This window comes from Brevibacillus sp. HB1.4B, from assembly GCF_013284285.1.
Classification (GTDB): domain Bacteria; phylum Bacillota; class Bacilli; order Brevibacillales; family Brevibacillaceae; genus Brevibacillus; species Brevibacillus porteri.
Window position 1 is genome coordinate 515,681 of the sequence record NZ_JABSUT010000002.1, and the last position, 56,977, is coordinate 572,657.

At 46.6% G+C, this 56,977-nt stretch carries 57 protein-coding genes, 5 tRNA genes and 1 riboswitch (2 of these 63 cut by a window edge); of the genes, 20 read left to right on the forward strand and 42 right to left on the reverse strand.

From position 1 onward, the window contains the following. Positions 1–1,161, reverse strand: partial view of a hypothetical protein gene (locus tag HP398_RS06970; RefSeq protein ID WP_173622226.1) — the 5' portion only. Its footprint begins 882 nt before the window's first position; 1,161 of the gene's 2,043 nt are visible here — the first part of the coding sequence; it begins with the start codon at positions 1,159–1,161; the stop codon falls past the left edge of the window. Between the two features lie 197 nt (positions 1,162–1,358). On the opposite strand from HP398_RS06970, the gene HP398_RS06975 reads away from it, so the two are divergent. Next, on the forward strand, positions 1,359–2,159 hold the full coding sequence (locus tag HP398_RS06975; RefSeq protein WP_173622227.1) for a class I SAM-dependent methyltransferase: 801 nt from the start codon (positions 1,359–1,361) through the stop codon (positions 2,157–2,159). After that, on the forward strand, positions 2,156–2,830 hold the full coding sequence (locus HP398_RS06980) for a hypothetical protein (RefSeq protein WP_173622228.1): 675 nt from the start codon (positions 2,156–2,158) through the stop codon (positions 2,828–2,830). The genes HP398_RS06975 and HP398_RS06980 overlap by 4 nt, the downstream gene beginning before the upstream one ends. Before the next feature lie 93 nt (positions 2,831–2,923). Here the strand turns inward: HP398_RS06980 and HP398_RS06985 are convergent, their stop codons facing one another. The 3 genes from HP398_RS06985 to HP398_RS06995 are packed head-to-tail and all read right to left on the reverse strand — an operon-like array spanning position 2,924 to position 6,646. After that, positions 2,924–4,441 carry an efflux RND transporter periplasmic adaptor subunit gene (locus HP398_RS06985; RefSeq protein ID WP_017249627.1) on the reverse strand — a complete coding sequence of 506 codons (1,518 nt, stop codon included), beginning with the start codon at positions 4,439–4,441 and terminating at the stop codon, positions 2,924–2,926. A 24-nt stretch (positions 4,442–4,465) separates the two neighbouring features. Then, positions 4,466–5,920 (reverse strand): ABC transporter permease, encoded by a 1,455-nt coding sequence (locus tag HP398_RS06990; protein ID WP_017249628.1) that lies wholly within the window; start codon positions 5,918–5,920, stop codon positions 4,466–4,468. A gap of 24 nt (positions 5,921–5,944) precedes the next feature. Beyond that, complete coding sequence (locus HP398_RS06995) at positions 5,945–6,646, reverse strand: ABC transporter ATP-binding protein (RefSeq protein WP_017249629.1); 702 nt, start codon at positions 6,644–6,646, stop codon at positions 5,945–5,947. Between the two features lie 220 nt (positions 6,647–6,866). Here HP398_RS06995 and HP398_RS07000 point away from each other — a divergent pair, with 220 nt between their 5' ends. After that, on the forward strand, positions 6,867–7,040 hold the full coding sequence (locus HP398_RS07000) for a hypothetical protein (protein WP_007723176.1): 174 nt from the start codon (positions 6,867–6,869) through the stop codon (positions 7,038–7,040). Positions 7,041–7,210: 170 nt separating this feature from the next. Continuing rightward, positions 7,211–8,038, forward strand: coding sequence for a pyridoxine/pyridoxal/pyridoxamine kinase (gene pdxK, locus HP398_RS07005; protein WP_017249630.1), 828 nt, complete (start codon positions 7,211–7,213; stop codon positions 8,036–8,038). Between the two features lie 70 nt (positions 8,039–8,108). Here the strand turns inward: pdxK and rarD are convergent, their stop codons facing one another. Further along, positions 8,109–9,017, reverse strand: coding sequence for an EamA family transporter RarD (gene rarD / locus HP398_RS07010; protein ID WP_173622229.1), 909 nt, complete (start codon positions 9,015–9,017; stop codon positions 8,109–8,111). A 289-nt stretch (positions 9,018–9,306) separates the two neighbouring features. Between rarD and HP398_RS07015 the strand changes: the two genes are divergently transcribed. The 3 genes from HP398_RS07015 to HP398_RS07025 all read left to right on the forward strand — a co-directional run bounded on the left by HP398_RS07015 (position 9,307) and on the right by HP398_RS07025 (position 11,191). Then, entirely contained in the window at positions 9,307–10,215 is a 909-nt protein-coding gene (locus HP398_RS07015; protein ID WP_017249632.1) for an EamA family transporter, read from the forward strand. Positions 10,216–10,361: 146 nt separating this feature from the next. Continuing rightward, positions 10,362–10,826: a DinB family protein gene (locus HP398_RS07020; protein ID WP_173622230.1), complete on the forward strand. Its 465-nt coding sequence runs from the start codon at positions 10,362–10,364 to the stop codon at positions 10,824–10,826. Next, a complete protein-coding gene (locus HP398_RS07025; RefSeq protein ID WP_173622231.1) occupies positions 10,823–11,191 on the forward strand; it encodes a glyoxalase superfamily protein in 369 nt (122 codons plus the stop codon). Before HP398_RS07020 ends, HP398_RS07025 begins: the two co-directional genes overlap by 4 nt. 80 nt (positions 11,192–11,271) lie before the next feature. Here HP398_RS07025 and HP398_RS07030 read toward each other — a convergent pair. From HP398_RS07030 to HP398_RS07070, 8 genes are all read right to left on the reverse strand, one after another. Continuing rightward, positions 11,272–11,347, reverse strand: a tRNA-His gene (locus HP398_RS07030). A 17-nt stretch (positions 11,348–11,364) separates the two neighbouring features. Further along, a tRNA-Leu gene (locus HP398_RS07035) sits at positions 11,365–11,451 on the reverse strand. A 9-nt stretch (positions 11,452–11,460) separates the two neighbouring features. Beyond that, a tRNA-Val gene (locus HP398_RS07040) sits at positions 11,461–11,536 on the reverse strand. Between the two features lie 86 nt (positions 11,537–11,622). Further along, a tRNA-Glu gene (locus HP398_RS07045) sits at positions 11,623–11,696 on the reverse strand. A gap of 8 nt (positions 11,697–11,704) precedes the next feature. Further along, positions 11,705–11,797: transfer RNA gene (locus HP398_RS07050), tRNA-Ser, on the reverse strand. Positions 11,798–12,684: 887 nt separating this feature from the next. Continuing rightward, on the reverse strand, positions 12,685–13,494 hold the full coding sequence (gene thiM / locus HP398_RS07060; RefSeq protein WP_173622232.1) for a hydroxyethylthiazole kinase: 810 nt from the start codon (positions 13,492–13,494) through the stop codon (positions 12,685–12,687). Further along, complete coding sequence (locus HP398_RS07065) at positions 13,460–14,002, reverse strand: hypothetical protein (protein WP_244521818.1); 543 nt, start codon at positions 14,000–14,002, stop codon at positions 13,460–13,462. The genes thiM and HP398_RS07065 overlap by 35 nt, the downstream gene beginning before the upstream one ends. 283 nt (positions 14,003–14,285) lie before the next feature. After that, positions 14,286–15,722, reverse strand: a complete 1,437-nt coding sequence (locus HP398_RS07070; RefSeq protein WP_173622233.1) for an RtcB family protein — start codon at positions 15,720–15,722, stop codon at positions 14,286–14,288. A 183-nt stretch (positions 15,723–15,905) separates the two neighbouring features. Here HP398_RS07070 and HP398_RS07075 point away from each other — a divergent pair, with 183 nt between their 5' ends. The 3 genes from HP398_RS07075 (at position 15,906) to HP398_RS07085 (ending at position 19,206) form a co-directional block, all read left to right on the forward strand. Next, complete coding sequence (locus tag HP398_RS07075; protein WP_026043357.1) at positions 15,906–17,201, forward strand: helix-turn-helix transcriptional regulator; 1,296 nt, start codon at positions 15,906–15,908, stop codon at positions 17,199–17,201. Next, positions 17,188–17,997 (forward strand): WYL domain-containing protein, encoded by an 810-nt coding sequence (locus HP398_RS07080; RefSeq protein ID WP_173622234.1) that lies wholly within the window; start codon positions 17,188–17,190, stop codon positions 17,995–17,997. The genes HP398_RS07075 and HP398_RS07080 overlap by 14 nt, the downstream gene beginning before the upstream one ends. Before the next feature lie 102 nt (positions 17,998–18,099). Beyond that, the gene (locus tag HP398_RS07085) at positions 18,100–19,206 is read left to right on the forward strand and encodes an N-acetylmuramoyl-L-alanine amidase family protein (RefSeq protein ID WP_017252018.1); all 1,107 of its coding nucleotides are present in this window, start codon (positions 18,100–18,102) and stop codon (positions 19,204–19,206) included. On the opposite strand, the gene HP398_RS07090 is transcribed toward HP398_RS07085, so the two are convergent. From HP398_RS07090 to HP398_RS07120, 7 genes are all read right to left on the reverse strand, one after another. Continuing rightward, positions 19,191–19,667, reverse strand: a complete 477-nt coding sequence (locus tag HP398_RS07090) for a hypothetical protein (RefSeq protein WP_017252019.1) — start codon at positions 19,665–19,667, stop codon at positions 19,191–19,193. The two genes, HP398_RS07085 and HP398_RS07090, sit on opposite strands and share 16 nt — an antisense overlap. Before the next feature lie 170 nt (positions 19,668–19,837). Next, positions 19,838–20,494: a YitT family protein gene (locus HP398_RS07095; protein ID WP_017250233.1), complete on the reverse strand. Its 657-nt coding sequence runs from the start codon at positions 20,492–20,494 to the stop codon at positions 19,838–19,840. Between the two features lie 278 nt (positions 20,495–20,772). Further along, complete coding sequence (gene cobU / locus HP398_RS07100; RefSeq protein ID WP_173622235.1) at positions 20,773–21,339, reverse strand: bifunctional adenosylcobinamide kinase/adenosylcobinamide-phosphate guanylyltransferase; 567 nt, start codon at positions 21,337–21,339, stop codon at positions 20,773–20,775. 24 nt (positions 21,340–21,363) lie between these two features. After that, entirely contained in the window at positions 21,364–22,140 is a 777-nt protein-coding gene (locus tag HP398_RS07105) for a heme ABC transporter ATP-binding protein (RefSeq protein ID WP_173622236.1), read from the reverse strand. Between the two features lie 8 nt (positions 22,141–22,148). Next, entirely contained in the window at positions 22,149–23,186 is a 1,038-nt protein-coding gene (locus HP398_RS07110; protein ID WP_106836560.1) for a FecCD family ABC transporter permease, read from the reverse strand. A gap of 1 nt (position 23,187) precedes the next feature. After that, on the reverse strand, positions 23,188–24,183 hold the full coding sequence (locus HP398_RS07115; protein WP_173622237.1) for an ABC transporter substrate-binding protein: 996 nt from the start codon (positions 24,181–24,183) through the stop codon (positions 23,188–23,190). A 156-nt stretch (positions 24,184–24,339) separates the two neighbouring features. Then, a riboswitch (cobalamin riboswitch) is annotated at positions 24,340–24,489 on the reverse strand. Between the two features lie 148 nt (positions 24,490–24,637). Continuing rightward, on the reverse strand, positions 24,638–25,585 hold the full coding sequence (locus tag HP398_RS07120) for an MBL fold metallo-hydrolase (RefSeq protein ID WP_017250238.1): 948 nt from the start codon (positions 25,583–25,585) through the stop codon (positions 24,638–24,640). A 165-nt stretch (positions 25,586–25,750) separates the two neighbouring features. Here HP398_RS07120 and HP398_RS07125 point away from each other — a divergent pair, with 165 nt between their 5' ends. Further along, positions 25,751–26,329: a pyridoxamine 5'-phosphate oxidase family protein gene (locus tag HP398_RS07125; protein WP_173622238.1), complete on the forward strand. Its 579-nt coding sequence runs from the start codon at positions 25,751–25,753 to the stop codon at positions 26,327–26,329. A 51-nt stretch (positions 26,330–26,380) separates the two neighbouring features. Here the strand turns inward: HP398_RS07125 and HP398_RS07130 are convergent, their stop codons facing one another. Next, positions 26,381–27,139 carry a MerR family transcriptional regulator gene (locus HP398_RS07130; protein WP_173622239.1) on the reverse strand — a complete coding sequence of 253 codons (759 nt, stop codon included), beginning with the start codon at positions 27,137–27,139 and terminating at the stop codon, positions 26,381–26,383. A 136-nt stretch (positions 27,140–27,275) separates the two neighbouring features. On the opposite strand from HP398_RS07130, the gene HP398_RS07135 reads away from it, so the two are divergent. Then, entirely contained in the window at positions 27,276–27,446 is a 171-nt protein-coding gene (locus tag HP398_RS07135) for a hypothetical protein (RefSeq protein ID WP_017250241.1), read from the forward strand. 50 nt (positions 27,447–27,496) lie between these two features. On the opposite strand, the gene HP398_RS07140 is transcribed toward HP398_RS07135, so the two are convergent. After that, the gene (locus tag HP398_RS07140; protein WP_173622240.1) at positions 27,497–28,429 is read right to left on the reverse strand and encodes a manganese-dependent inorganic pyrophosphatase; all 933 of its coding nucleotides are present in this window, start codon (positions 28,427–28,429) and stop codon (positions 27,497–27,499) included. 153 nt (positions 28,430–28,582) lie between these two features. Between HP398_RS07140 and HP398_RS07145 the strand changes: the two genes are divergently transcribed. Beyond that, the gene (locus HP398_RS07145) at positions 28,583–29,200 is read left to right on the forward strand and encodes a metallophosphoesterase family protein (protein ID WP_017250243.1); all 618 of its coding nucleotides are present in this window, start codon (positions 28,583–28,585) and stop codon (positions 29,198–29,200) included. Between the two features lie 30 nt (positions 29,201–29,230). Here HP398_RS07145 and HP398_RS07150 read toward each other — a convergent pair whose 3' ends face one another. From HP398_RS07150 to HP398_RS07180, 7 genes are all read right to left on the reverse strand, one after another. Then, positions 29,231–29,827, reverse strand: coding sequence for a PepSY domain-containing protein (locus tag HP398_RS07150; RefSeq protein ID WP_173622241.1), 597 nt, complete (start codon positions 29,825–29,827; stop codon positions 29,231–29,233). A 724-nt stretch (positions 29,828–30,551) separates the two neighbouring features. Then, on the reverse strand, positions 30,552–31,022 hold the full coding sequence (locus tag HP398_RS07155) for a DUF6896 domain-containing protein (RefSeq protein WP_017250245.1): 471 nt from the start codon (positions 31,020–31,022) through the stop codon (positions 30,552–30,554). A gap of 663 nt (positions 31,023–31,685) precedes the next feature. After that, entirely contained in the window at positions 31,686–32,687 is a 1,002-nt protein-coding gene (locus tag HP398_RS07160; protein ID WP_173622242.1) for an ABC transporter substrate-binding protein, read from the reverse strand. 43 nt (positions 32,688–32,730) lie between these two features. Then, positions 32,731–33,756, reverse strand: a complete 1,026-nt coding sequence (locus HP398_RS07165) for a FecCD family ABC transporter permease (protein WP_017250247.1) — start codon at positions 33,754–33,756, stop codon at positions 32,731–32,733. Continuing rightward, complete coding sequence (locus HP398_RS07170; RefSeq protein ID WP_173622243.1) at positions 33,756–34,793, reverse strand: FecCD family ABC transporter permease; 1,038 nt, start codon at positions 34,791–34,793, stop codon at positions 33,756–33,758. The genes HP398_RS07165 and HP398_RS07170 overlap by 1 nt, the downstream gene beginning before the upstream one ends. After that, on the reverse strand, positions 34,768–35,361 hold the full coding sequence (locus tag HP398_RS07175) for a nitroreductase family protein (RefSeq protein WP_173622244.1): 594 nt from the start codon (positions 35,359–35,361) through the stop codon (positions 34,768–34,770). Before HP398_RS07175 ends, HP398_RS07170 begins: the two co-directional genes overlap by 26 nt. 32 nt (positions 35,362–35,393) lie before the next feature. Further along, positions 35,394–37,013 carry an AraC family transcriptional regulator gene (locus HP398_RS07180; protein WP_173622245.1) on the reverse strand — a complete coding sequence of 540 codons (1,620 nt, stop codon included), beginning with the start codon at positions 37,011–37,013 and terminating at the stop codon, positions 35,394–35,396. 254 nt (positions 37,014–37,267) lie between these two features. Here HP398_RS07180 and HP398_RS07185 point away from each other — a divergent pair, with 254 nt between their 5' ends. Beyond that, entirely contained in the window at positions 37,268–38,002 is a 735-nt protein-coding gene (locus HP398_RS07185) for an SDR family NAD(P)-dependent oxidoreductase (protein WP_017250251.1), read from the forward strand. Positions 38,003–38,065: 63 nt separating this feature from the next. Here HP398_RS07185 and HP398_RS07190 read toward each other — a convergent pair whose 3' ends face one another. Both HP398_RS07190 and fmdA read right to left on the reverse strand, forming a co-directional pair. Next, a complete protein-coding gene (locus HP398_RS07190) occupies positions 38,066–38,377 on the reverse strand; it encodes an FmdB family zinc ribbon protein (protein WP_017250252.1) in 312 nt (103 codons plus the stop codon). A 35-nt stretch (positions 38,378–38,412) separates the two neighbouring features. Further along, positions 38,413–39,594 (reverse strand): formamidase, encoded by a 1,182-nt coding sequence (gene fmdA, locus HP398_RS07195; protein ID WP_017250253.1) that lies wholly within the window; start codon positions 39,592–39,594, stop codon positions 38,413–38,415. A 327-nt stretch (positions 39,595–39,921) separates the two neighbouring features. Here fmdA and HP398_RS07200 point away from each other — a divergent pair, with 327 nt between their 5' ends. Further along, positions 39,922–41,400, forward strand: a complete 1,479-nt coding sequence (locus HP398_RS07200) for a sigma-54 interaction domain-containing protein (protein WP_254475907.1) — start codon at positions 39,922–39,924, stop codon at positions 41,398–41,400. A gap of 55 nt (positions 41,401–41,455) precedes the next feature. On the opposite strand, the gene HP398_RS07205 is transcribed toward HP398_RS07200, so the two are convergent. Together HP398_RS07205 and HP398_RS07210 are read right to left on the reverse strand one after the other, a co-directional pair. Next, complete coding sequence (locus tag HP398_RS07205; RefSeq protein WP_017250255.1) at positions 41,456–42,373, reverse strand: phosphotransferase; 918 nt, start codon at positions 42,371–42,373, stop codon at positions 41,456–41,458. A 54-nt stretch (positions 42,374–42,427) separates the two neighbouring features. After that, a complete protein-coding gene (locus tag HP398_RS07210; protein ID WP_173622246.1) occupies positions 42,428–43,063 on the reverse strand; it encodes a helix-turn-helix transcriptional regulator in 636 nt (211 codons plus the stop codon). Between the two features lie 220 nt (positions 43,064–43,283). Between HP398_RS07210 and murB the strand changes: the two genes are divergently transcribed. The 3 genes from murB (at position 43,284) to HP398_RS07225 (ending at position 45,939) form a co-directional block, all read left to right on the forward strand. After that, complete coding sequence (gene murB / locus HP398_RS07215) at positions 43,284–44,186, forward strand: UDP-N-acetylmuramate dehydrogenase (protein WP_173622247.1); 903 nt, start codon at positions 43,284–43,286, stop codon at positions 44,184–44,186. Between the two features lie 22 nt (positions 44,187–44,208). Further along, complete coding sequence (locus HP398_RS07220) at positions 44,209–44,562, forward strand: HesB/IscA family protein (protein ID WP_173622248.1); 354 nt, start codon at positions 44,209–44,211, stop codon at positions 44,560–44,562. Between the two features lie 186 nt (positions 44,563–44,748). Continuing rightward, positions 44,749–45,939: a multidrug effflux MFS transporter gene (locus HP398_RS07225; RefSeq protein ID WP_173622249.1), complete on the forward strand. Its 1,191-nt coding sequence runs from the start codon at positions 44,749–44,751 to the stop codon at positions 45,937–45,939. Between the two features lie 67 nt (positions 45,940–46,006). Here HP398_RS07225 and HP398_RS07230 read toward each other — a convergent pair whose 3' ends face one another. The 4 genes from HP398_RS07230 to HP398_RS07245 all read right to left on the reverse strand — a co-directional run bounded on the left by HP398_RS07230 (position 46,007) and on the right by HP398_RS07245 (position 49,847). Continuing rightward, complete coding sequence (locus tag HP398_RS07230; protein ID WP_173622250.1) at positions 46,007–48,022, reverse strand: endonuclease MutS2; 2,016 nt, start codon at positions 48,020–48,022, stop codon at positions 46,007–46,009. 362 nt (positions 48,023–48,384) lie between these two features. After that, positions 48,385–48,855: a macro domain-containing protein gene (locus HP398_RS07235; RefSeq protein WP_173622251.1), complete on the reverse strand. Its 471-nt coding sequence runs from the start codon at positions 48,853–48,855 to the stop codon at positions 48,385–48,387. A gap of 18 nt (positions 48,856–48,873) precedes the next feature. After that, positions 48,874–49,260, reverse strand: a complete 387-nt coding sequence (locus HP398_RS07240; RefSeq protein WP_173622252.1) for a hypothetical protein — start codon at positions 49,258–49,260, stop codon at positions 48,874–48,876. A 23-nt stretch (positions 49,261–49,283) separates the two neighbouring features. Beyond that, the gene (locus HP398_RS07245) at positions 49,284–49,847 is read right to left on the reverse strand and encodes a putative glycolipid-binding domain-containing protein (protein ID WP_173622253.1); all 564 of its coding nucleotides are present in this window, start codon (positions 49,845–49,847) and stop codon (positions 49,284–49,286) included. Positions 49,848–50,002: 155 nt separating this feature from the next. Here HP398_RS07245 and HP398_RS07250 point away from each other — a divergent pair, with 155 nt between their 5' ends. Then, the gene (locus tag HP398_RS07250; RefSeq protein ID WP_173622254.1) at positions 50,003–51,463 is read left to right on the forward strand and encodes a flavin monoamine oxidase family protein; all 1,461 of its coding nucleotides are present in this window, start codon (positions 50,003–50,005) and stop codon (positions 51,461–51,463) included. Between the two features lie 62 nt (positions 51,464–51,525). On the opposite strand, the gene HP398_RS07255 is transcribed toward HP398_RS07250, so the two are convergent. The 3 genes from HP398_RS07255 to HP398_RS07265 all read right to left on the reverse strand — a co-directional run bounded on the left by HP398_RS07255 (position 51,526) and on the right by HP398_RS07265 (position 53,570). Continuing rightward, complete coding sequence (locus tag HP398_RS07255) at positions 51,526–52,095, reverse strand: GNAT family N-acetyltransferase (RefSeq protein ID WP_017250265.1); 570 nt, start codon at positions 52,093–52,095, stop codon at positions 51,526–51,528. Positions 52,096–52,478: 383 nt separating this feature from the next. Beyond that, positions 52,479–53,066 carry a DUF3238 domain-containing protein gene (locus HP398_RS07260; RefSeq protein WP_173622255.1) on the reverse strand — a complete coding sequence of 196 codons (588 nt, stop codon included), beginning with the start codon at positions 53,064–53,066 and terminating at the stop codon, positions 52,479–52,481. A gap of 30 nt (positions 53,067–53,096) precedes the next feature. Continuing rightward, the gene (locus HP398_RS07265) at positions 53,097–53,570 is read right to left on the reverse strand and encodes a hypothetical protein (RefSeq protein WP_173622256.1); all 474 of its coding nucleotides are present in this window, start codon (positions 53,568–53,570) and stop codon (positions 53,097–53,099) included. Between the two features lie 185 nt (positions 53,571–53,755). Between HP398_RS07265 and HP398_RS07270 the strand changes: the two genes are divergently transcribed. After that, positions 53,756–54,379, forward strand: a complete 624-nt coding sequence (locus HP398_RS07270) for an AAA family ATPase (protein WP_173622257.1) — start codon at positions 53,756–53,758, stop codon at positions 54,377–54,379. A 4-nt stretch (positions 54,380–54,383) separates the two neighbouring features. Here the strand turns inward: HP398_RS07270 and HP398_RS07275 are convergent, their stop codons facing one another. Continuing rightward, complete coding sequence (locus tag HP398_RS07275; RefSeq protein ID WP_173622258.1) at positions 54,384–55,958, reverse strand: FAD-dependent oxidoreductase; 1,575 nt, start codon at positions 55,956–55,958, stop codon at positions 54,384–54,386. A 457-nt stretch (positions 55,959–56,415) separates the two neighbouring features. Continuing rightward, on the reverse strand, positions 56,416–56,977 hold the end of the coding sequence (gltS, locus tag HP398_RS07280) for a sodium/glutamate symporter (RefSeq protein ID WP_017250271.1). It continues 626 nt past the right edge of the window; only the last 562 of its 1,188 coding nucleotides appear in the window; the start codon falls outside the window, past its right edge; it ends in the stop codon at positions 56,416–56,418.

Here is a 56,977-nt window from a genome sequence, read left to right on the forward strand (position 1 = left end):
GAGTGTAGATTTTTCGTTTGGTTGCATCAACACATCCAACGTGACATCTCCGCTTGTAGGACCACAAGCATTCGGTGCACCTGGAATTTGTATGTGAATCGTAGTCGACGTAGAGCTACCCCATAAGGAATCCGTTTTGTTTTCCTTGGAATCTGGCTCAAAAGTGACAGAAATCGTCATACCCGCCAGCATTTTCGGGATATCAACTTCAAAATGTTGCGCATTTGTCAACGTTTGTCCAGTTCCGTTCACCGACCATCGACCTAGGTATGCCGAATACAAAGAAATCTTACCTGGTGGCTCCGGGGCATTAATGGTCTGATCCGGTGCCAGTTTTTGACCACTTGCATCTGTACCCATATATAGCTCCGCCATGCCAATCTGAACTGTCGTCGTCCAAGGCGACATCGAGGTATCATCAGGTAGAAAAAGGAGTTGGTATTGACCAGTCAACAACGTACCTGTTGAAAACACAGTAGCAGGAACAGATCTCATTTCTTGGTTCGTAGACTTGTTTGTTAGCTTCCACGTACCAGGTACAGAACTGTTAAAATCAGTTGACCCCATATTTCCGAAAATGGTCGTCTGCTCACCTGTCGACAAAGGCTCTCCCTCTGCTTTTTCTCCCTTATAAATACGTGGGTAATTTTGTGCTTCTACCTGAAAGCTTACGTGTAACGTACTGCTCTTTGCATTGGCATCAGTCACTACAAAGGTCAACGTATGAGAGCCAGCAGACAATTTCGCTGCGGGAATTGTAAAGCGAGGCACCTGCCATTTGAACACAGCTTGATTTGAGGTTTGCTCCATTTGTAACTCCGTTAATTCTACACCATCCAAATATACTTGCTTCCGACTTAGGTTTGTTCCATTTCCATAAGTAGTCTGTATCACGTCAATATCGAGTGGTGTCTCCGGAGGTAGAATAAACTCATCATTCTTCACCCAGTTCCAACCTTTTGAATCCAGCCCCGCAACCTGATAATCGTTAAAGATAACCATATCGTGAACAGGCTGCTTCCGGATCGGCTTAGATACTTGGCTGTTTTTTTTCATGGATGCTGTTGCCCCGGCTCCCATGGCTGGCGGTACTGACAAACCTGACAAAAAGGTACCAGTTGCCAAACACACGAGAAGTGCTTTTACAACCCATTTTTTCACGAACTGTCCTCCTACTTTTTGTCTTACGTATTTGTATGTGAACAACTGATTTTATTCGACAATAACCGTGTTATATCCTTTATGTTCTCACGCTTTTTCCCAAGCTCGATATAGTTAAAAACTATCTATTTAATAATTTATATAGATTTGACTTATGTCTTTTCAGTCGGTAAAAAGGAAGGTAGGGAGGGATACAGATGATTCAAACCAATCAATGGAATGCCGGGCTATACGACGCCAAAATGAATTTCGTTTCTGAATACGGTAAAGGATTAGTGGACTGGCTACAGCCGGCTCCTGGAGAAAGCATTCTTGACCTAGGCTGTGGAACAGGCGACCTGTGTGCTCAACTATCGCTTTCCGGAGCAAATGTGGCAGGAATCGACTTTTCTGCCGCCATGATTGAGGCTGCTCGCCATAAATATCCGCAGTTTGCTTTTGAAGTAGCCGATGCGCATACGTATCGTACAGATATCTGTTACGACGCTGTCTTTTCCAATGCCGCACTCCACTGGATGAAACGTCCTGCTGAAGTCGTTGAGACCATTTGGTTGGCTCTTGCTCCCGGTGGACGCTTTGTTGCGGAATTCGGAGGACACGGCAATTGCGGTCAAATCACAAAGGCATTACGGACTGTTTTGGCACAAAAAGGAATATCCGCGGATGAGCGATCACCTTGGTATTTTCCCAGCATTGGAGAGTACACGACTCTTTTGGAGAAGCAAGGCTTCCACGTCGTACTTGCCTCCCATTTTGATCGTCCCACAGTCATGGCTGATGGGGAACTGGGGCTTTCGCATTGGTTAAATTCTTTTTGCAGTCCTTTTTTTGTGGGGCTGTCCGCAGATGAAATCCAGCAAGTATGTAGGGAAGTCACTGGCTTACTTCGTCCTGCTCTGTTTCAAGATGGTCAATGGGTGCTCGATTACAAACGCATTCGTGTCCTTGCCCATAAGAAATCAGAGACTGATACTCTACATGGGGGAGCTGCACAATGACTCGTATTGCCTGTCTCCATGGACATGATTCGAATATTTCCCTCATATCAGATGCGTTCGCAGCCTTTGACGTAGAGCTCATTCATTTTGTTGATCAAGGTTTACTCCTGCAAAACGCGGGAACTCCTGTGCATACCAAGGAACAATCGCATGCCAAATTACGTGAGCAACTAAGCTGGATGCAGAGCTTGGCGGTCGATGCAATCGTGATCACTTGCACGCAATATGCCGCACTGGTAACACTAGAGGATGAGGCAACTACCACTGTCCCCATCTTCACAATCGATGGACCTTTTTTTCATGAGCTTGCACGATATACGGAGCCACAAGTTCTTCTGTTCTCCAATCCCGCTACTATCCAACCTACGATGGAGCGTCTCGTGCAACACGCCTATTCTCACAACCTTTATCCAGAGATACGAGTAAGCATCATTGAAAATGCTTTTGCCCTGCTCATGGAAAACAAGCAGGAAGCATACAGAGAAGCGATAAAAAACGCCCTGCACCAGCTCCACCAAACATTTCCAGACCAACCTATTGCAGTGGCACAGCTCTCCATGGCACCTGTTGCCGATCAGTTTGCAAAGGAAAACGGCTGTACAATCTCCCATCCTCTACATAGTTTGACGGCCGAAATGACAAAAACGCTACAATTACAAACAAAATGTTAAGATCTTTTGGTGAAAAAAGAATAGCCCCGTTGCTTGGTCTATGGCCATTTGCAACAGGGCTATTCTTAATCAAATGAACCAAGAAAGACTAATTTACATCCCTTCGTTGGTCAAGAGAACTTCTTCTCCTTCATTCAAGCCGCCTTTGATTTCAATAAAATCAGTTCCTTCGACACCAATTTGTACTTCTTTTGGTGTTGGATCACCTGTGCTCGGGTCCTTTACCATGACGGTGCCTTGACCCGCCTCTAAAACCTCAACAGCATTAATCGGCAAGCGCAAAACATTGTCCACTTGTGCTACATAAATATCGCAGTCACCTGTCATTCCATGCTTCATATCAGTCGTATCGCTCAATTCAATTTTCACAGCAAAACGGACATTTTTCTCTTCTTTTTTCCCCTCTTTTGGAAGCTCTATAACTTTTCCGTTAAAGGGTTTATTGCCAAATGCTGATACGTAGACATCGACACTCTGACCGAGCTTGACTGCTGGAATATCCAACTCGTCAACCGCTGCGATAAAGTACACAGACGTAGTGTCCATGATAATAACCGCTGGATCGGAGCCTGGTGTTTCACCTTCTTTAATATTTACTTTTGTGATCACTCCATTTATTGGAGCCGTCACTTGATTTTTCGCAATTTCACGTTTTTTCTGTTCCATGGTCAAAATGGACTCTTTCAAAGAAAGCTCTTTTTCCTGCAGTTCGAGACCTGCCGATGTCATATCCATCTTGAACAATTGCTGCCCTACCTTGATGATGGAGTCCTTTTTTACGTCTACTCTTCCGACTTTGCCATGCGTACCTGCCAAAATTTCCATATCATCTGGCAGTTCAAACGCCGTAGCCTTTTGGCTGGCGTAAAGCACGCCCTTTTCATCTGTGAATTGGACTTCACCCATGTCTCCCACATAAAGCGCGCCTGGTTTTTTTACCAAAACTTCGACGTCATGAACACCACCGGTGCCTTGTTCTTTTTTTCCAACTCGGTCTACATTCGTTACAATCCCATCCACATAGTACATGGAGGCACTAATGAAGACCTTCACTTTTTGTCCTGTTGAGAATCGTTCTGACTCAAATGCTGTGAACTTGCCGGTAATTTTCAAATAGTCGGTGTTAGCCAACTTGACGACAGGTGTTTCAGGCGTAACCGTGTCGCCTTCTTTTGCGAGCACTTCGATTACTTTGCCTTCCTTATCTGCATTGATTTTGTCTCTTTTGTCTTTGATTTCATTCAGTTCTTTTTTTGCACGGATAATCGCAAGCTCTTGCTTCTGCACCTCAAACTGGGCATCTGTACTATCTATCGTGAACAATACGTCACCCTTTTTTATTGACTGTCCTTCCTTCACTAGCAGACGCTGAATTTTTCCACTGAGTTCCGGCTTCACTTCTTCACGTGCCTTTGCTTCTATCGTACCGGATGAGAAAATCGTTTTCTTTACCTCTCCTTTTTCAACGATCGCTGTCGGGAAAGTCGGCTTCTCTTCAGGTACTTCTTCGGTAACTGCATTCTTGCTCTGGAAGTACGAATAGCCGAAGTAGCCGCCTCCACCGAGAAGAACCACAACTGTGGCTAGAATGATCCACTTTTTCTTGTTCATCTTATGTTCCTCACATTCCATCACTTATTCAGATCGAATTGCTTGCAATGCGCTTAAACGGGAAGCACGGATGGCTGGGAAAATTCCCGCCAACACCCCGATAACAAAGGAAAAACCGATTGCGAACAGTGCCAGCCAGCCTGGAATAACCGCGAGCTTGGATGGTTCCCCCTCCGGATTACCACCGCCGTAGCCCATATTCAGGCTATCCAACAGCCCGCCAGACGCTCCGAAGTAGTTCACGAGCTCAACTGCTCCCCACGCCATCCCGAGACCAGCCAATCCTCCAATTAATCCAATAAAGCCTGATTCCATTAAAAACAGCCAACGAATATTCAGCACCGTAGCACCAATTACTTTCATGATCCCAATCTCTTTGGTTCGTTCCAAAATCGACATGATCATCGTATTGACGATTCCAATGGTTGCAACGAGCAAGGAAATGGCAGCAATTCCACCGAGAACCATCTGAATCACAAAGAAAAAGTTATTGATGGTTTCCAACTCACGTGCAGGAGACCACACTTCAAAGCCCTTTTCCTTCAATGCAGCAACGACGCCCTCGACCTTTTCGCGTGATTCTACCTTCACCGTGATCCGATCAAATTCAAAGGTATCCTTCTTAGCTTGTTCACGGGTGCGCCGTGTCGATCCCTCGTTGTTCTCCTCTTCCCTCCCGCGAGTTACCCAGTCGTTCAACTCTTTCACGACGTTAATGGGCACGTAAACGGCAGAAGAAGATCCGCGCTCTTCAGTCTTTTTCAATTGACCGACAACCCGAACGCGTAGTTCCTTTTTCTCGTATTTCGGTTCATCGTCGATTCTGTATTCCCGTGACAAAATGAGTGTCGCTGCTCTGTCCACGATGTTGAACCCGATTGATTCTCCACCGCCCATATCAGGTGGCATAGTGGACTGTCCAGCTTGTCCACCCCCCGTCCTTCTTCGCCGTTCCTCCCGCTTTTCTTTTTCCACGTCCCGCAATTCTCGAGAGACATCGAAAGCGACTACCACTTCTTGCGGTGAGCCTGTCAGATAGTCTCCTTTTTCAATATCGTTTTTTCGATAGGCAGCCGACTCATTCACGTCCACCCCAATAAGCTGTACGTAACCTTCTCGCCTACCTACCTTAAGCTTCGCTTGCTCTCGTAATTCTTTTATCGGCATAACTGCCTGAATGCCAGGAATCTTTTTTAATTCCTGCACCGCTTGCATATTGAGCTTCTTGACTTTATCCTCTGGAACATCAATCCATTCGCCTTTTTCCTCGTACCAACGCAATGGCTCGACGTCCATTTCTGTCAAGTTTCCGAAGTTCTCCAAGCTTTTTACCGCACTTTCCTTAAGCCCTAAACTAAGTGCCATCATCGCGACGATTGCAGCCGTTCCGATCATAACACCAACCGATGTGAGGGCTGTCCGCAGCTTCATTCGCCACAGATTCCTCCAGACGATGCGAAAAGAATCTATTACCTTCACTGTTTGTTCACCTCATACCCTCGCCTACGCTGGTCTTGTCCTTTTTTGTACAACCCGTCCGTCCTGGAGATAAATGACGCGGTCGGACTGTTCCGCTACTTCCTGCTCATGGGTAACGATGATGAACGTAGTCCCATTTTCCTTGTTCATTTCTCTCATTAATAGGAGAATCTCTTGTTCCGTCTTCGAGTCCAGGTTCCCCGTCGGCTCATCCGCCAAGATGATGCCAGGCTGATTGACGAGCGCTCTCGCAATACTCACACGCTGCTGCTGTCCACCACTAAGCTCATTGGGTCTGTGGTCGATACGACCTTCCAGCCCTACGCGGTGTAGGATTTCCGTTGCTTTAGCCCGACGTTTTTTCTTGCTTTCGCCTGCAAAAATCAAGGGAAGCTCTACGTTTTCCAGCGCTGTCAGATTTGGGAGCAGATTGTATGACTGGAAGATAAAGCCCATATTTTTACGGCGAAACATGCATAGTTCGTTTTCGCTGTAGCTGGAAATCTGTGCTCCGCTAACCGTGACACTCCCTTCCTCCGGCTTGGTCAAACCTGCAAGCAAATTCAAGAGCGTAGACTTACCGGAACCCGACGAGCCGCACAGAGCCACGAATTCACCCTTGTTGATATGAAGGTTGATATCATACAGCACGGGAACTTTGATTTTCCCTGTTCCGTAGCTGTGATTGACCCCTGTCACCGTCAGCTCTCCTGTTGAATTGACCATCGTTTGTCGCACCTCATTCGTTCTTTCAAAATGGAAGCTTTCGTAAACATCACATACTAAAGACGTAACATTTCGCAAAACGTAACGCTACTTTCGGAAACAATTTACGATTTACAGAATAACCATGTTTTCTTCAAAAATATGTAACAGCTACGTAACCTTTTTCAGGCTGTTACGTAATACAATGTAGATGTCAACAAACCATGGAGGGTCGAAGAAGATGACTATCTATCGCTTTTTATTTGAAACAGCAACACGCAGATGGGTCGAAATCATCAAGGCACCTAGTATGTTTGAGGCAGCAAAGCAAGCCAAACAGCTTGCAACCAAACGTTCCAAGTCCATGTCCACTACCATCAGCTTCTCTTTTCACCACGCTGCTTCTCAAGCATAAATGCACACATACATAAACCGCTTGCCCGATAAGGGAGGCGGTTTTTATATTTTGGGGATATTATTGACAGCACCGATTTCTTCCTCTTTAATATAGAGAGAGGCATTACAGCGCATGACAGTATAGATCCGCTTCGATTGTGCAGCGGTATACAAAGGGAGATAATCACAATGACCATGAAGAAAGCACTCACCATTGCAGGTTCCGACACCAGCGGCGGAGCTGGTCAGCAAGCAGACCTCAAAACGTTTCAGGAGCTTGGTGTTTTCGGGATGACCGCCCTCACCGTTATCGTAGCCCAAGATCCACATAACGAATGGTTTCACGAAGTGTTTCCGATCGATGTCGCGATCCTGGAAAAACAAATCGAAACCGTACTCGCTGGAATTGGCGTAGATGCTGTAAAAACAGGGATGCTCGGAACCACTGAATTGGTTGACCTCGCTACCCGTAAAATAAAACAATACGATTTGAAAAATGTTGTTGTTGACCCTGTGATGATCTGTAAAGGTGCAGATGAAGCACTTCATCCAGAAATTGCCGTTAGCCTGCGTGAAGTTTTGCTCCCGCACGCAACAGTTGCGACTCCTAACCTGTTCGAAGCTGGTATTCTCAGCCAAATGGGCGCGCTGAAAAGTGTCGATGACATGAAGGAAGCGGCAAAACGTATCCACGACTTCGGCACCTCTTATGTCGTTGTTAAAGGCGGCAGCAAGCTTCAAAGCGGCAATGCCGTAGATGTTTTCTATGACGGGAAAACACTCGAGGTATTGGAATCAGAACGCTTTGAAACGAGCTTTACTCATGGTGCCGGCTGCACGTTTTCAGCTGCAATCTGTGCGGAATTGGCAAAAGGAAGCTCTGTACACAACGCAGTAGCTGTTGCCAAAGAATTTATTACCGAAGCGATTCGCCACTCGTTTGCACTCAATAAATATGTGGGACCTACTAATCACGGTGCGTACCGCATGAAAAAGCACGGCGAAGCGATTTGCTAATTACGTCCTTGTAAATAAAAACTCCTGACCATATCCGAGTCTTCCTCGGTGGGCAGGAGTTTTCTTATGTTTACGCTTGTTTTTTGATAGCGATCTCGGGATTGATTCGGGTAGCTTTTCGTTTCATGCGTACGGAGGACACCGTAAATACGATGAGCGCAGACCAGATGAATCCAAAGCTGATGAGATGTGTTTGGGTGAAAGGCTCTCCAAACAAGAAAACAGCTGATAGGAGCGATATCGTAGGCGCCACGTATTGAATGAAGCCCACAACGGAAAGTGGGAGTCTAGTCGTTGCTTGGGCGAACCAGTAGAGCGGCATGGCAGTAGCTACCCCCGCCAGCGTCAGCAATACTAGTTGCCACCACGCTAGGGATGTCATCGTCTCCGTCCCATTGACCTGTAGCATCAACAGATAACCGAAAGCAATAGGGGCCACAAATAACGTCTCCCACGCCAGTCCGATCATCGCCTCCATTCGGACGAGCTTTTTCGCCAAGCTGTAAAAAGCAAAGGTCAGGGCAAGTGATAGAGAGACCCATGGAATCTCACCGTACTGGAAGGTGATGAACATGACTCCGAAAGCCGCGAGTATAAGCGCGAGCCATTGCCCAGTATGCATTTTTTCTTTTAAGAAAATGACTCCCAGCAGTACGGTTATGAGAGGATTCATGTAATAGCCAAGACTCGTTTGCATGACTTGATCGTTATTCACTGCCCAGATAAAAATGAGCCAGTTTGCGCTGATTAGCAGTGAACATATCGCTAATGCTCCGAACATTTTAAAACCAGTAACCGCTCCCCACATACTGCGCCAGCGTTTCGTTACCTGAATAATGATTGCGACAAAAATAACCGACCAGACGATTCGATGAGCGAGTATCTCCCATGCCCCCATTGCCTGAAACAGCTTCCAATAGAGCGGGAGTAACCCCCAAGCCAAATACGCCATAACTGCGTAAATAATCCCCTGTCTCATCCTTGCTCCTCCATGTTGTTTCGCCTTCTCTTTGTCTATAGACGACTTTTTGAACTTCTTCTCTATGGAGTAGTGTAACGGAAATATGAAAAAACAGCTATGTATTCTCACGCAGAATAAGGAGTCCCCTACACTTTCATTCGTTACCATATTACCAATGCATGCAGCTAGCTAATTACCTTAGTAGCACAGTAAAGGATGCACAAAAATTTTATTGTACCACTTTTAGACCTGTAGTACAATAGTCATTATTCTTCCGAGTTTAGTCATACGAAAGGAACTTTTACTTATGACATACTGGCGATCTATCTTTTTAGTTTTACTCGGCGCGTGCAGCTACGGTGTCCTCTCGATCTTCATGAAGCATGCTTTTCAACTCGGCTTTACGCCATTTGAAATGAGCGGAAGCCAATTGATTTTTGGCGGCCTGATTATGACGCTCATGGCCCTCTTTTTCTCCAAGCAACGGTTTTCGTTCAAGTATATGTTGCTTTTGGCACCAGCCAGCCTCATGATGGCCTCAACCAGTCTTTTTTACCATCAGGCTGTTAGCCGGGTCTCTGCTTCGCTCGCAATCGTTCTTCTCTTTCAGTTTACCTGGATCGGTGTCTTGCTGGAGGCGGTTGTGGATCGCAAATGGCCGACGGCTGAAAAATGGGTGTCTCTGGTTATGCTTGGAGCAGGGACGGTTCTTGCAAGCGGACTTGGCGAAAGCGGCATTCAGAGTGTAGACATGGTCGGACTGATCTTCGGTCTGATGTCTGGCGCGACCTTTGCCCTGGTTATTTTCTTCAGCGGACGCATTCTCCCTGGAATGGATCCATACTTGCGAAGCGCGATTTCGATTGGTATGGCTGCCCTGATGCTCTCGATCATTTATCCACCGACTTTCCTGATAAATGGTCAGCTTCTGCAAGGTTTGCTGCCGCTCGGTCTTTTGGTTGCGATCTTCGGTTCGGTCATCCCGATCTTCTGTTTGGCTGTCGGTGTGCCGCGGATCGGTAATGGACTGGCTACCATTTTAAGTGCAGTGGAGCTGCCCACAGTCGTACTCTTGTCGAGTTTTGTGCTTCAAGAGACTGTCTCTCTCCCTCAATGGGGTGGCGTATTCATGATCCTCGCTGCCATTTGCGTACCGCAAGTAAAATGGCGGAAACTATTCCCCCCTTCTCATGCCCTCGAGCAGGAAAGAATGTAGCGCCGTTTCCTATACACAACATACAAAAAGCGTGCAGACGAGTTGTTCTGCACGCTTTTTTGTTAGTACTTCCCCTTCTTATAGAAGGAAGTAGATTCTCTGACTCGAATTTATTTGCGAAGACTGCCACTCAAGGGGGAAAAAGTATGGAAAAGCGGCACAGCGTGCTATTCCAGCAGCTAGAGGATTATCGACAGGAGACGTTAAAAGCTATCGATGGTTTGACGGATGAAGATGTGAACATCATTCCCGATGGTTTCTCCAACAATATCTTGTGGAATCTGGGGCACATCTATCTCGATCAGTATTTATGGATCGCACACCTTACAAAAGAAACGATCCCAATCCCCCCTGGCTTCAACGAATGGTTTAACTTCGGTACAAAACCTGCTGACTGGGATACACCACCACCGAAACTCGAAGTACTCGTCTCCTTATTAAAAGAACAACCTCAGACGATACAAGCTACTTACAAGGATCGATTAGAAGCAGAGTTTCCCGCAACTGAATCCGGCATGCATACGATTGCACAAGTGCTTGTCCGAACGATTTTTCACGAAGGGGTGCACCTCGCCTCCCTCAATACAATCCGGAGGTTTCTGGGCAAATGAATCAGATCATAACGCCTATTTTTCGCATGTTTGACGTTGAGAAGGCAAGAGAATTTTATGTAGAGTTTCTAGGGTTTCAGATTGATTGGGAGCATCGTTACGAGGAGCATTTTCCTTTGTACATGCAAATTTCCTCTCCATCGTGCACGATTCATCTATCCGAGCATCACGGGGATGCTTGTCCTGGCTCAGCGATTCGCGTACAGGTAGAGAACATTGAGCTTTTTCATCAGTCACTGTTGCGTCAAAGATACAAGTACGCTTGTCCCGGTTTAGAGGAGACGCCGTGGGGAACACGCGAAGTGAGCGTGACCGATCCTTTTGGCAATCGCCTTCACTTTTATCAGCCTGTTGCTCATTCGTAGACAGATACAAAGAAAGCCCAGCCGGAGTTCCTCTACAGGAGCCACCGCTGGGCTGTTTCATTTTACATTTTGAACATATATGGGGCGATCGATGGGACTTGAACCCACGAGTGCCGGAGCCACAATCCGGTGCGTTAACCCCTTCGCCACGACCGCCATGTATAGGGTTTGCTTGGTGCGGTCGAGAGGACTTGAACCTCCACGGTGTTGCCACCACTAGAACCTGAATCTAGCGCGTCTGCCAATTCCGCCACGACCGCATATAAAAATGGTGGAGGCTGACGGGATCGAACCGCCGACCCTCTGCTTGTAAGGCAGATGCTCTCCCAGCTGAGCTAAGCCTCCAGATAACCCCACAAAGTGACGCCAATACAATGATGCATATTCCGAGTACTTTGCGGGGCCCCGGATTACTATACGGGATGTGTAAGTGACCCGTAGGGGATTCGAACCCCTGTATGACAGCGTGAAAGGCTGCTGTGTTAAACCGCTTCACCAACGGGCCATGTATGATGGCGGATGGAGTGGGATTTGAACCCACGAGACGGTTCGACACCGCCTACACGATTTCCAATCGTGCTCCTTCGGCCGCTCGGACATCCATCCATCGAGCCTGCAAGCGTTCGCTTCGGCAAGAATTAATCTATCATATTCCCAATATGATTTCAAGTGATATTTTGAAAGTTTATCCCTTGGTCGACCTCCGTGTAATTCATACTCAGGCGAATATCTATCGAAACGAAAAAAGGGAGATTGCCTAAAGCAAGTTCACTTTCTGTTCAATATGATGCAAGTAGTATCCCTTTACAAGACGGAGTGATGCCAGTTGTCAAAAAGAAAACGCCGATCAGTAGGCTTCCCCTGTTTGTACGGAAACTGGTGTGGGCCTGGATGCTCCGGGCCGGATGCTCCGATTGATGACGTCGACAGATGCTGCAAGCGGCATGATGATTGCTATCGAAAGCACGGCTATTTTTCTTGTCATTGCGATCAGGAGCTCGTACGTTGCCTTCGAAATAAAGTAAATAACTCAACGGAAAAAGGGAGAATGGCCGGACTCATCTCGAATTTTTTCTCTCGAACAGGTTGCTTCCCCAGCAATCCCCGCTAGTTTTTTCTGAATCATTCTTCTTGTCAGTTTTCATACGAAAATTGGTAACAACTTGGACATGAATCAGACATAATTCCCTTGTTTTTCCTTGTATTTTTTTGGTACTCTATTGAATGTCCAGGGAGGGTACGCAGCGTGGAATTGCACATACGAACAGACGCCAGTGTGGCGCTGACGTTAAAGAGAGAAATTATTTGTCATGGTATTTCCCGTTTTTATGTCCGTCCATACGATGATGATCAAGTAGAATTTATATTCCTAGCACTATCCGAGCACCAGAAGAAGCTGCTGTCTTATTCACTACGAAATTACAGCTACTGTCTAACATATCTAGCTTAATCGTTCTACGGCCATTTTTCTCCCCTTTTTAAAAGGGGAGTTTTTATTCTCTTTTTTCGATATACCCAAAACGGCGAACATCGTCTGCGGTCACGTTATGCAAGGCATTCAAAAATTCGATTTGGAAACTGCCTGGACCTACTCCCGCTGCTTTCTCTGCTGCCAGCTGCGCAGCAACACCATAGCATACCAATGCGGCAGCTCCTGCGATCAGCTTGTCATTTGCAATGGCTGCAAACGCTCCCATAACAGACGTTAACAAACAGCCAGTTCCAGTCACCTTCGTTAAGATGGGATGACCATTCCGGATCGAGTAAGTCGTTTCTCCATCCGAAATCACATCGACCTTGCCTGTAATCGCAACGATTGTCTTGAGCTTTTTCGCTGCTGCTCTCGCTAGGTCCTCGACATCTCCGCCCGCTTCCTTCGCATCTACACCTTTAATCTCCCAGCGCTCCCCGATGACATTGGCAATCTCGGCAGCATTTCCTCTTATGAGGGTAAGGTCGAGTTCCTGCGCAAGATGTTGACTTGTCTCGGTTCGGTACGATGTTGCTCCCGCTCCCACTGGATCAAACAAAACAGGCACGCCATGCTGATTCGCCGATTTTCCTGCGATCAGCATCGCTTCGATCTCATGCTCATTCAATGTCCCTATATTCAATACAAGGGCTCCTGCGATTTTTGCCATGTCTGCCACCTCTTGCTTGGCGTACGCCATGACAGGTGATGCACCAAGGGCTAACAAGCCGTTCGCTGTAAAGTTCGTGACAACTACGTTCGTCATGTTATGTACAAGTGGATTTTCCTCGCGCACTTTAATTAGTAATTGCCCGATTGTCTCCAGAATCATGATCGTTACCCCTTTCGTCTTGAACAGCGACTCGTGGAATCATCTTGTACACCTCAATGACTTCCCCTAATATAGAATGCTCTTGCATGACGCCAATGATGATATACGAATGTTTTAAAATGGGTAATTCGCGCATGTCAGCAACGATTTTCCACACCTTCCCATCCTCATCCGTCACGCTAGCACTGAAGGAGACTCTACCCGCCCCTTCTTTCAAGATGTCCACTGCATCAAGAACTCCGCATATTTTCATCCGATCATCTGGATGCATAATCCGGTTTTCCTCGACCCATTTTAGCTTCATTTCTTCTACTTTTAATGTTTTCCATCGATCAAGGAACTCCCAATCCTTGGAATGCGGAAATATATGCTTCGTTTGCTCAAGGAAGGTGTTGTACTCTCCGTGCAGCTGATCTACATAATCATCTACATCCTCAGAAATCACGCGAATCGAATCTTCTCCGCATGTACGGATGTGGTGAGCCAGGTATTTGAAGGACTCGATCATGTCAAAGTTCCCCCAGCCCCAGGCCTGTTCGCCGAAAACTCCCCCCCGGGTTCGGCATTTTAGGCAGGTGAAGTAATAGTATGTAGGCATATCTGTTCCCCTATCTCCCCTATTTTGTCTCTCTTTTGGTATCGGTTGAGGAAGCGAAGCAATTTATGTTACATTCGAACCTATTTTTTGAAACTTCTCACGCAATTTGTTCACAATTTAATTTCTATTATTTAGTGTAAGTTAAATCACAAAAGGTGGCTCCCCCTAAAATTTTTCAGGAAGCCACTCTTCATTATACTCCTTTTATGGCAATAAGAGGGTTACATTTTGCGACGACAGATGCAAGATTTGCTCCCACAACCGAATCGATGATTTGATCTACATCTTTATAGGCTTGCGGGCATTCATCTAGGATGGAAGCGAGCGAACGGTGATTCACCATGATCTCGTCTTCCTGTCCTACGCGCATTGCCTGCTCGAATTGATCGATGGTCACAAGCTCCTTCGTTGCTTTGCGGGAACGAACACGCCCTGCACCATGACAGATCGAATAAAAGTTTTTGGCTCCGGCGTCCGATCCGACCATGATATAGGACGATGTTCCCATAGAACCTGGGATCAAAGCTGGATGTCCTGTTTCACGATAAGCCTTCGGATTTTGGAAATGGCCTGCTGGCAACGCCTTCGTCGCTCCTTTGCGGTGGACGAGCATCGGTGTGTTACGATGGAATTCTTTCAAGGCGTAATTATGCATCAAATCATACAGGACTGGTGTACGCATCTCGCTACCGAAAACATCGCGAAACGCCTGCTCAACAGAAAATCCGATCATATGCCGATTCGTTACCGCAAAGTTCAGCGCGGAGTACATCAAATTCAAATACTGTTGCCCCTCCTCGCTTTGAATCGGAGCATATACCAGGCTCGGCTCGGGATTATGAATCCCCCATTTGTACATGGCTTCCTTGAAGCTTTTGGTGTAATCACGCCCTAGCATTGCCCCCCACGCCCGCGAACCGGAATGAATCATAATGACGACCTGACCATCGAACAGTCCCCACGCTTTCGCAATCTCTCTGTTCTCCTCCGCGATCTCGATATGCTGGATTTCAATAAAGTGGTTACCGCCCCCCAATGTTCCCAACTGGCCCCACCCACGACTCCAAGATTTTTGCGGTATTTGCTCCAGGAAGGAATGGTCGAATTCAAATGTGTACTTTTCCACATGCGAGAAAGAACGGCTTAGCATGTCGGGCGCTTCTTCTGTATCCGGAATGTAGTTGCTAGGGAGTCCTTTTAAGCCATGCTTCACTACTTCCTCCAAGCGAATATCTGTAAAATGCGTATTTCCCCGTTCGTTTGTCGGGACGTACGCTTCGATCGCTTCAATCAATGCACGTTTTAGGCTCTTATCTTTGAGATCGTCTCGATGCAACGGAGTCAGATGCACACGCATTCCGCATCCAATGTCTGATCCGACGATGGAAGGCGAGACAAATCCATCGGCAAGATTCCAAACCGCTGTCGTCCCAATGCAGGTCCCAACGCCCACATGCGCATCGGGCGTATACGAAAAATAAACATTTCGCGGAATACGCAAATTATTGTCTGCCATTTGATATACGCGTTCACCGAAGCTCGCAAAGACTTCGTCATTCGCAAAAACGTGCACATCTCCATTCTCCAGCTTTACTTCACGATGGTTGTTTCCATGCAAGATTGTTTTCATCATCCATTTCTCCTGTCTCTCACAGCCTGCGCTGTTTTTCATACCCTTATTTTCCATCCGTGCATGTGGTTTGAACATGGTAAAAGTATTACGAACCTCTTTTTATCATTGACTTCTCTTCAGCCTCTTCGTAATATGAGGACTAATTTGGAAATAAATGACGAATGAATAAGGATGAATGTAATGGCACGCGAAAGCTTTGACAAAGAGCTGCAATTGCTCCGTCTCCTGTTTTTGACCGCTGGTGCCTACAATCGGCAGCAGTTAGCCGAGCGGCTCGGGATCTCCGTTCATACGCTTGATAAAACGATAAAAAAGCTGAAGGACATCCAATCGACCTTTTATCAGCATGTCGGCGATGAGGAGAAAAAAGAGTATTACGCGCAGCTTCGTTACAACTATTTTGAGGTGACGGACAATTTCTTGATGTTTTTGTATCATGCAAAATCATTGAAGGATTCGGAAGTAGAGCGACTGTCGCACATCTTGGAAAAGCTCAGACAACAGCCTCTCTCCATTAAAGACTTGCTGGATACGTTTGTGGATACAGAGCCCGATGAAAAAACGATTCGCCAAGACATGAAATACCTCGAAGAAATTGGCGTGATAAAAAATAGTAGTGAAGTCAGACCGTACGTTTATCAATTCGATGGTGAGCTACTAGACTCGCTGACGGACGACGAGCTATTAGATCTGTATGATTTCATCGACTTCATGGCCAATACACAGCTACCGGCCGTCCCTGGTTATCTCCTGCAAGAAAAGGTGAAGCGTTATCTCAAATATCGCTTGAAGCTAACCGATGCATCTGCGTTTTTATACAAATATCATTTTGTCTCACGTATTCTCGATGAATATCAAGCTTTGCTTCTCACGGAAGCTATTCGTCAGCGAAAAATCGTTGAATTTCACTACTACACGCCCAAACGTCGAAAGTTTTACGATTCCCAAAATACAAATCCGGCCTTCCAACGGGATTCATCCGGACGACATCAAAAGGTGATTCCACTCCGGGTTATTTTTGATCATCAATACGGCAGATGGTACTTGCTGGCACAAGGGTGCGGCAATGGTCCGCTGCGCAAATACCGTGTGGAAGGTATGACCAAGCTCGTAACAGGCAATTCCGTTACGCCGGAAATCTTCTCTTCCTTACAAGCAAGTGCGGATGAGCGCATTGCCCATAGTTGGCTGATTGATACCGGAAAACTCGTAACCGTACGCCTTCGCTTTTTTCAGCCTCGCAACACGCCTCATTCCTTTATCCAAGAGCGAGTAGAGGCACAAGGACAATGGGGGATTGTGACAGAAGAATCACGGGAGAGCTTTGTGTACGAGATAAACGTGAACAGCACGATGGAAATTACCCCGTGGATTCGCAGCTTCGGTTCAAGCGTCGAAGTACTTGAACCGCTGTTTCTTCGCAAGCAATTCCAAAAAGAATGGGAGGAGCTGCTCGCCTACTATGAATCTGTTTGATAAGATACATAATTACCAGCTAGTGACGCGGCTGGATGAAGCAGGTGTTTATCCGGTAACTTCACACGAAAAAGCGTGGCTCGCCCTGATGTTGGCGAATCCGTCTGCGGCAGAAATTTTCGAGCCCGCTACACTCGATAAGCTTCGCCGTTTGACACACATACCAGAAAGTGAATCGACCGAACAAGAACGATTCGTGGAAAAAGCGCAAACACAGGTCAAACAACTCTGGAGTCCACTCGTGCGCACCCTGCGACGAATCATACTTGGCAAGAATCACATAAAAATAACCGCAGCCACGAACAAAGGCCCGGTTTTTCGCAATCAACGAGGGGTTCCCTACAAGCTGGAATATTCACTTGCCAAGAAGGCCTGGTACCTGATCTGGCTGAACATGTCTTCCAATCGCCTGATCACGACTCCGCTGCATCTCATTCGCTCCGTCGATGAGCTTCACATAGAAGATGTATGGTATGACAGTTTTTTACCGACCATTTCGGAACAGATCCAACAGCGCAAGCAGATGGCAAAAATTGTGATCATCCGTCGTTACAACGCTGAGCTCCAGCGCATCTTGTACGCCTTTTCCTGCTTTGACAAAGAGGTCGCTTTTGATCCAGAATCGCAGGTGTATACGATCACCCTGCACTTTCTATCTGACGAACAGGAGTTTATTTTATCGCGCATTCGTTTTCTCGGCCTGCGGGTAAAAGTAGTAGAAAACGATCAACTCAAACAGCGAATGGCAGAGTCGGCAATGAACGCCTTGGCAAGATATACTGAATCTCCACTTTGATTGTCCCAAAAAATCAGGAAATCATACCCTATTCGATTTCCTGCATTTCCCTTATTATAGTTCAGGTGAGATAGTAGCTAATCCAAGTCAGAGGTAGAAATGATGAAAACAACATGTAAAAAAGCGTCTCTCATATGTGGGCTATGGCTTAGTCTGTCATGGCCGTTTATTACGGAGCCGACGCAAGCAGCAAGTGTCATCCAGGCAAAAGTGATCGCAACCTCTCTGAACGTTCGCAGTGAACCAGCCCCCAATGCTTCTGTTGTCGCTACCGTGCCATATGGAGCGGTCGTGACGATTACCGATGAAGCATACGGTTGGGCAAAAATTAGATACAATCAAAAGGTAGGCTGGGTCGCGGGATATTACTTGCAAAAAGGTGCGGTAACGAGTGCGGGTTCAGCTTCTTCCCCAGCCAATACAACCACTGTCAAAAGCAAGCAAGGCACAGTTTTGGCCGATTCGCTTCGAATGCGAAAAGGACCAAGCACGAGCCATGAGATTATCCTTTCGCTGCCCAGAGGAACCCGTGTAGACATTTTGCAAAAGCAAGCAGACTGGATCCAAGCGAGAACTTCCAACGGACAAACAGGCTGGGTGTCTGCGACGTATATTGGCGATGCCAAGTCCAGCGCTCCGGTGTCCAAAAGCTCCAAAACGCCAGGCTTAAAAGGGAAAGTCATCGTCATCGACCCGGGACATGGTGGTTCTGATATCGGGACACAGGGAACGAAGTGGAATAGTATGGAAAAAACGTTGAATTACAAAACGTCCATGCTGCTCGCCAGCAAACTGCGACAACGCGGTGCGCAAGTCTTCATGACGAGGACCAGTGACACAGAAAAGCCTTCGCTATCGCAGCGTGTCGCTTTTAGCGAATCCAAGGCGGCAGATGCCTTCATCAGCATCCATTACAATTCTTCTCCGAAGCCAAATAGCGGGACACTTACGTTTTATTATTCGCAAGACAAAGATGAGCCGTTAGCTCGAGCGATTGAGACTCGCTTGGGTGGTGGCATCGGCTTAAGAAGCAACGGCATTTCATTCGGCAATTATCACGTCCTGCGCGAAAATAGTGATCCATCCGTCTTAATTGAGCTTGGCTTCCTATCGAATCCAAAGGATGAAGGCATTGTTCGTACATCGTCCTATCAGGACAAAGCTGCGCAGGCGATTACGGAAGCACTAGCTGATTACTTCGGTCGATAATCGTACGGCTGGACACTGTAGAAGAACAGCCTCCGCTCGAATTTTCCTTTGGCACCAATGATCTGATACCAGGTCTCTCCGATCAAAAGGTCGGTTGCGAAATCTTTCTCCAGCAGATTGGTGATCATCTCCATGACCGCTTTCTCATTGTCTTTTTGGATTTTCAACGACAAGGCCAGGACGAAATACGCCTGGTCTTCTTCCATTTCCAACAAATGCAGACGGGCTGTACCACGGCGTTTGGCGTTGAAACCATCGATCACATTTGACAGGCCCTTTTTTGCCTGCACTTTATACTTTGTCGCTTCCCTCCAGGAGGAAATAACCGCATCGTACAACGAAAACGTCAGGATGAAATGGCTGGCGTAATCCTTCGGGTCAAAAGGCTCCGGTCCCATCTGCTTCTCATCCGCTGGTATGACAACGAATGCTTTGTAGTTGCTAAAAAACGGATCGCTCATGGCAGGTCCTTTCCATCGATAGTATCTGTGTTGGTTAGTATCCACTAGGAAAGCAGGATATTATGTACAAAAACGGTCATAAACGTTCAAAAGGCCAAGTCGACATGAAAACCGACTTGGCCTTTTGCTTGCTTTTGTATAGGCATGTTTTTCAACTGAATATCTACTCATTACCGGTGGGTCATCGAGACACTTCCATGCCCGTGCTCCTCTTCCATGACCTCCATTCCTGCACCATGATTGACGGTCCAGGTGATGACTTGGCTGGAAATGACAACGGCCAAAATGGTATACATCATCTCTTTCATTGGTACGAACCAGAACGACATGCAAAGCACAATGACGTCCAGTAAAAGAAAGACCGTACCAATGGACAATCCCGTGTACTTACTGATCAACAGGGAGAAAATATCGTCTCCACCTGTCGCAGCTCCATAGCGCAGAACCAATCCGGTACCCAGTCCGGTCAGTACACCGGCCAAGACAGACGCCAGCGGCATCATTCTGCTCATATCCATGACAATCGGTGAAAATCGTTCAAACAAATCGTAAAATACGGTAAAAGCAAGTGATGCAAAAATCGTGTCCCAAATGAACTGGCGGCCTCTTACTAACCAGGCAACCAAAAACAGTGGGATATCCAGTAAAAGCATCACCATCGCTGGCGACAAGTCAAAGGCGTATTTCGCCAATAACCCCAAGCCAACAAACCCACCTTCAGACAAATGGTTCTGAAAGTTAATGTGATAATACGCAAAAGCAAGTAAACAAGCTCCAAACAAAATCATACTGTAACGCTTAGATAACTGCAGCGCTCTCCTCATCACGGTTTCCTCGCATTTTTGTCGGTTTAGGCACAGACGACCAACCGACTACCGAGGAACATCGAAAGTATAAGTCGCTACTCATACAAAGGGCCTCGCTTTCGTAGTAGGTTAGTCGCCTTCAGTGACGATCGACTACTACGAAGCTAGATGTAGGAGAGGTCAAAACGTTTCCAGATCGTCCTATGGGGACGCATGGTATCCTGATCCCTTCCATGGCTTTTCTTGTATTATATCACAAAAAAGGTGAAAAGACGATTCGAAACCGTCTTTTCACCGAGTTAAAATCGGAAAGCTTGTCCTTTTAGCTCAACTGGAATCCCTGCTGTGACAAGAAAAACTTGATCGGCAACGGCTGCAACGCGTTGATTCATCAAGCCCGCCAAGTCACGGAACTTACGGCCTAACGGGTTTTGCGGGACGAGTCCGTCGCCTACTTCGTTTGTCACCAGTAAAACTGTCCCTGGGTAGTCTTTTAGCTTTTTGACCAGCCTATCCACCTGCTGGAGCACTTGCTCAAACGTCTGCTCCACTCCATCATGCAGCAGCCAATTGGACAGCCAAAGGATCAAGCAATCAACCAAAATCACTGTCTGCTGTTCTTGTATGTTTTTTTGTGCCCCGAGCTTCGCGAGCCACTCTGTCAATGCTTTCGGCTCCTCGATCGTTTGCCAAGGGAAGCCAGACTGCAAGCGGCGGTCTCGATGGTGCAAGATCCGCTCTTCCATTTCCTCATCCGTGATTGGTGCGGTCGCTATGTAAACACCCGAGGAGCCCAAATGAGCCGCGTATTTTTCGGCAAACGTGCTTTTTCCGCTGCGTGCTCCGCCTGTAATCAGTACGATCATACTTCTTTCTCCTTAAACAACCTCTTATACTTGCGATTGCAAAATAATTTGCGGCAAATGATGAACAGGATGCTCCATGACAATCGGTCTGGTTCCGTATACAGCCTCTATTCTGTCACTTTGCAAGATGTCTTTTGGTGCGCCAACGCTTATCTGCTTTCCTCTGTGCAGCATCAAAATACGATCGCAGTATAGGGAGGCTAGATTCAGATCGTGCAGCACAGCGATGACCGTCACCTGCGTCGTCTTTTGCCATTTTCGCACGATGTCCATGAGTTGAATCTGGTACCCGATATCAAGGTAGGTCGTGGGTTCATCGAGCAACAGCACCTGAGGTCTTTGGATCAATGCCTTCCCCAAAGCTACGCGCTGCTTTTCCCCACCACTCAACTGATCCAGTGTGCGCTCTTCCAAATGTTCAAGACCGAGCATCTGTACGATTTCATCAATGAGCGATGCGACATCCTGCTTCTCTTCCCCTAGCCAATTTTGGTAAGGAAAGCGCCCCATTTCCAACACCTCTCGGACACGAAAGCCGACGGGCGGCAGACCCTCTTGCTCCAGAACAGCCAGTATTTTGGCAAGCTCTTTGCGTGGATAGGAATGAAGCTTTTTCTCTTGAAGCAAAATGTCTCCTGCATCTGCCTTAATGACACCTGAAATCATTTTCAGCAAGGTAGATTTTCCGCTTCCATTTGGTCCGATGATGCCAAAAAATTCTCCCTTGTCCACGCAAAAATCGATGCCGTGCAAAACAGGCGTATCCTGATACGATTTTTGCAAGTTGCGCACATTGATCATTGCAAACGTTACCTCTTCCTAAAGCGTTTATTTTGCTTCAATAAATAGGCGAAAAACGGTGCTCCCAGAAATGCTGTCACGACACCGAGCGGGATTTCTGTTGGACTCAGCAACATTCTGGCAAGAGTGTCGGCCCACAGCACGTAAATACCACCGCAGATCGCAGACATCGGCAGTAAAATACGATGGTCAGGACCAACCAGCAATCGAACGAGATGCGGTACCACCAGGCCAACGAACCCAATAATTCCCGCGATAGAAACCGCCGCTGCAGTCAGGAGGGTCGAAACGACCAGAACCACTAACTTCGTTCGATCCACATGGACGCCGAGATGCGCAGCCTGCCGCTCCCCCAACGCAAATAGGTTTAAGGAACGCGCATAGCTCACAAGCACCATTCCACCTATGACCAAGTACGGAATCAAGACGTACGTAAAGGCCCACCCTCGAAATGACAGGCTGCCCATAAGCCAGAACACGATCTCATTTACCGTCTGGTCGGATAGCGACACCATAAACGAAACGAGCGAGCCGAGAAAAGCCTGCACCACGACACCAGACAAAATCAGGGTCTCCGTTTGCAGCTTTCCTTGCGTATTCGCGAGTCCGAGTACGATCCATAAACTGAGCAATCCTGTAAGAAAAGCGACGACAGGCGTGCTCCATGCACCCAAAAAGGTGATTTGCAAGCCAAAAAGGATCAAGAAGGCTGCTCCGACAGCAGAACCCGATGCCACGCCCATCGTAAACGGATCTGCAAGCGGATTGCGCAAAACGCCCTGAAAGCCCGCTCCCGCAAGTGACAAGCAGGCGCCAATCAAGACAGCCAATACAACGCGTGGAAAACGAACCTTCATGACAATTTGCTCAGATGACTCCGGCCACGTTACGGTGATCCACTCAGACAAGCCAGGGATTTGATGGAGCAGGATGAGCCATACTTGCGAAATGGGGAGTTGTGCCGCCCCCATCGAGATGCTGATAACTATTGATGCCAGAAGGACGAGACAACTAACTCCTCCCCATATGAACAATCGTTTCTTCATTTTATTTCACCAAGTCAGGGTAAATCGCCTTGGCTACTTCGATTAAGCCTTGTGTAATACGCGGACCAGGGCGAGACAAAATATTTTGGTCCATGCCAAAGATTTGTTTTTCACGGATCGCCTTCATTTTATCCCAGCCATTGCGACTCGCGATCATATCCTCTAGCTTGATGCCCGTCTTTTCATCGGTAATTCCGCTCGCATACAAAATGACGTCTGGATCGTTTTGCAAAATCTTTTCTTCACTGATCGGATTCCACCCTTCGGTGTCGGAAGCAATGTTTGTTGCTCCAGCCAGGGTGATGAGTTCGTCCATGAATTCACCTTTTCCGACTGTCCAGCCTGGGGAAAATTCCAGGTATACCTTTTTCTTCTCTTCCGGTTTTACATTTTTCACTGCTTCTTGAACGTACGCGATGTCTTTCTTCATTTGCGCGACGACTTTTTCGGCTTGTTCCTGTGTGTTCGTGATAACTCCCATCGCCAAAACATTGTTTAGGATGTCATCCATCTTTGTCGGATGGGTAATATAGACTGGCATTCCGAGAGATTTGAGCTTGTCAGCCACTGGCTTTTCCATCGAAATCCCACCGACGACCATATCCGGCGTTTGAGCGAGAATGGCTTCTTCATTTGGTTTGACGACTCCGCCAATTTTCGGTTTTGCCTTCGCCGCATCTGGATAATCATCATAGTCTGAGACAGCTACGATCCGATCTTCCAAGCCTAATGCGAACAAAATCTCTGTCTCGGCAGGTGATGTAGAGACGATTCGCTCAGGAGCTTTTGCAAAGGTTACTTCTTTTCCTGTTGCATCCTTGACGGTCAATGGATACGTTGTTTGTTTTGCAGGTTGCTCGACCGCATTCTCTTGCGGTGCTGTCTGCGGTGCGCTTGTTTGTCCCCCTGGTGCTGGCTGGCTGTTATCGTTACCCGCACAACCTGCGAGGCTAGCCGCAACTAGTAGTGGGATCATGAATCGCAATGAACGTTTCATATGTAGAACTTCCTTTCTGCATGTCTGATTGACTGTTCCTTCCAATAAAAAAATCGACCCTTGCTTCCATTCGGAAATCAAAGGGTCGGCACCTCAGGGCAAACAGACAGGATGGTCTGCTTCCTGAAATAGGCCGATCCTTTCCGCGAAGGCAACAGGCACTAAAACAAACAGGCAGGTCTCCTGGCTTACGGCTGAGGAACGAGCCGATTTACAGTGGCGGGACCGCGTCGGATTTTCACCGACTTCCCTTTTCACCCGATCTTTTCGTTAAAAAGACGAGGCACCTATTTGCTGTTACGTTTGAAATTGTCACAGTCCATGACTCATCCTACATCATAGCATTCCTTGGATGAAAAAAGAATGACAAACACATAAGCCAATACTTTCTTGCCTGCTAAAAATGAAAAACGCCTGAACAAAAGGTTCAGGCAAATGTAAAGCTTTTGGCAGGCTATTTCCCTCGTTTGTCCAAATAATCGAGAATGCCCATGGAGCATACTTGTAAATCGAGCTTGAGTACTTCGAATACTTCGTGGTCACTGCTGATTCCTTGTGACTGTAGATGATCCGAAACTCGTTCAAATAACGTAAGAGACAGCTCATCGTATGATTGTCCAGCAACAAGCGCTGTCTTTCCTTCCGCCACAAACACGGGGAGCCACTCGCGTATTTGGCGGTACACGTCATCTACCTGCTCTGACATCCCAAAATGACCAAAGTAAATGCGACTCAGCTTGTGCGCTTCAAAACGGCTTAGAGACGCTAACATGGCATCCGGGTCAAACTGATTCGGCGAAGTAGATGGCAGCACGAGGTGTATGCCATCCTTTTTAAGCTGTGGATAGAGTACACCTGCCGTATCACCTGTGAACATGCCGCGGCTTACTGGATCGTAGATGCTGAAGTGATGATTGGCATGCCCTGGCGAATCCAGAAACTCCAATACGCAATTCTCTCCGATCTTTAGTGTATCTCCGTCCCCACGAATCAAAATCCGTTCCTCGAGAACAGCCTCAATCGGATCAAACAATCGATCAAAATCATCATGATACACCGCTCTCGCGCCTGCGATCAGTCGGCTCGGATCTATGAGATGACGTGCACCTTTCGGGTGGACAACGACCTTTGCGTTCGGACAATCCTTCAGAAACAGTCCTACTCCTCCTGCATGATCCAAGTGAATGTGCGTCACGATGATGTATTTGACTTGTTCCGGCTTATAACCGAGCTTGGCGAGACCGGCCTTGATGTATGGGACGGAGGGGCTTGGTCCTGTTTCTACCAATGTGAGCTCCTCTTCCGCGATTACATACGTCCCCGTGCGTTCCGCCCAGCCCATATCGAAACCGTCTATTAAATGGATGCGTTCCCCTAAGTAAATTGGCTCTGTTGCTTGCATGTAAATACTCCTCCTTGTCAAAAGTCTCGCGTTGCCATTGTGTTGGAATATTTACACTTTACCATCTATTTTGTAGGGATTGGGGATGAATCACACAAATTCTTCATATTTTCATGATAATATGAGGGCAGCAAAATCGATTCCATTATCTGGAGGGGTGCAAAAATGGGTCAACTTTTTTCTGAATTACGACCTGAGCATGAGAAATTTATCAAGAAGCAACGGATGTTCTTTGTTGCCTCTGCTCCAATGGACACAAATGGTCACGTGAATCTTTCACCGAAAGGGTACGATTCTTTTCGCATAGTATCGCCTAACGAGGTCGCCTATTTAGACCTGACTGGAAGTGGAAACGAAACCAGCGCTCATCTGCAGGAAAATGGCAGGATTACTCTCATGTTCTGTGCGTTTGAAGGCCCCCCTCTCATCATGCGCCTATTCGGCAAAGGAACGGTTATTCTCCCAGATACGCCTCGGTGGAATGAGCTCGTAAAAGACTTTCCGCTTCTGCCCGGCGCTCGTCAAATCATTACCGTCAACATACAGGAAGTAAAGACCTCTTGCGGCTGGGCTATCCCTTTCTATTCCTATTCAAAAGAACGCGACACCCTTCAGAAATGGACCTTGGCGAAAGACGAGCAAGAACTGCTTGATTATCAAAAGGAAAACAACGTAGTAAGCATGGATGGATTGCCAACCCCATTGGGGCAAAAGCTTTTTCCCGCAGTAGGTGGAGATAACTAAAAGTAAAACGAAAAGAAGCTGCCCTCTCGCAGCTTCTTTTTTTAAATCTCTTTACTTACTCGTATAAATGACCACTGCATCTTTGAGAAACTCGGCAACACCAGGCTGTTCCTTGTCGTAATAGGCCGTGAAGCGCGGGTCTTCGACGTACATCTGGGCAACACCTGCGTGCGCATCTTTGCTGTAGCTGTCCCAATAAAAGCTCAGCCATTGACGGTGAAGATCCGCTGCTTTTTGCGCCAATTCATGAGCAGGATCACCTGTCGAAAAAGCCTGCGCCAACGTCTCATGCAGTTCTTCATTCAACTTTTCAAGTGTAGCGTACTCCTGCTCGGTCATTCCTTTGATTTTCAGATTGGATTTGTCAACCTGGTCACTTCCATATTTTGAGCGAATTTCTTCTCCGTACTGGGCCTCGTTGTCGTCAATCAACTTTTGCTTGAAGCCTTCAAATTTTTGTTTGTCACTCATCGTTTTGGTCCCCTCTCTTTGTGCTAATGTCAAATCGACATTGGCGATTAACGCATCCAATTGCGTTCGCCTTTCCAGGAGCTTCTCGCGGTGCTCCCGCAGTGCCCGTTCAGCATCAAAGGTTGGTGAATCCAGGATCTCCTTGATCTCCTCCAAGCTCACCCCCAGCTCGCGGTAAAAAAGGATTTGCTGCAATCGATCAACCTCTTGCTGTCCGTAAATGCGATACCCTGACGAATTGACTCTCGCCGGCTTGAGAAGGTCAATTTCATCGTAGTATCGGAGCGTCCGGGTGCTGACACCCGCCAGGAGTCCTAGCTTTTGCACCGTATATTCCATGTTCATTCCTCCTGACAAATTGATCGTACACATTTACGGACCGTCAATGTCAAACACATTTTCATCAAAAAATTAGCGTTACTCTATTTTCATAATTTGCTAAAATATAGAGAAAGCCATACAAGGGGGGATTTCAATGCTCTATGTCTTCGGCTTCATTGTAGCGGTACTCGGTGCCGGATGGGGATTAACAGGTCTGCTTAGTCTCAAAGCGAGAGATAAACATGCCATCACCCATTACAGTGACGATGCTTATAACCAGCAAACCTTGTTCCAGATGCACAACAACCCTGACCAAGGCATGTAAAATAAAAAATGGCTGCCCGCAACTTGTGCATGGGCAGCCATCTTTGTTTCTTACAGAGCTTGGAATGTATCAGTCAATACCGGTACGATTTGCTTCTTACGGGAGACAACGCCCTTCAGAACAGCTTTGTTGTCCACCAATGTTACTTGGTACGCTTTTTCTACTGCTTGAGTTGCGCTGCCGAGAGCGATCGCAACAGAGTCGTTATTCAAGATATCCGTTACAACAAACACGAACAAATCCAAACCTTTTTCAGCGATGTTTGCATTCATAGCCGCTTCCAGTTCTCCTTGGCGTGCAAGTACATCATTTACGTCCACCGCATTTACTTGCGCGATTTCTACCTTCGCATTACCCATTTGGAACTCTTTTGCATCCAACGTGAGCAGTTGTGCGATTGTTTTGTCGCTCAGGTCTGCTCCCGCTTTGAGCATGTCCAGACCGTATGCTTGCAAATCAACACCCGCGATTCCAGCCAGCTCGTGTGCAGCAGCTACATCTTGCTCCGTGCAAGTTGGAGATTTCAACAGCAACGTATCCGAAATGATAGCAGAAAGCATCAAGCCCGCCATCTCTTTTGGAATGTCTACGCCGTTTTCTTTGTACATTTTCTTCAAAATGGTTGTGGTGCATCCAACAGGCTCTGCACGGAAGTAGAGAGGATTGCTCGTCTCAAAGTTCGCAATACGGTGATGGTCGATCACTTCTACCACTTGCACTTGCTCAATATCATTCGCGCTTTGTTGGCGCTCGTTGTGGTCTACAAGGATGACTTCATTTACTTCATTCGCCACTGTTTCTACGAGGCGTGGCTCTTTTACTTGGAAGTAATTCAACACAAATGCTGTTTCGCTGCTGATTACACCCAGGCGAACAGGCTCTACATTCGCGCCCAATTTTGTTTTCAAGTCAGCATACACAAGTGCTGAACAAATGGAATCTGTGTCTGGATTTTTATGACCGAAGATTAATTTTTTTTCCATCATCCATACTCCTTAATCGTAATTTGGCGTCAAAATTATACCATAGCTTAGAGGATATGCCCAAGATACATTATAGGTTCAAATTGGATCGTTGGAAATAAGGTTTTGAAGATCATTCGGAAATAAATGGGAGGCGAAGTGAAATGAGAGTGATTGGATACACCTGTGCAATTCATCCGAGGTAATGGTGATCGTGAAGTCGTACTCACTTTTGACGGTGTGGCTCTGACCTTGGAAATGTCCGATTCTGTGCGGGAAATCACGTCATGGGTTGCGGAGCAATTGAGCCGCTCTCATTGTGACTTTCTGGCACAACTCCCACTTACCTACACGTTAATACGAGAGGATTACGAGGACGTACTTTTCTGCCACGCCATTCCCACCAATGATGAAGATATTTTCACTCCCCTTACATCGGATGCAATCGTTGCCACTTACTTTGAGGGGACACAGCAACGAACAGTCATCTGTGGTCATACACATGTCCAATTTGAACGTCGCCTTGGCGATTTACGTATTCTCAATGCTGGAAGTGTGGGCATGCCGTTTGCCGACAAACCAGGTGCATACTGGTTACTGCTTGATGGTGACAGCTACGAACATCGCTTTACACCCTATGACGTAGAGGCAGCCGCAAAACAAATCGCTTCCACGAACTATCCGCAAGCCCAGCAATTTTCCGAAGAGAATGTCCGAAAGATACCTACGGCTCAAGAAGCAATGGAATTTTTAGAAGCCCTGGCACAAAAAAACCGACCCTTTACAGATTAATGGGTCGGTTGAGAAAGATAGCGGAATCGATTAATCGTCCCAGTCTACATCCAGTACAGCACCTGTTGTAGCGGAAATCTCCAAATCTACTTCCTGTCCTTTAGCCGTTTTCACTTCCACTTCATACACATAGTGGTTATCGTCTTCATCCAGCTTGATGGATTTGATGGTGCCGCTCACTTTAGCCAAAGCGATTTTTTTCGCTTGCTCTACACTGATTTTCACTTGTTGTTTGTTCCACTGATCGTCGTTGTCGTCGTCATGATCATCGTCGTAATCGTGGTCAACTGTTTGCCACACCTCACCAGTCATCGCATCGACGTAAACGTCAAATTCTTGGTGATTGTTTTTGATCTCTGCTTTGTATACGAGAAAACCGTCCTCGTCATCCAATTTCCATTCAGTAATAACGCCAGACTGTGCCTCCCGAACTTTTTTCAGTGCTTTTTCAGGCGTGATGCGCACGAGCTTCGCCCAGTTGTGTTTCACATCATCGTCGATTTGCAGGTAGACGGTAGAAGTGTTCTTTTGCGGTACGCTGTAATATTGATTGCTATGTGCAAAGGCTGTTACGCTGAGGCTCCCTACAATCAGTGCTCCTACCATGGTCATGACTACTTTTTTCATATGATCTCGCTCCTTTTTGCGACTGGTTTTGTTTGATCTCCTTTATCATAAAAAGGACAGATGAAGGAAAAAAAAGAGAGAGATTAGAAATTGATGAGAAAATAGATGAGACCTCTTACAGAATTCATGATTGCCGGTGAGCCACAGCGATTAACAAAAAGAGCGAGTGTTTTCTACTAGCAAAAACGATCCATTTCGGCTGTAAATCGACGCAGATGGAACACCCGCGCTTTTGCGTGCTTTCCGCTTTTATCCGTATAATAAAAGCAATCGAGAGGTCAACAGCCGACTCGATGACATACGAAAGAGAGCGTGAATGGCAGTGTAATACATATCGTTTCTAACTACTTTCAATTTTTCTTACATGAGAAGGAGAAACGATTTTTCCGTGGAATCACCACTTTTGAAAAACATCTTTTTTTGAATCTATTTTATCGTCACCATGCAAACGGTCGTCATGTCCGTTATGACCTTGGAAGTGAAAAACCCAGCACGTATCCAATTGACTACACAAGCAACCCAAGCTAACTCTAATGCCTATACGGAATCAGTCAATCGGAAATGAAAAAAAGCACTCTACTAATCTTGTAGAGTGCTTCTTATATTGTTCAGAGAAAATAAAGTATTAGACTGGCCTGGCTTATTGAGCTATCTATCGTATCCATAAATCGTTTATTGATGACTGATACATCATTTCAGGCCTCTTATTCACGAACCAAAATTATTATTCATTCCGAAGAATCTTTCTGTATTCAACACCGTGAATATGTATAAGTATTTTTCGCTTTTCTAATCCTTCAAAAAAATTCAACATATCACCAAATGGATTTTCAAAATATTGAATTAAGTGTTTAAAATTCTCAGTTGTTTTCAAGAAGTCATAAAAAAAGGAGGGATCCACATTTCCAATATCGTCTGTATTCCCGAGGGAAACCTCCAGTTTTTGTCCAGTATCTAAGTTTTCAAACATGCAATGCTCTCCATGAACATCAAAGTACCAATTACCGGTTAAATGTTCTTCATCGTTTAGTAATTCCGCATTTGAAAGTAAGTAGTAACTTCCTTTTATTATCTCTGATTTTTCAGGCTGGTTCGTTTCCAATATTAATTTGTCAATGAGTTCTTGCGCAATTACTTTATAAGCGTCCATTGCTGCCAATAATTCATCCACCGTTTCTTTAGTTAGCGAGTTCATAAATTACCGCCTTCTATGCTATTTATATTTTTCAGTTAACGTTTTCTTTAAAGCGTTTCTTAACAACTCACCCTGCCAATATGCTTCCTTGCAATTTCGTAGAACGTTCTGTTATTCAGGACGTCCGACGTACAAAAGATATATCCAACTTGATCCGCACCTTTGCCAAAAACTCTGCCAGTCCCAAGGTCTGCAAGCCTGCATTGTGAACTTAGTGTTATGTGGGGTTTCGGGCCTTTTTTCACTTTTCAAACTGGCGTAGTGGTTGTCCGACTATCTCTGAGTATTACTTCAAGAACATGCATTCAGGAAACTTATTGAGCTATCCTGCTCGTGAGCAAAGGCTGCCGATCGTTCGCGGGTGTTACTACTATCGAAGGTGGTAAGCCTTATGTGTACTTTAAAGAAAAAGAGTTTTGATAAAATTTTGCACCCTCATCAGCATGTTCTCCTGCTTCATTTTTACCGCCAACCCCATTCCAAACCATGCTATCCTGCCGTTGAATAACTGGCGCCAGTCTAACACTTTATTTTTACGGAACATATATGTTTACGATAAACCATTCATTGAAAAAGGAGTAAAAGGGAAAGATTCACTTGCAAAAGCACTGGAGCAAAAGGCGCTTGTATGGAATGATTCTCAGAATGAGCAGTAGTAAATTTCTATTTTCCGAGATTGTTCTTAATGGCTTCCAATCCAGCGATTTCTCCCAGGAAGAACGTATCGCCCGCGAGTGTATCCATCGTGTAAACATGGTTGTTTTTCACTGCTTTGAGGTTTTTCCAGACAGGATGCTCCTTCCAGATATGAATCAACCCTTCCGGCTCCTCTGCTTTCGCCGAACGACGGTTCTCAGCAATAAAGATATGATCAGGAGCGAGCTCACTCAACGCCTCAATTCCGATACGCCCCCCAATCTTGCCATCCTCGGGCAATCCTGCTATCGGTGTTAGTCCCACTTCCTCATAGTAAATCGGAAAGTTTTTGGGATGCATCACTGTAAAATCCTTACCATTGGAAACGAGGAATAGCGCCGTTTCTCCTTTATGCTTGTCTGCTGCTGCTTTTGCTTCGTTTTTCAGCTGATCAAAATCGGCCAAAACTTGCTTCGCCTTTTCTTCTTTGCCAATCACTTCAGCTATTTTCATGAGCCGGGTGGGTGCATCCACTGAGAAATCAATGACGATGGAATTAGCCATTTTGTTGAATTCCTCATATCTGGAGCCTTTTCCGGTGCTTGTCATGACAATAACCTCTGGGTCCATCTCCAACAAGGTCTCCAAATTCGTTTTTCCACCCAAATCCTTCACCGTTTTCCCTTCTGCATACTTCGCAAAAATGGGTGATTTACTTTTCGTCGACTCAAAGCCTTCCGATACAATCGGAGCAAAATCTAGCACGAGGAAGTAATCTGTTCCCATGATATCGACAGAAGCGACACGCTCCGGCTTCTTCTCCAGTGTGACTTCCCCCATCGCATGCTTGATGGTTCTCGGATATACAGGCTCCCCTGTCCCTTTTGTATCGGGCTGTGCTGCTCCCGCCTTAGCCGTTTGTACTTTATTATTAGCGTTTGTGTCTGTAGTCACCTGTCCTGCTCCGCACCCCGCCATGACGGCTGTTGCTATGATTACGGACAGAATGCCTGATAATTTCTTTTTCATATCGATTGAACTCCTTTTTTCATCTCCTGATTTCAAACGTGTTTTACCCTTTTGTCCGGATCAACAAATACAGAAAATAAGGCCCCCCAATGAGGGAAATGACAATACCCGCTGGTACTTCTGTAGCTGGCATGATGCTTCGCCCTATCGTATCCCCGGCCAATACGAGCAATGAACCGACGAGCGCCGTAATGGGCAGCATGTATTGATGCTGGGGTCCGACCAATCTGCGCGCGATATGCGGACCAAGCAAGCCGATAAACCCTATGCCTCCGCCTGTCGCTACACTCGACGCAGCCAGACCAACCGCTCCCGCCATCAAGGCCAGTCGCTCGCGTTGAAGAGATACGCCCAGACTTGCTGCAATTTGTTCGTTCATACTGAGCAGGTTCAGCACCTTTGCCTTCCGATACACGTACGGCAGCAGGATCACCATCCACGGCATAAGTGCCAGCACGAACTTCCAATTGGAACCCCACAATGATCCCATTTGCCAAGTGACGACAAACTCGAGGTTTCGCGGATTCAACTGAAGTGTCAAAATTATGCTGATGGCACTAAGTCCCGCCCCTACTGCAATCCCTGTAAGCAAGAGACGGGTAGGAGATATGCCGCACCCCTTCTTGTATGCAAGCATATAGATGATGGCTGCTGTGACAGTGGCACCGATGAGTGCGAGAAACGGCATCAAAAAAGGCGGAGCCATGTTCGTCGCAGGATAAAGAGAGACGAACAACAAGACGGCCAGTCCAGCACCTGAACTGATTCCAAGAATGCCGGGGTCAGACAGACCATTGCGAGAGATTCCTTGCAAAATCGCTCCCGATACAGCCAGCCCAGCCCCAATCATGACCGCAATCACCATGCGAGGAAGCCTCAGCTCAAACAACACGAGATTCTGCTTTTTCGACCCCTCCCCCAGCAACGTCTGCAACACCTCAATCGGCCCAATACTGTACGGTCCCGTGTTCAAACTCAAGACAAACCCGACAATCAAAAGTACCGCGAAAAGAAGGATCAGTCGGACACTACGGCTTTTTCTTTTTTGGGAAAATAGATCGATGTCCACTACCACTCCCTCCTTTCCTTACGTGCCAGGTACAGGAAAAAAGGGACTCCGATGACAGCGATAATGGCGCCAAGCGGTGTCTCGTAGGGCATCGCTATCATTTTGGCTCCGATATCTGCAAAAACAACCAAAACGCCTCCCATAACTGCCGAACAAGGAATAATCCAGCGGTAATCAACCCCGACCAGAAAACGAACGATATGTGGGACGACGAGACCGACAAATCCAACACCGCCAACCGTTGAGACCGAAGCACCTGCCAGCACCATGACGACAACCGCCGACAACCCCTTCACCAGCCTAGTCTTTTGTCCGAGTCCTGCTGCGATCTCTTCTCCCAGACTCAAAATGGTAATGGAGCGAGATAAGATCATGGCCACAATGATTCCTCCCACAATCCATGGCATCATGACGGATACTTGAAACCACTCCGCTGTAGAGATCCCCCCTGCTGACCAGAATGCCAGGTCGTAGTTGATCTGAAAGAGGAGGGAAATCGCCTGACTAATCCCTGATATGATTGAGCTGACGACTGCCCCTGCCAACGCGAGCCGCAAGGGGGTCAAACCGTTTTTGGAAAAATAGGCCAGTCCATAAACAAGCCCTACCCCCAAACCCGCTCCGATAAAAGAAAAGAGAATAATAGACTCAAAAGGGAGTCCTGGTGCAAAAGCAAAAACGAGTACGAGCACGAATCCAGCCCCTGCATTAATGCCCATCAAGCCCGTATCGGCAATCGGATTTCTCGTGACTCCTTGCATAATGGCTCCCGCTACGGCAAAAGCAGCTCCTACCAGCGCTCCTGCCAAGGCACGGGGCATTCGCAGTGTTTGAATAATGACGTGATGCTCGTTGCTAGAATCATAGTGAAAAATCGAGTTCCAAACGGTGGAAAACGAGATGTTAGCCACTCCCGTGATAATGGATGAACCTAGTCCGAACAAGATGGCGCAAATCCCCGCAACAATCAACACGGTCGCCATCCACGGCCTAGTTCGAAGCGAAGCATTTTTAGCGATCGGCTGTGACAGTGACATTTCCCTTCTTATCCTCCAGAGCAACGTTCGAATGGATCACGGTCAGCTTGTCGCTTGCAGCCGTTCTCGCTCGTGCTTCCGGGATGACCTCCGGAAATCCAAGCTGAAGCATTCCTACGAGTTTTTCCTCCGCACGTACTCCTACCGCTTGCAAAAATCCTGCTTGATACGTGAACGGTTCCGTTTTCCAAACGACGCCCAGTCCCCGCTCCCACGCCGCCAGTTGAAAGTTTTGAATCAAGGTGCAGGCTGCCGCATAGTCCTCTTCCCGTTCTCTTTGCCGAGAGTCTTCATTTACGATAACGAATAGATAAGCCGGGACGCGTAAGAGTAATTCCGGATCTCTTTTTTTCATGGCGTTTTGAAGAATAGCATCGACGACAATCCGCTTGCCTTCCTCCCTATACAGAACGAATCGCCAAGGCTCCCGCAGTCCGTGGTTAGGTGCCCAGATAGCTACATCCAGCAACTCACGAATCAGTTCCAGTGGAATCGGGTCTGGTTTGAATTTCTTTATGGTTCTGCGGTCACGGATCGCTTGTGCAATCGGATACAATGGTGACTTCATCTCGTTCCCTCCAACAATAGTGATACTCATTCTCAATCATTATCACAAACTTGTGGCCGCAAGAAAATTGAAGAACCTGATTCCTTTTTTGTACATTCCTGTGACTCTGCAAGATGCGTGAGCGCCTCTGATATGGCTTGCTCATGGCCGAGTGCCGAATAATGCAGCCAAGGATATACCCCAGCTCGATGTACATTCCCTTTCAAACGATGCTTGCGTACATCTGTTCGAATTTTCCTTTCATCAAAAAGCAGAATATGATCAGCCTGAAAATCATGAAGCTCATCTAGGCTCACGATATCCAGAAAGGCAAAATTATCGGTTCCCACAGGGGGTCTTACCTGGAGGTCTCCGTACAAAATATCGGAAATTTTCCGCCTTCTCGCACCAAAAATACGGGCTCCACCATCCCAAGCCCTCACTGCCATAACGGTTTCATTCCCAATTTTTTTGCGAATACGCTCGCGGGCTGCAACTGCTTTTTGATCATAGTAATAGAGCCAACTCGTCGCCACTTCTGCAATTCCCAGCATGGCAGCTACCTGCTGCAAATGATCCCGCCAGGTCGTTGTTTTGAAAGGAATGAGCAAGGTCGGTGCAATGGCTTCCAATTGTTCAAACCAAGGTGCAACCTGATCTGTACCCACAATCAAATCCGGCTCCATCTGGTGTAGACGGTACAAGTCAAATTCCAGCGTGGCTGCTTCCATCTGGGAGTACGGCCTCTTTTGCCGATGCTTTTCCCAAACAGGGATTAGTTGTTGGATCGAGACCCCCAATGCGAGCAGATCACCAATGATTGCTGGATGGAGTACGGCGATTTTCTTTTGTAACGATTTCTTAAAGCGATAAGGAGGAACGCCAACTATCTTTTTAAACATCCGACTGAAATAGTACACATCCCGATAGCCCACTTCATTAGCTACCTCAGGAATCATCACGTCCTCCGCCACCAGAAGCTGACAGGCCTTCTCCATTCGTTTCCGATTGATGAATTGCAAGGGAGTGAGCGAGGTGTACTCCTTAAACTGCTGATAGAAAAGGGTTGGCGTCATTCCTGAGTAGCGAGCCATCTCCTCGATCTGAAAAGTCTCCTCACAATGTTGCTCCATATGTTCAGCGATCCCTTGAAGAAGTTGCTGACGATCTGTTTTTTTCTCTTGCAGCGTGACTCCATCCATAATAGCTTGCCATAGCTTCAAAAAAAGAATTTGCATGGCTGGCTGATCGAAGTGATCTTTTCGCCATGCCAGATGCAATTGTTCGATATGATGGTGAATCAAGGAGATTGTTTCGATATGGTGCTTTCCCTGGATCGGAAGCATCACTTCGTTTATGAGCCAGCCATCCCTTTCTTTTCTGGCATGAGCAGCAAAAAGCGCCACGTAACAAACATAGATGTTCTCCGTAATGGGCAAAAGGGCGAGCCCTTCCTGCATATCCTCTAGAGAGATGACCATGAAATCTCCCTGGTTAAGCATCCCTCCTGTCTGATCCAACCGAAACGACGCCCTGCCCTCTATTACCAAAATAATGAATTGCTCGCTTCTATCTCTCGCTTCTACAAGTTTCCATTCTTTTGAAATGGACAAAACTTGCACATCGTTTACAGTGATGACATTCGGATCACGATAGGTGTCTGTTTTTCCCATAACTAACTCCTCTTACATCATGATGTAACAATCTATTGATAATAATTCTCACCAATTGTACGAGAGACCTGACAAAACTGCAATTGCACTTGAGTGAGAAAAAGCAAAAAAACGCCTAACGATCATCAAGATGACCACTCGACGTTTTACTTTCCTTGTAGACAAATATTTCAAAATAATCTTATATGTTAACAAAGCATCTCATATTTTCTACCTATGTTTCTACTAAATCACAGACAGAAAGAGGTACAGGTATGCTGAGCAATCAAAAAGTAATTGTAACGGGAGCAGCTTCTGGGATCGGGAAAGCCGTAGTAATGCAATGCCTACAAGAAGGGGCCGCTGTCATCGCGTGTGACCTCAATCAGGAAGCCATGCTCGCACTGGAAGAAGAGATGGATCGAGAAGAAAGACTACATACGTATTGTGTGGATGTTAGCAAATATGAGGAGGTCGCGGCTTTTTTTGCGCATATCGAGGCAGAGCATGCGGATTGTACCAGTCTCGTCAATAACGCAGGCATTTACCTAGCGAAAAACGTACTGGACTACGACTTCGAAACGATTGAAAAAGTGCTTGCGATTAATATAAAAGGATACATTTATTTCTCACAGATGTTCGGGAAGTTGCTTTTTCCTGCCAAAAAACGTGGAACGATCGTCAACCTGTCCTCTGTATCCGGACTAGAGGGCAGCTCGGATGCGGTCTATGGAACCTCGAAGGCGGCGATTCTCGGCTTGACGAAAAGCTGCGCGATGAACTTCGCTCCCTACATCCGGGTCAATGCGGTTGCACCCACCATGGTTGCTACACCGATGATGGACACCATTCCAGAGTGGCGTCGGGCAGAATATCTCGCTCATGGCCTCATCGACAGCCCTGTATTGCCTGCGGACGTGGCGGATACCGTTGTTTTCCTGTTATCGGAGAAGTCCAAGCATTACACCGGAGCGACTTTTGACATCAACAACGGAGGATATCTGCGGTAATAGCAAAGGGGCGTTTATTCAGACAGATGGAGACTGAATGAACGCCCTTTTTATCATTTCCGTTTAATGCCCTACCATCCAAGGGCGTTTACCTCCACGGCTGTGGGTATGTCCCCGATGTGCCTGACTACCGTGGCTGTGGCTACACCCTGCTCCTTCATGGGAATGCGATTGTTTCCGTACAATTTTCGGTTCCACACCACGCTCGATCCGTTGGCGCAGCGCTTGCGGTGTCATGATCAATCCTGGTGCAGCATACAAACGCTTGGACGGTTGCTGGCAATCGGGGCAAGCAACGCTCTCTGTCAACTCGCTCATCTTCAACCACTGAACAAATGGACCACATTCCTCGCACATGTAATCGTATCTCGGCATCGTATTTGGCTCCTTCTTCGCGGTCTTTTTCTTGGCTACTTCGGCAAAATATCTCGATCAAAAATACTTGTCGGGATAGACAAGGTGCAGCACGCGTTCGGAATATCGACGATCCCCGCAATTCTTCCCTCCACCGGTGCCGTTCCCAGCAGCATGTACGCCTGCTCCCCCGTGAAACCCATCGCTGTTTTCAAATACTCGATGGCATTCAGGCAGGCATTGCGATAAGCGACATGCGCATCCATGTACAGCTGCTGCCCTGTCGTCTCATGGACGGAAATCCCTTCGAAAACGAGGTATTCCGTATAGCGAGGCTCTACTGGACCGGGCTTGAATACAGGGTTGTTCACGATGTTATACTTCGCCATCCCGCCCTTGATTACGTCCACATGAAGATCCAGCCAACCAGCCATTTCAATTCCGCCGCAGAAGGTCACTTCTCCGTCTCCTTGCGAAAAATGTAAATCGCCCATGGACAGCTTCGCTCCATTTACATAAACCGGGAAGTAGATACGAGTGCCTTTGGACAAGTTTTTAATATCGCAGTTTCCGCCATGCTCGCGAGGGGGAACTGTTCGAGCCGCTTCTCTGGCAATCCGATCAAACTCTGCTCCTTTTAGACTACCCAACACAGCACTGTGCGGGGTCGGCAAATTCGCGAGTGGCGGCATTCGTTCAGGATTTGTCGCTACGAGGTCGCTCTCTCTTCGGTTCCAGCGATCCAATAGCTGGTGGGAAGGTGCCGTACCGATCAAGCCTGGATGAAGAATGCCAGCAAATTTGACTCCTGGCAAATGGCGAGAGGTCGTGTAAATGCCGTGGAAGTCCCAGATCGACTTGGCCGCTTGCGAGTAATGATCGACGAGGAAGCTCCCGCCGTTTTCTTTGGCAAAAATCCCATTAAAGCCCCATTCCGATTGGGGGAGTGCCCCGATATCGAGAATATCGACAACCAAGAGGTCGCCTGGTTCTACTCCATTCACCCAGACAGGTCCACTGAGCACATGGACGCGATTGAGATTGACATCCCGAATGTCGGAAGGGTCATCGTTGTTAGCGACCTGCCCATCCGTCCAGTCCTTACATTCCATGCGGAAAACAGCTCCTGGATTCACGGAAACTGTAGCTGGAATATCTGGGTGCCATCTGTTGTGACCAGGTGTATCCTGCTCCTCCATCGGTTTGTTCAAGTCAACTCGAAATAAAACTTCTGGCATGCTGCTTCCCCCTCACTTGTTCAAAATTGCGTATGCCGTACATACACAAAAAGAAGCAAATGACATGCCAATGCTTGCAAGTCCCGATAAAAATTTGATGATACCGATTCTTTTGGCTATTTTCTCCTGTATACTTATTACAAAGAGCTTGTCGCAAAACAGGTCATGCAGTTGATCTGTCTTTGACCGGAAAAGTCCCTCATCTCTTGTATCGCTTTCGTCATTGTGTGTCGTTTGTTTCCCTGCTTCCTTGTCGGACACCTGTCCCACGATCGAACAAACAAACTATAACCAAGAAAGGATGCGAGAACGATTTTTGAAGCCGGCATGCTGCTCTCTTCTTTCAATTCTTCCACCGTAATCGAGCGTTCCCATCATCGCGCGATCTCTCATGCTCTCTTTCATTCTCTCTATCAGCAATTACAGGCCTCTGCGAATCTTTCATCCTACGAATTTTCTCTGATTAGGGATGCGCTTATCCATTTGCTACAAAATGGCTCTTTGCCACTTTTCCCGCTATCCCTTGCCACTACGCGACGTTCTTCCGCTCTTCAGACTGATCCTATGATTCCAGCTCTCAGGCATGCCTCTCATTCTGTTCCCAATTGGAAGAGTCTGCTTTTCGCATGGGCCGAAAACAGCCATGAATGCCTAATCGCACTCAGTGACGAGCGCGTCGTACTTTTTGCTAACAAGCGGGCACAAGAACGATTTTCATTATTTGAAGGCCTTGTTCTCGAGGTGGATTGGGAACAAGAACGCTTAACCAATTGGTCCTTAGAGGAACTCGATCTGGGGGAACAGACGTGGTATCGCCTCTTTCTTATTCGCCCATGCACGTCAGCCTTGTCAAAGACAGCTAGCAGTTACTCGTTTTCAGAGATTCATACAAATAGTCCCCTCTATCAAGCCCAACTACATACAGCGCGTATCGCTGCACAATCTTTATCCAATACGTTATTGCTCGGAGAAACAGGCTGTGGCAAAGAGGTCCTGGCACGTGCCATCCACTCCTCCAGTTCGCGAAAAGACGGCCCTTTTCTTGCAGTCAATATCGCAGCACTTCCACGTGAACTGATCGCAAGTGAGCTATTTGGATATACAGACGGAGCTTTTACTGGAGCAAAAAAAGGAGGGCAATCGGGGAAATTTGAAGCAGCAAATGGAGGAACGCTCTTTCTCGATGAAATCGGGGAAATGAGCATGGAGCTTCAAGTGCTATTGCTACGCGTCCTCGAAGAACGCAAAGTGACGAGATTGGGCTCTCACGAAGAAAAGCCATTGGACATTCGGATTATCGCTGCCACCAATCGTTCCATTGAAGAAGAGGTACGAAATGGACAGTTTCGTGCAGACCTTTACTACAGGCTCAATGTCCTGCAAATACGCATCCCTTCCCTGCGCGAACGCAAGGAAGACATTGCAACCTTGGCTGAAGAGTTCCTCCAGCAGCTCCATACCCAATACGCTGGCGGGCCGACAAGCATCTGTGAATCTGCCCTGGCAATCTTGCAGCAGCATTCATGGCCCGGAAATATTCGTGAGCTGCGCAATATCGTGGAGAGAGCCTTTTTACATGCGTACGGTGATTCGTGGGTCACCTCTCACCATCTTCCGAGCGAATGGCAGCAGCAGTATGGATTGCAAGAAGCATCCGGTGAACCTTTGCCATTATTGCGCGAATTAGAGCGACAGACGATCCAGCAAGCCATCACACAAGCTCCGTCCATCAGCGCCGCTGCCAAAAAGCTAGGAATTGCGCGAAGCACCCTGTATCGGAAAATGGAAGAGTTAGGAATCGGATAAGAAAATCGGGGGATGAGCGTAAGCAGCTTGTCCCCCGAAACATTTTACCGATGCCCTATCCGTCAGCGAGCGCTCGCCTTATCGTCATTCTTGCTTCCTCTGCCACTTCTTCGTCATGGTTATCAATGGCTTGCATCCAGAGCAGCATCGGAATGTACACCGCCATCATCCTGGCCAATATGTTTGTCTCTTCATCCACTTCTCCATACGCATGAAAAAATGGCTGGCGGGCTTGTGGCGGTAAAAAGCTGTAGGCCACATTTAAATCTGCTCCCGGGTGACCCACATTGAGATCCCCCCAGTCAATGATGCCTGATATATGCCCAGCTTCATCTACCAGCATATTTTTCACATGCAAGTCTCCATGTAGAACCACTTCACACGGACTGATTCGGTCTATCACGACTTGCCCTAAATAATTCGCGATCGCATCCCGATCCTCTTCAGAAATATGTACAGCTAAGGTAGACAAGAACGTCTGCATCTTTTCTTTTCTCTGTGCAATGTCCAAGAGGTTCCTGTGATCATGTTCGATCCCGTTTTCACGGGCACGCTGGGGCGGAAACGCGTGCAATTCTTTTAAAAACGTCGCAAGTGCCACTGCTGATGAAGCACGCTGCTCGTCGGTCAAGCCTTTTGGAAACGTTCCCGGTACATACGTGTACCCCAAAAAAGGGTATGGATAGTCGTCGTTTGGTTCCCCATAAAAAACTGGCTTCGGATATGGTATCGTCAGGAATGCCGCAAGCATTGGCAGCAGCACCCCTTCCTTTTTGATCAGTTCAACAGCGACATTCCGCCTGGGAAAACGGAAAACATATTCGTCCCCCACTCGAAAGACCACGTTATCCCAACCACAGCCGATAAGATTGATGGGCATAGAAGATAGCTGCGGAAACTGACTGTAGATGAGTGCGCGTGCCAATGGTTCAGATACTTCCCAGTCAGCATCCCATGGATTCGAGTTGGTCATTGCTTTCGTTCCCTCCTCATTTGTCATTTCATCTGCCGTGATGATGCTTTGCAGCTACGATTGTGTAGAACGGATCTGATAGACACATTTCTTTCCGCCGATTGCCACGCATTCCGTCCGTTCTACGCTCGTCTGGAGTAACGCTCGGTAACAATTAAGCTCTCTTGCACAGATCATCTGATATCGATCTGCTACTTTAAAATATGGACAATTATACTGCGTGATCACAAATTCCTCATCACTTACCTGCTCCCATCTCGCCATAAATCCGTTGTCATCTTGGATGCGTGCCATCTCTACCACCTTTTCAGATAGCTCTTTTCCTTCCATTTGTCCCTCGTATTTCTGGATAATCTTCTCTTGCTGCCTTGCGAAAAATTGATCCACCCGGTCTTCCCCGTCTGCCAGCACGATATGCTCCATCAAATCCACGGCTAATTGCCCGTAATCATTCGGAAATTGTTCGTTACCTTGCTGTGTTAACGAATAGTAGTGCATCGGTCTGCCTGCTTTTTGACGACCTACTCTGCACACAACAAAACCGTCTTTTTCCAAGTAGATCATTTGCCTGCTGACAGCTACCTTTGTGAGCTCCAGCCTGTTTTGCAAATCCTTTGTGCTGAGCTCCCCTTCCCTTTTCAGCAACAATAAAATGTATTCACGTGTTGATAGATGTCTATATCTCTCCATTTTCTCTTCGCCCCTTTATTGGAAAAGAACGATACGCTCACAGTATATGTCCTTTGTATAACTAATTCAACAAACATGTTTATAAAGTGACATTCTTTGCTCATCGTGAGATCTACGCAACCACAATTTATTAAACATTTTAGTTGAATATATATAAAATAGTGCATATACTGTAGTTGCAGTGCAAGGTGTTTTTTTCCAAGAAGGATAGGTGAAACGTATGAAACCTGTATTCTCGCTTCTCCGTGAACGACAGGTCGAAGTGACTTATCAAGAGCCTTTGGCGGCACATACTACCTGGAAAATTGGCGGACCTGCGGATTTACTGATTACACCGAGCAGTAAATCCCAACTGATCATGGTCCTGCAAATACTGAATGAACATCATGTCCCATGGATGGTGATGGGAAAGGGCTCCAACCTTTTAGTCACAGACAAGGGGTATCGTGGCGCAGTCATAAAATTAAACAAGGCTTTGGACTATGCCCGAATCGTGGACAATCAGATTTATGCAGGGGCTGCCTACTCCTTGATCAAGCTTGCAGCATTGGCAAACAAGCACAGGCTCAGTGGATTGGAGTTCGCTGGCGGAATACCCGGATCTGTCGGCGGCGCTGTGTACATGAATGCAGGCGCGAACGGATCGGATATATCGGACATTTTCCATTCAGCTGAAGTGATCACACAAACGGGAACCATTCGCTCCTTGCATGCTGTAGATTTGGATTTTTCTTATCGCCACTCTTCCTTGCAAGATACTGATGTCATGATCACGGAAGCTATTTTTGAGCTGACCCCGCGCGACAGCGAAAGCATCAAGCTCCAGTGGAACCACTATAAAGAAAAACGTTTAAAAACACAGCCTCTGCCTTTTGACTGTGCAGGCAGTGTATTCAGAAATCCCCCAGGCCATTTTGCTGCAAAGCTCATTGAAGATGCTGGCCTAAAGGGCATGCGGTACGGAGGCGCGGAAGTATCGAGCAAGCATGCCAATTTTATTATGAATACCGGCAATGCCACCGCACTTGATGTATGGACACTCATGAGACAGATTCAGGATAAAGTTCACAGCCAATCAGGTATTCACCTTGTTCCTGAAGTTGTGATCGTAGGTGAACAGTAAGCATAAAAAAGGAGGTCTCACGATGATTCAAATTAGCGAAACTGCTGTAACTCGCCTTCAAAATATGCTCGAACAAGAAAGCTCTACTCTCTTCATTCGTTTTGGCGTAAAGGACGGAGGGTGCTCTGGGATGACCTATGGACTCGGTTTTGATGATACTTATCAAGAAGGCGACACCACAATCGATATTGATGGCGTGAAGCTGGTCGTCAATCCGGAAAGCTATCCGTATGTCGATGGCGTCGAAATCGATTACAAAGAAACAGGGATGATGGGTGGATTTACGATCCAAAACCCGAATGCAGTCGCAACCTGCGGCTGTGGCAGCAGCTTCCGTACAGCCCTTCATCGAGGGAAAAGAGAAAAGTGTGAGTAATCCGCCAGACGAAAATGACTTGTCACCGATTCTAAACAAATGCTATTCTATTGAAAAAATTCCCCCTATAACTTATGTAAGGTGACAATATGCTTTCATTTTCAAGACTAAGTAAATGTAAACCCCCAATTCCGTAATCTCCTCCTGCGCTGTTTGAGATTTTCGGAATATAGGGGGAATGTACAAGTGAATAGAAAAATCTCAACACCATCTTTGTTACTGTTGATCATCCTGGTTGGTTTTCCGCAAATTAGTGAAACGATCTATACACCTTCGTTACCTGATATCGCCAATAGTCTCCATGCCAGTAACAATACGATCCAACTGACACTCAGTATTTACTTCCTCGGTTTTGCCTTTGGTGTATTTTGCTGGGGAAGACTCTCTGACTCTATCGGTAGACGCCCTGCCATGCTCTGGGGACTATTTGTTTATGGTTTGGGGAGCTTTGGTTGCTATCTCTCCGATTCGGCTGATTGGTTGTTATGGAGCCGCTTCATTCAAGCCTTCGGTGCGAGTGCAGGATCGGTGGTAACCCAAACCATCTTACGAGAGAGTACTGACACGACCAAGCGCCATGCTGTTTTTGCTCAGATTTCAGCTGCTCTCGCTTTTACGCCTGCAATTGGCCCCTTAATCGGTGGTTGGGTGGATCAATCGTTTGGATATCAGGCGGTTTTCTTCACACTGATTGCGATGAGCGTAGCGATCTTTGCTTACGCGTTTGTCTCGTTACCTGAGACCAAAACGTCTACAGCTTTAAACATAAATACGCTTGCTGTAGCCAAACGACTTGTTTCGGACAAAAGGATATGGGCTTTTGGTTTCTTAATTGGGGCGACAAATGGCATGTTGTTCAGTTACTATGCCGAAGCTCCCTTTATTTTCATTGCGTTTTTCGGCATGACACCTGGTGTGTTTGGGTTTTTGGGTATTTTCGTAGCGTTGGCTTCTGTAATCGGAGCCATGCTCTCGAAAAAAATGCTAACCAAATACCCGGCTGAGAATATTATCCAAATCGGCTCACTGGTAACGACGTTAGGGGCAGTATGCCTCACAAGCTTCACTTTGTATGGAGTGAGTCCGTCCGTTGTCTCGATGGCGATCATGGTAGCCTCTATCTTTACTCTTCTGCTAGGGATTGGGATCATGATTCCAAACTGCCTGAGTTTAGCTCTTGTCCACTACAGCGATGTACTCGGAACTGCTGGCGCTATTTTTGGTTTGGGTTACTACATCGTCGTCAGTCTTATCACCAGCGGCATGAGTTATTTTCATAATGGCTCGCTCGTCACCATGCCAATCTACTTCTTGCTATTGGCGATCATCATGGTGCTTGTTAGTAAACAAATGACGGTTAGCCCTACAGCCAACTAGCCTATTCATCCTGTCAACATCAAAAAGCCGATTCTCTTATAGAAAATCGGCTTTTTGCCCGTACTCGTCACCCCTCTCGTTTCGTCTCGATCGATAATCCTTCGACATGCTTGCGACTCATCATTTTGCGCTTCTTCCGGTTCTCTTTTGTCTCGAACACGATGTCCATGTCATAATCGGCCGGATACAGTTCTTTGCCCTCAATATGCAAGACGAGGCGCTTTTTGTTGATTTTATATTTCTGATTTTGAATCATGACGCCAACGATGCCTTTGGAGTCCTCCGCAGCAAATACGATGCCAGTTCTCCCCAGATAGGAAATGAATACACAATCACCAACAGCAAATGGTTTGTCACGCTCAGGTTTGACTGGAGTATCTGCTGCTTTTTCGGAAATCTCCTGTGAAAGCTGCTCTCGTCTTTCCTCTTCCACCTCTACTTCCACTTCTTCTGGCTTTTCTATTATTCGTGTCTCCACATAATGGAGAGCCTCATACTCTTCCTGCTCTCTGTCTTGGTATTGTTCCAGCCTTTCTGTAGTGGTAGTCGTAGTCGTGAATCCATTCCGAGTAATTTCCCGAGAACGCTGAATCATCTCAGACGGGATACCCAGCTTCAGTGCGATCAGAAATGCGTAGCTCTGGCCTGCTTCTCCGATTCGCAAGCGATACAGTGGCTGCAAGGTCTCCTCGTCAAATTCCATTCGTGCATTTTGGAACCCGGCAGTTGCGGAGGCAAAATTTTTGATTTCGTTAAAATGTGTATTCACAATCACCGTCGCACCTCTTCGGTGCAGCTCCTCCAAAATCGCAATCGACAAGGCGACACCTTCTCCTGGATCTGTACCGGTAGCCATCTCATCAATCAGAACGAGGGTAGAAGCGTCCGTAATCTGTAAGATTTCCAGCACATTATGAATATGCGCGGAAAACGTACTTAACGCTTGCTCAATGCTTTGCCCATCCCCAATATCTACCGCGATGTTGCGGAAAATGGCGAAGCGACTGCCTTCCTGTACTGGTACGAGCAAACCCGACTGCACCATCATGGTTAAAAGCCCGATGGTTTTTAACGTCAATGTTTTCCCGCCTGTATTGGGACCTGTAATAATAAGCGATTTGTATTCTCGACCAATCCTCATATGCAGCGGCACCATTTTCGGACCGAGTAGCGGATGCCGTGCTTCCTTGACATCGATGATCCCTTTTTCATTTAGTTCGACATTCGCGCCTCCGATTGCCAATGCGTACTTCGCTTTTGCGAAAAGAAAGTCATACATGCCAACAGTCTCGACATTCACGGTGAGTTCATACGTATATTCTTCTGCGAATGCGGACAATTGCATCAGTACTTTTGTTACTTCGCGTTCTTCCTCTGCCTTGAGTGCGGTGAGCTCGAACTGTACGGTGCTGATCTCCGTCGGTTCCATATAGACGGTTTGACCGCTCGCCGATTCATCTAAAACACTGCCAGCCACTTGCTTGCGATGTTCTTTTTTGATGGGAATGACATAACGTCCATTGCGTGTACTAATGACATTTTCTTGCATGATCGAACGATATTTGTTCATGACGGAATCCAGTTGTCTTTTCAAGCGCTCTTCAAATACGACGATGCGTTTACGCACTTTCAACAAGTCTTTGCTGGCGGAATCGACAACTTGCCCATGTCGGATGCATTGTTCGATTTCATTTTTCAATTTGGTGGCGTCGTACATCGATGCTGCATAAGAACTTACGCGTGGCGCCAATTGTGCTTTTGTCGCCATGTATTTTGTTAGTTGTGAGCAACTCGTTAGGAACAGGTACAGATTGGTAAAATCATTTACGCCAAATACATATCCTGTCCCCAGAAGGGAAAGGATCTTCTCCATCCCCTCCAGCGCAGGAATCGGTACACTTGCTCCATTTTGCAGGATGTTCTTTGCTTCTGCTGTTTCGTCCAACCTACTTCGCACTACTTTGACAGAGTCCATCGGCATCATTTGTTCTACATGCTTTTTCCCTGCGTACGATAAAGCGTAATCCATTACCTTTTCTTTGATTTTGTCGTATTCGAGACGCTGCAATGCTTTTTCATTCATGACTGATTTCTCCTTTTTTATGAAAAATAAAAAAGGGCGAAGAATGAACAAATGTCATTCTCCGCCCTTTTTTTGGGATACCTAAACAAAACGCAACCAAATAAAAAACCGCGCTGAACACAGCACGGATTTTGGGCGCAATGATAGGGTTTTCACCTAAGGCATTGTATGATATCCGTTGTTCTTAACTAATTCCAAGGCCGATGATCATCCAGCACAAAGAAACTTTGCTAAAAGGCAAAATTTCAAATGATGAATCAAGACCTTTTGTATGGAATTGCTTTAGTTAAGAACGACCGCCGACATCAACATCTCTCCCTAGATATGGTTCTTTTTACTATAGCGTATGTGATCTCCTGCCGTCAATCCGCTTCGAATTTGTACACTCTCACGCCATAGCCAGCAAAAATATCATCAAGCTGTTTCCTTACCACATCCCAGTCTCCCCCTGCTAATCCGCAGCCGATCCCGTATGGAATGGCGAGGGTCAGATTTTCTTTTTTCGCTAGGGAGAGAACTTCTTCCAACCCTTTTTGCAGCATGTCATATTTCGTATAGACTCCTTTTTTCCCATAACCGAGCTGTGCGAAAAGGTTGGCAATGTACTTTCCTTCCCCAACCTGACAAAGCAATACTTGTCCAAGAAGGTCCTCACGTGCATGCGCATACTGCTCGCAATGCCGCTTGTATTCCGTATAAACGCTTGGGTATTTGGCTCTTATTTGCTTGGCAAGCCCTGCTCCCATCACACCCATGCAGTTCACCTGCTGCACGATAATAGTTTCCGTGGCTTCCAAAATGTTGCCTGACACGACTTGTACCCATTCATTCATGACACTCACTCCTTTTCCTTACACTACATGCACGACTTTCTTTTTACGTCTTAGGAAACGCAGGCAAACAAAATAAAGCAAAGATGCAACTACGCCCAAGACGTAAAACTTGAGAAGCAGCATAAAGGTATGCGTAACGATGAAGAAAAGCATGATGGTTGCGATAATTCCAGCCACAATGTACAGCATTGCTTCCAGTATGAAAAGGAGACTTCCCTTGTTCCATGGTAATCGCTTCATGACCCAATCAATGATGAGAGATTGCGGAATCCCTAACAAAAACACGGTCGGGAACGTAAACATCCCGACAAGAAGAACCGAAGATCGATCCTGAAAATACAGTAGTGCAATCCCAAATGTAAATAAAAAACTGGCCAGTATACCCGCAATAAACCTTTCAGCCATGCTGGACAATCACTCCTTGCTCCCTACACCTGCTCACGGATAAACAGGTCTGGATAGTTCAGAACCAACCCATTTGTATCGACCGTGATGTTCTCCACGAATGTTCCTGCCCGGTATTGGTAGACAGAAGAATCCCCTTTACTTTCTAGCAGTGTATATTGCTGCTCAACTTGTCTATATGTCAGCTCATGAGCTGAGAAATAGGCTACTTGTATAGACTGTGGTTCCCGTGGAGAATACGACAAACGGCGTATCGGCAGTGTATTCGTGAAAGGCGTACAAGAAATATCGATATCGATACAGCTAAAGAGCTCAGGAATGGGCTCACCTACCTCGTTCGTCCAATTTCCCTTTCCATCCGATGAGAGATGCAAAGCGCCTTCTTCGCCCATGCTTGCTAGTGAAACCTCTCGCGTGACCCAATTTGAATCAAGAACAATTTCGTACTGGATTCTTGTTAGGGTGGCGTCATCCAGCCTCCCAATCACTATGCTATTGACGTGGATTCTGTTCGAGCCCTCCCGTATTCTCAAGTGCTCATATCCGACACCTGTCGTTGGTTTCCAGATAACATTCGTTGGTAACATTCAAGCTCCTCCGATCATTTGTTCCCCTTTTCTCCATCCTATCATTTCTTGGATGAAATTGGTAGAGTCCTGTATGATCAACTTACACAACGCATACCTGAGTAATCCATGGAATAGGATCATAGTACCGGAAAAGAATGGAAAGGAGACAATCTATGAATAATCCCTCCTTCTCCTTAACACAACCTGACATGCTATCCATTATTCGCAATGGTCTCCCACAAACCCACTCCCCCCTCACTATCATCATCGTCGGGGCTGGAATGGCTGGTCTTGTTTCTGCCTCGTTGCTTAAAGCAGCGGGACACAACGTAACAATTTTGGAAGCAGCGGACCGGATAGGCGGCCGAGTTTTTACATTGCGCTCTCCTTTTACCCATGGTCATTATCTAGAAGCTGGAGCCATGCGTATTCCTCTCACGCACGAACTTACTCTGGCATACGTGACGAAATTCGCTCTTCCGCTTCATCCGTTTATCAACAGCTCTCCGAACGACATCATCTCCGTAAATGGTATCAAAACAAGGCGTTGGATCTATCAGCGCGATCCGGACATCCTCCGTTTCCCTGTATCTCCACATGAAAAAGGCCGTACGTTCGACGAATTGGCCAGGCAAGCCATTAAGCCTATCATCGACTTCATCAACCTCGATCCAGCGAAGAATTGGCCCATCGTCGTCCAAAAGTACGATGGCTTTTCCATGGATCAGTTCTTGCGCTTCAATCCTGTTGCCCCTTCCTTATCCGCCCCCGCTATCGATATGATCAAGGTCATGACTGGCTTCGAAGGATTCCCTGAGCTCGCCTTTCCCGAAATTTTACGAGACTTCATCCTGTTCGATCCCTCTACACGCTTTTTCGAAATAACAGGAGGATTTGACCAGCTACCACAGGCATTTCTCCCCCAATTACAGGAGAATATCTACTTCCAGCATAAAATGACGCGAATCGTCGAGACGGGGAATCAAATTACGATTTCAGGCGTGCGTACCGACACAGGCGAACGGTTTCAGATGACCAGTGATATCGCGATTATTACCATCCCTTTTACCGTATTGCAGTTTGTTCGGGTTGAACCGTACGATCTGTTTTCCTATCAAAAATGGAAAGCTATTCGTCAACTCCACTATGTTTCCTCATCCAAAATAGGCATCCAGTTTTCGCAGCGATTCTGGGAAGCACAGGGAATAAGGAGCGGACAAACCGTAACAGATTCGCCTATTCGCCTCTCCTACTTTCCCAACCACGGTTTTGATCAGCCTGGTGGTGTCGTATTAGTCAGTTATACATGGGAGGATGACGACCTTCCGTGGCTAAGCATGTCGAAAGAAAAACAAGTTATGCAAGCGGTAAAGCATCTGGCTGACATTCATGGGGAGCAGGTGTACACTACCTTCGTTACGGGGGTCACACATAATTGGGCGTTGCAGCCTTATGCTGCTGGTGCCTTTGCCTTGTTCAAACCGTTGCAGGAGACGGAATTAACTCCCTACATTGGTGCGCCTGAAGGAAGAATTTATTTTGCGGGGGAGCACACCTCGAATGAACATCACGGCTGGATTCAAGGGGCGATTGAGTCTGCTTTGCGCGTGGCTGTAGAAGTGGGGAATAAATGAGCGGGGGTCTGTACGATGAAAGATTCCGTACATTCCCCCGCCGTTTATCGACTACGATTCTTTTACGAATTCAATTCATATTCTTTTCGAAGCAACGCAAGCTTCACAAGATCAATGTACATCCCATTTTCAAATTCCGTTTCTCGATGGATTCCTTCTACTTGAAAGCCAAATTTTTGGAGCAAATGGATGGATGCCGTATTTCGCGTATCTGCTTCTGCTTCTATTCTGTTTAGATGCATATGCGTAAACCCGTACGCGATAATGGGCCGCAGTGCTTCCGACATGATCCCCTTATTCCACCACGAAAAATTCAGATCATACCCAATCTCCGCTTTGTTATGTACAGCATGATAATGTTTGTAGCCGCAGCTGCCAAGAAATTTTCCAGTGGAACGATCCGTAACCGCCCACCTGAGTCCCTGTTTTTGTTCAAATAAGTCTCGGTACCATCGAAGTTCATTTTCAGCCTCTGCTATTGATTGAAACCTCGCTATTCCTACATATCTCGCCACATCTTCATGTGACAACACTTCAAAAATATCTTCAATGTCTTGTTGATTAGGTTGTCGAAGGATCAATCTGTCTGTTTCGATGACAGGGAATTGATCGGACATAGTCGGGTTACTCATGATAAGAACCTCCTTGTAAACGTAGGATGGAAGATTTTTGATGCCTACTCCCTTCCATCATCTAGTGAATGATATGGTTTATTATAGGAAGGACAAGAAGCAGAAGCAATGTCTGTCGTGTTCTTTGTAACCTTCTGTCTCTTTCCCATTAGTTGGTTTGCTCGCGAAATAAATAAGAGATCGGGAGGCTCATGGCAATTTCCCTGAAGAAAAAAGCCCCATTCCCTCTTGCTATCTGAGGAAATGAGGCAAACCGACGCGGCCTACTCTTTTTCTATCTGAATAGGAATTTCCCACTTTTGATCCGTATCCTCGATCAACGCCTACCAAAAAGAAAAAACCTTGATTTACCAATGTTTTTTAACGTACATCATGCGTTCGTACTACAGAGTCTTACGAAATTGATAGTCCATCTCTCCAGCCAATGCTGCCGGAGTATCACCTGTTTCGCGGAAATCATGGGTATAAATCGTTTCAAACGGCCCAAAATCCGCTTGCTTATAAAATTCAAAGCAAGGGAAGCCATCATGTGCTCCTTCAATCTGTACAAGACCATCCCTTTTCGCAGTCACCAATAATAAGTAGTCCACCGGAGGCGCATGCTCATTCAGGGGATTACTCGCACTTGCGCTCATTTCAAAGCTCACTTCATCATCCGATTTCCATACCATATTCCTGCACAAAATGCCCTCTGTACTCGCTTTTCCTTTTCGCAGCTGAATCGAGCCATCAGAATTCGTGATTTTCTCCGTTGTGATTCCCGTGTTCTGATAAGAAAAAATTTCTTTTTTCATGAAGTCTACGACGACCTCTTGCTCCACTCTGGAACGCATGGCATTTACGGCATAGGGGGTAAATTCGCGCGAATCGCCTTCAAATTGAATGACTTTTCCTGTTTGCGGATCTGCTCTGGGCTCCGTCCATGACTGGGGGATAAATACACTCGCTCTGATTTTGATCAGGTTCACCATACATTGGCACCTCCATGTGTGATTGTTCTTCTAAGACAAATATGTGATGTTTTGGTGAGGAACGCACTCCATGCAGATCGCTTCAAAATCTTTGCAATCAGCCAAATGGGACAGATTCATAGGGGCTTGTATCCTTTCTACGCCCATCTTCGGATTCACTAATAAATAATACGCCATAAGCAACGCTTTTCTACAATGATCCTGGTTTGGTTCACGCACGAGTAGCTCGCAGATGATAGCTGTCCTCTTATCCTCGTCATATTGCAAGGCCAGATGATAATCCCAAAATGGTATGGTGCTTTTACTCCCAGCAGAACAAACAATAGGGAAACGAGCGTGTACAAAGTGATTGATGATCTCATTTACTTTATCCTTGCTTACCTTCTTCATTTCGTTGTCAACGCAGCTAATTCCTTGATGAATTACCTGATAATAAGCCACGTTCAATAGATGCTCCCGAAATCTCTCTATCAATTCTCCACGCAAAAAAATAGGACCTATCACAATAAAGTCCCCCTTATTTGGTGTTACTGTACTTCCTATTTCGACATGTAGAAATATTATCCTATTTGTGCCTCATTTCCTCAATCGCGTTTTCATGACCGTCATGTTATGATTCAAAAAGATAAGGATCATCCAATGATTACCATATATAAACGTACATAACATCGTATGAGTAAGGTGGGATAATGATGCTGCACGAGAATGCGAATCTTCACGCTCCAGACAGATGTATTTTTCTCGTTACAGGGATTATGGCTTCTGGAAAATCAACAGTCGCTCAGTTACTTGCTGAAAAGCTGAATCGAGGCGTTCATCTGCGAGGTGATTCGTTCCGACGAATGATTGTAAGTGGCAGAGAGGAATATATGCCTGAACCGTCACAAGAAGCCATTCGTCAGTTGCAGTTGCGCTACAAAATAGCAGCCTCTACGGCAGACACTTTTTTTGAAGAAGGATTTAATGTCGTTGTACAGGACGTTGTGATCGGCCCCCTTTTGAGCGAATTTGTTGAAATGATTCGGAACCGTCCATTGTATGTTGTCGTACTCACGCCAAATGAAAAAGTGATTGAAGAGAGAGAGGCATCCCGTTCCAAAACAGGGTATGGTGCTTGGACGATTCCCCACCTCAATCAAATCTTGCAGACCGAAACACCAAAGCTCGGCATGTGGATCGATTCTTCCGAGCAGACACCACAGGAAACTGTCGACGAAATTATGCGGATTGCTTTTTCTGAATCTGCTCTCTCGCTCTCCAAGAAAAAACCTGAGTCCGATAAAATACCGAACTCAGGCAACCAGATCGTCTAACTGCTTACACTGCGTACATCGTTGGCCAGAAGTACTCTACGCCTTCCGCGTACAAGAACGCTTGGAACTTTTTCAGTTCATCAGGAGTATTTCGGACAGCGCGAGGAGTCAGGCCATATTGCAAGCAATAAGCTGTCAAATAGCCAGCAACTTCACCGACGTTCCACTCTACTGGGTGGAGACGGAAGCATCCATTAGTAATATGCGTAACCCCGAGGTTTTTGCCCGCTGGCAGCAGGTTATTTACACGCACAGGGATTAAGCTGCCCAGCGGAATTTGGAACGGATAAGTCGACACATCGACGTAATTGCGGTTCGCAGTGCTTGGATGCAGGTCAATTCGGTAGCTGCCGACCCCAACGGAATCATGGAAGGCTTCTGCCTTGCCTGTATTGCGGACAAATGCACTCACATGTTGCTCCAATACGGTGAATTCGGCTTTGATCCGGCGGGATTCACGAATATAAGGATACATCGCCAGTCCATCCTCTGTTCCCATGACATCCTTGCGCAGTCGCAGCCCTGGATACCCTTGTCCACCATCTGGGCGAGGAGCCTCTGTTTGCATCCAATACAGAAGGGAGAGACTCAGTTGTTTACCGCCGTAGAGGTGACGCTGACGCTCTTCCTCTGGTACATCAATGATCGAGCCAAGCCAGTAATCATTTTGCGGCCAGTTAACGGTTGTTACGCCACTCTTGTACAATCCGGTTTGGAAGTTTTTCGGATCAGCAATCTGGCGATACGTGAAGAGTGGAAAATATTTAGTCCCCGGGAACAGCTCATATCGTACAGATTCAGCAGTATTTCGCGGGTTGGAGCCTGTCCAGCTGAGCAACTTGTCCGGCCAGAAATCTGCTTTGTAGTTGCGCCAGAAGTCATACATTTCCGGCTTGGCAATCGTATGATTTTCTCCCTCCAAATAATCCATCGCGAAGCAATACGTAAATGCCTGAATATCATTTGGCTGCGGCGGCCCGACAACAGCATTTGGCTCTCCCGTTTGATCGACTGATTCAGCGCCAAGTACGTATTCTACGCCAGCCTGCGGGAGTACATCTCCACATTCTGTCGCGTCCAAGAAATACGGTGCTACCAGTTCATGAAAATCATGATGCTTCTGATCTTCTACTGTGATCGACAGTACGTTATCGCCAGCCATGCGAACAGCATGCAGCTTATGATTCGTCAGAATAGTAAGTCTACCGCTGTTAATATAAGGAGCAAGCATCTGATAAAACACAGCGAGCGCTACTTTCGGTTCGTGGCAAAGGCGACTTACGGAACCGTTACCAGGGTCAAGATTCGGGATGACGCGTGCTTCTGCCGTCATTGGATAATGGTTACGGTAATAGTCACGCACGCTGTCACGGAATGTGCGATAGCTCCGCGTGCAACCAAACTGTTCAATCCATGGATGCTCATCTGGCGGTACCGCTTGGCTCGTAAATTGACCGCCAATCCAATCGGTCTCTTCCGTCATAATGACTGATTTTCCTGATTTCGCTGCTGCCAGTGCTGCTGCGCAGCCACCAGTACCTCCCCCAATGATTACCACATCAGCATGAAGTTCTCTCATTCTTTTTCCCTCCACATTTTCTACTTTTTGGTTGTTTCTGCCAATTAATACGCAAAAAATGACAATAGGTTACAAATTTCGCAGAAAAAACTAAATATTTTTTTCCATTAGCTTCTGCTTGTGCAAACTTTGACTCAGCATCAGTGCTTCAAATTTACCTAGGAGTTGATGCCCCTTTCCAGCCCCTTCCTGCTGTCTCTTACCAAACCGAAATCCACTTTTCCACCCTAAAACTTGTGTTTTTAGGTGAGATTGTCTTTGCAAAGGCTCCAAAAACAAGAACATATGTTCTTAATTAAATATACACGAACAAGATGCGAACAGTCAAGAAATTATTTCCTTTTCTTTCTATTATTTGTAATCAATCAAACGATAGAGAGTTGGCTAAAGTGAATATACGCACAAAAAATCCCTCCAGCTAGACTATCTCCAGCATGAAGGGATTTTTGAATCGTCTTTATTTAAACAAATTAATCGTGGTAATAATGATCGGCATCGCGAACACATCAATCAGGAAGGCACCTACGATTGGAACGACCAGGTATGCTTTTCGCGAAGGACCAAATCTTCCCGTTACTGCCGCCATATTCGCCATTGCGTTTGGTGTAGCGCCCAGACCATGTCCGGTAAAGCCTGCGACCATGACTGCGGCGTCGTAGTTTTTGCCAAGCAAACGGAACAAGACGAAAATCCCAAACAAAACGATGAATACTACTTGAACAAATACGATCACGAGCATTGGAAGCGCAAGGTCTGCAACTTCCCACAGCTTGATGCTCATCAGTGCCATGGACAGGAAAATTCCAAGCGTCACATCACTGATCAGGTTGATGCTCTTCATGTCGATTGCCTTTGGATTGAGCTTGTCTACAATGTTACGGACAATTACCGCTACAAACATCGCTCCCACATAACCCGGCAGAACAAATCCGGTTGCAGTCGAGAACAGCTCTCCCAAATACGTTCCCAATGCCATACAGAATGTAATCAATAGCACTTGGATGAAGAAGGTATTCGAC

What these genes read in the sequence shown, in the direction of transcription:
- HP398_RS06975 (WP_173622227.1), top strand. Translation starts at nt 1,359, where the DNA reads ATGATTCAAACCAATCAATGGAATGCCGGGCTATACGACGCCAAAATG.
- HP398_RS06980 (WP_173622228.1), top strand. Translation starts at nt 2,156, where the DNA reads ATGACTCGTATTGCCTGTCTCCATGGACATGATTCGAATATTTCCCTC.
- HP398_RS06985 (WP_017249627.1), bottom strand. Translation starts at nt 4,441, where the DNA reads ATGAACAAGAAAAAGTGGATCATTCTAGCCACAGTTGTGGTTCTTCTC.
- HP398_RS06995 (WP_017249629.1), bottom strand. Translation starts at nt 6,646, where the DNA reads ATGGTCAATTCAACAGGAGAGCTGACGGTGACAGGGGTCAATCACAGC.
- HP398_RS07000 (WP_007723176.1), top strand. Translation starts at nt 6,867, where the DNA reads ATGACTATCTATCGCTTTTTATTTGAAACAGCAACACGCAGATGGGTC.
- pdxK (WP_017249630.1), top strand. Translation starts at nt 7,211, where the DNA reads ATGACCATGAAGAAAGCACTCACCATTGCAGGTTCCGACACCAGCGGC.
- rarD (WP_173622229.1), bottom strand. Translation starts at nt 9,017, where the DNA reads ATGAGACAGGGGATTATTTACGCAGTTATGGCGTATTTGGCTTGGGGG.
- HP398_RS07015 (WP_017249632.1), top strand. Translation starts at nt 9,307, where the DNA reads ATGACATACTGGCGATCTATCTTTTTAGTTTTACTCGGCGCGTGCAGC.
- HP398_RS07020 (WP_173622230.1), top strand. Translation starts at nt 10,362, where the DNA reads ATGGAAAAGCGGCACAGCGTGCTATTCCAGCAGCTAGAGGATTATCGA.
- HP398_RS07025 (WP_173622231.1), top strand. Translation starts at nt 10,823, where the DNA reads ATGAATCAGATCATAACGCCTATTTTTCGCATGTTTGACGTTGAGAAG.
- thiM (WP_173622232.1), bottom strand. Translation starts at nt 13,494, where the DNA reads ATGATTCTGGAGACAATCGGGCAATTACTAATTAAAGTGCGCGAGGAA.
- HP398_RS07065 (WP_244521818.1), bottom strand. Translation starts at nt 14,002, where the DNA reads ATGATCGAGTCCTTCAAATACCTGGCTCACCACATCCGTACATGCGGA.
- HP398_RS07070 (WP_173622233.1), bottom strand. Translation starts at nt 15,722, where the DNA reads ATGAAAACAATCTTGCATGGAAACAACCATCGTGAAGTAAAGCTGGAG.
- HP398_RS07075 (WP_026043357.1), top strand. Translation starts at nt 15,906, where the DNA reads ATGGCACGCGAAAGCTTTGACAAAGAGCTGCAATTGCTCCGTCTCCTG.
- HP398_RS07080 (WP_173622234.1), top strand. Translation starts at nt 17,188, where the DNA reads ATGAATCTGTTTGATAAGATACATAATTACCAGCTAGTGACGCGGCTG.
- HP398_RS07085 (WP_017252018.1), top strand. Translation starts at nt 18,100, where the DNA reads ATGAAAACAACATGTAAAAAAGCGTCTCTCATATGTGGGCTATGGCTT.
- HP398_RS07090 (WP_017252019.1), bottom strand. Translation starts at nt 19,667, where the DNA reads ATGAGCGATCCGTTTTTTAGCAACTACAAAGCATTCGTTGTCATACCA.
- cobU (WP_173622235.1), bottom strand. Translation starts at nt 21,339, where the DNA reads ATGATCGTACTGATTACAGGCGGAGCACGCAGCGGAAAAAGCACGTTT.
- HP398_RS07105 (WP_173622236.1), bottom strand. Translation starts at nt 22,140, where the DNA reads ATGATCAATGTGCGCAACTTGCAAAAATCGTATCAGGATACGCCTGTT.
- HP398_RS07110 (WP_106836560.1), bottom strand. Translation starts at nt 23,186, where the DNA reads ATGAAGAAACGATTGTTCATATGGGGAGGAGTTAGTTGTCTCGTCCTT.
- HP398_RS07115 (WP_173622237.1), bottom strand. Translation starts at nt 24,183, where the DNA reads ATGAAACGTTCATTGCGATTCATGATCCCACTACTAGTTGCGGCTAGC.
- HP398_RS07120 (WP_017250238.1), bottom strand. Translation starts at nt 25,585, where the DNA reads ATGCAAGCAACAGAGCCAATTTACTTAGGGGAACGCATCCATTTAATA.
- HP398_RS07125 (WP_173622238.1), top strand. Translation starts at nt 25,751, where the DNA reads ATGGGTCAACTTTTTTCTGAATTACGACCTGAGCATGAGAAATTTATC.
- HP398_RS07130 (WP_173622239.1), bottom strand. Translation starts at nt 27,139, where the DNA reads ATGGAATATACGGTGCAAAAGCTAGGACTCCTGGCGGGTGTCAGCACC.
- HP398_RS07135 (WP_017250241.1), top strand. Translation starts at nt 27,276, where the DNA reads ATGCTCTATGTCTTCGGCTTCATTGTAGCGGTACTCGGTGCCGGATGG.
- HP398_RS07140 (WP_173622240.1), bottom strand. Translation starts at nt 28,429, where the DNA reads ATGGAAAAAAAATTAATCTTCGGTCATAAAAATCCAGACACAGATTCC.
- HP398_RS07150 (WP_173622241.1), bottom strand. Translation starts at nt 29,827, where the DNA reads ATGAAAAAAGTAGTCATGACCATGGTAGGAGCACTGATTGTAGGGAGC.
- HP398_RS07155 (WP_017250245.1), bottom strand. Translation starts at nt 31,022, where the DNA reads ATGAACTCGCTAACTAAAGAAACGGTGGATGAATTATTGGCAGCAATG.
- HP398_RS07160 (WP_173622242.1), bottom strand. Translation starts at nt 32,687, where the DNA reads ATGAAAAAGAAATTATCAGGCATTCTGTCCGTAATCATAGCAACAGCC.
- HP398_RS07170 (WP_173622243.1), bottom strand. Translation starts at nt 34,793, where the DNA reads ATGTCACTGTCACAGCCGATCGCTAAAAATGCTTCGCTTCGAACTAGG.
- HP398_RS07175 (WP_173622244.1), bottom strand. Translation starts at nt 35,361, where the DNA reads ATGAAGTCACCATTGTATCCGATTGCACAAGCGATCCGTGACCGCAGA.
- HP398_RS07180 (WP_173622245.1), bottom strand. Translation starts at nt 37,013, where the DNA reads ATGGGAAAAACAGACACCTATCGTGATCCGAATGTCATCACTGTAAAC.
- HP398_RS07185 (WP_017250251.1), top strand. Translation starts at nt 37,268, where the DNA reads ATGCTGAGCAATCAAAAAGTAATTGTAACGGGAGCAGCTTCTGGGATC.
- HP398_RS07190 (WP_017250252.1), bottom strand. Translation starts at nt 38,377, where the DNA reads ATGCCGAGATACGATTACATGTGCGAGGAATGTGGTCCATTTGTTCAG.
- fmdA (WP_017250253.1), bottom strand. Translation starts at nt 39,594, where the DNA reads ATGCCAGAAGTTTTATTTCGAGTTGACTTGAACAAACCGATGGAGGAG.
- HP398_RS07200 (WP_254475907.1), top strand. Translation starts at nt 39,922, where the DNA reads ATGCTGCTCTCTTCTTTCAATTCTTCCACCGTAATCGAGCGTTCCCAT.
- HP398_RS07205 (WP_017250255.1), bottom strand. Translation starts at nt 42,373, where the DNA reads ATGACCAACTCGAATCCATGGGATGCTGACTGGGAAGTATCTGAACCA.
- HP398_RS07210 (WP_173622246.1), bottom strand. Translation starts at nt 43,063, where the DNA reads ATGGAGAGATATAGACATCTATCAACACGTGAATACATTTTATTGTTG.
- murB (WP_173622247.1), top strand. Translation starts at nt 43,284, where the DNA reads ATGAAACCTGTATTCTCGCTTCTCCGTGAACGACAGGTCGAAGTGACT.
- HP398_RS07220 (WP_173622248.1), top strand. Translation starts at nt 44,209, where the DNA reads ATGATTCAAATTAGCGAAACTGCTGTAACTCGCCTTCAAAATATGCTC.
- HP398_RS07230 (WP_173622250.1), bottom strand. Translation starts at nt 48,022, where the DNA reads ATGAATGAAAAAGCATTGCAGCGTCTCGAATACGACAAAATCAAAGAA.
- HP398_RS07235 (WP_173622251.1), bottom strand. Translation starts at nt 48,855, where the DNA reads ATGAATGAATGGGTACAAGTCGTGTCAGGCAACATTTTGGAAGCCACG.
- HP398_RS07240 (WP_173622252.1), bottom strand. Translation starts at nt 49,260, where the DNA reads ATGGCTGAAAGGTTTATTGCGGGTATACTGGCCAGTTTTTTATTTACA.
- HP398_RS07245 (WP_173622253.1), bottom strand. Translation starts at nt 49,847, where the DNA reads ATGTTACCAACGAATGTTATCTGGAAACCAACGACAGGTGTCGGATAT.
- HP398_RS07250 (WP_173622254.1), top strand. Translation starts at nt 50,003, where the DNA reads ATGAATAATCCCTCCTTCTCCTTAACACAACCTGACATGCTATCCATT.
- HP398_RS07255 (WP_017250265.1), bottom strand. Translation starts at nt 52,095, where the DNA reads ATGAGTAACCCGACTATGTCCGATCAATTCCCTGTCATCGAAACAGAC.
- HP398_RS07260 (WP_173622255.1), bottom strand. Translation starts at nt 53,066, where the DNA reads ATGGTGAACCTGATCAAAATCAGAGCGAGTGTATTTATCCCCCAGTCA.
- HP398_RS07270 (WP_173622257.1), top strand. Translation starts at nt 53,756, where the DNA reads ATGATGCTGCACGAGAATGCGAATCTTCACGCTCCAGACAGATGTATT.
- HP398_RS07275 (WP_173622258.1), bottom strand. Translation starts at nt 55,958, where the DNA reads ATGAGAGAACTTCATGCTGATGTGGTAATCATTGGGGGAGGTACTGGT.